This is a genomic window from Neolewinella lacunae (genome assembly GCF_014349155.1).
Classification (GTDB): Bacteria; Bacteroidota; Bacteroidia; order Chitinophagales; family Saprospiraceae; genus Neolewinella; species Neolewinella lacunae.
Genome location: NZ_JACSIT010000100.1, coordinates 115,343 through 173,013, shown reverse-complemented (window position 1 = coordinate 173,013; position 57,671 = coordinate 115,343). Strand labels below are relative to the sequence as shown.

Sequence of the window (57,671 nt, the reverse complement as noted above, 5' to 3'; positions counted from 1 at the left end):
ACGGGCAGGAGCAGGCGGAGGCCCAGGACGTCGTTTTCGCTTACCGCTCCGTCGGGATAGTAGCCACCTTCCACGTAGCCGCCATCCACGTAGCCACGGGAGGATTTGCCGATGTAGGCGCCGGTACCTTGCTGGGGGTAATTCCGGTTCAGCTGCAGAACTTCCCACGTGGCGGTAAAACCAGCGGGACTCACCTCCCGCTCCTGTGGCAAAAAGCTGCCGTCGAAACTGGGGTTGCCCCAGCCGCCGCTGAGTTGCACCGTGGTGCGCTTACCGAAGGGCCGGAAATACAGGGCTGAGCTGCCGTTGAGATCGAGCGAAAAGCTGAAGTCGGTTCGCTGCTCCGCCCCCGTTACGGTCACGGCCGTACTGGCGCCGCTGTCGAAGAGATCGTTGGTAATGGTGCCCGGCCCCAGGCTGCGGGTGGTGTCTCCGAAGCGCAGGTCGATGGCGGCCTGCACGCCGGTCATGTCGCTGAGGCCAATGGAGAAAATGGCGTCTTCCCACTGGAGGGCCGTCTCGGGGATGTTGAGCGCAGCAGCGTCGTAAGCCCCAAAGTGGCCCGTAACCTGCAGGCGGGTGTTGTACAGCACCACCACAAAAATGCCCCGGTAGCGCTCTTCGGGGTTGAGGGTGCCTTCAATGTTGATTTCATCGGGCAGGAAGTGGGCGTAACCGGAAGTGGTCAGCGTTTTTCCTTCCGCGTCGAGTACCTGGTAGCGGTAAGGAACGGAAATTACCGGTCCGCCCACCGTTTGTTGGAGGCCCCATTTGGATGCCACCTCCGTTTGCGCACTGTCGCGCAGGCTCTGCCGGTCGCGGATGAGCCCGTCGAGCATACTCGTAGGAATTAGCAGGAAGAGAATCATCACCCCGATCACCAATAGTTTCAGGGTGACGGAGCGGCGGGCCCATTCATTGAGTCGTTCTAAGGTTGACATGCGGATACGAGGTGGTATGAGGCGAAAGATCGGGCTTTTTCGGTTGATCTGGACCGGTGGTCCGGGTTATTTTCTTGGCCCATGGAGTTGCATGGAGTTGGGCATGGAGTTGCTTGGAGTTGGGATCAATCCAAACCGCTGGTCCGAGTTATTTTCTTGGCCCATGGAGTTGCATGGAGTTAGGCATGGAGTTGCTTGGAGTTGGGACGAATCCGAACCGCTGGTTCGGTTATTTTCTTACCCCATGGAGTTGCTTGGAGTTGGGTGAGGTGGAGGGGTTTCACGGCGACTGCTTATTCTTAGTCCCTCTTCGTGATCTTAGTGGTTCAAAAATGGTGGAGCCGTTGTACGCCGACGTGAAAAATCTTCACCTCATCCCCCAAAATCAATCTCGGCGTTGTCGCCAATGTTAAGCGACTGCCGCAATCCACCGATACTGGCGTCGTTGCCCACCACCGACTGCCGCAACACGATGTCGTGAATCGTAGCGTAATCGCCAATGATGGAGTCGGAAACAATGGCGTGCTCCAGCTTGGTGTTGGCTCCCAGGGTGACGTAAGGGCCGACGATTGAGTTGGAAATCACGCAGTCGGGGCCGATGTGGACCGGATGGATGATGATGCTGTTGTCAAAAGGCGGCGGATCGTCGGTAGCGAAGCCTTCGCGGTCCAGGAAAATGGCGTTGGTTTCCAGCAGCACGTCGTAGCGGCCACAGTCGAACCAATTGTCTACGGCGATCGTGCGCAGCTCCGTTCCCCACTCGTGCATGCGGCTCAGGGCGTCGGTCAGGGTGTATTCGCCGATGCTGCGGATGTTGTTTTTGAGGTTGTAGGAACAGGCTTCGATGAATTGTTCTACCTCGCGAATCTTGTAGCAGCCTACCATGGCTAGGTTGGACTTGGGAATGGTCGGTTTTTCTACCAGCGCCCGGATGTTACCCTCTACGTCTTTTTCCACTACCCCGAATTTGCGGGGGTCATCGACGTTTTTCACCCCGATGCAACTCACCTCGCTATCGCGAAAGGCGTGCAAATCGGCGTCCAGGATGGCGTCGCCAAAGAAAATCATGACCTCATCGGCGTCGGCGTAGTGGTCGCGGGCCAGCCAGATGGCGTGCGCAGAGCCCATCCGCTCCTCCTGCTGTACGAAAACGGTGTTGAGGTAGGGGTAGGTGCGCTCAACGTATTCCCGGATTTTTTCGCCCAGGTACCCGATGATGAAGATAAACTCTTCCACGCCCAGGTCGATGAGCTGCTCCACCATAAAACTGATGATGGGCTTACCGGCAACGGGAATCAGGGGTTTGGGTTGGGTATACGTGAGGGGGCGCAGGCGAAGGCCTTTACCGGCCACGGGAATGATGGCTTTCATGGCCACAAGATAAGCTGACCACGCGTAGCTACCGCAGCAAAGATGGAAAGCTTTGCCCCGCCAGCGGACAAAACAGATGGGGCGGACAAAAAAATCCCCGGGCCAGCGCGGTAGCGCAGAAGACCCGGGGATCAGCTGTTTTCTGGAATGGACCGTCGCCCGCCCGCGCTTAACGCAGGTTGCGCGCGCCCTGTACGAGGAGGTTCACTTCGTTGTTGAGGACTTCCACGAAGCCACGATCAATGGTGAAGGTCATTTTGCGATTGGCGTCGCTGCTTTCGGCCATGGCTTCCTGCTCTTCGTCGTAAAAGCGGAAAGTTCCCGTAGCGGCGGTTTGCAGGGTCACCTTCCCGGCGGAAAGTGCGGACACCAGGGGAGCGTGGTTATCGAGCAGCTGGAAAGACCCTTCCACGCCGGGCAGGCTCACCTTGGTGATGGTGCCCGTAAAAATGGTACGGTCTGGGGTAAGAACGGAAATCTGCATGGGGGGGAGTTTCACTTGCTACGCCGCAGGGCAGTGGCTACTACGTTAGGCGTAGCAGTCTGCCCGGCGGCGCGGCTCATTTATGCTTTGGCCAGTTCGGCTTCGCCCTTGGCGATGGCATCTTCGATGGTGCCCACCAGGTTGAACGCGTTTTCGGAATATTTATCGACCTCGCCGTCGATGATCATATTGAAACCCTTGATCGTGTCCTTGATGTCTACGAACACGCCTTTGAGGCCCGTAAACTGCTCGGCAACGTGGAAAGGCTGGCTCAGGAAGCGCTCCACGCGGCGGGCGCGGGATACGACGAGTTTGTCTTCTTCGCTGAGTTCGTCAAGGCCGAGGATGGCGATGATGTCCTGCAATTCGTTGTAACGGGCCAGGATGTTGATTACGCGCTGGGCCGTTTGGTAGTGCTCTTCACCGATGATGGCGGGGTCGAGGATGCGGCTGGTGGAATCCAGGGGGTCTACCGCAGGGTAGATGCCTTTGGAGGCAATCTTCCGGTTGAGTACCGTGGTGGCGTCCAGGTGGGCAAAGGTGGTGGCCGGAGCGGGGTCCGTCAAGTCATCCGCAGGTACGTAAACGGCCTGTACGGAGGTAATCGAACCACGCTTGGTAGAGGTGATGCGTTCCTGCATCAGACCCATCTCGGTGGCCAGCGTTGGCTGGTAACCTACCGCCGAAGGCATCCGCCCGAGGAGCGCCGATACCTCAGAGCCCGCCTGGGTGAAGCGGAAGATGTTGTCAACGAAGAAGAGGATGTCGCGACCGCCGGTAGGGTCACTCAGGTCTCCGTCGCGGTAGTATTCCGCGATGGTCAGACCGGAAAGGGCCACGCGGGCGCGGGCTCCGGGAGGCTCGTTCATCTGGCCGAATACGAAGGTGGCCTTAGAGTCTTCGAGTTCCTTCATGTCGACCTTGCTCAGGTCCCAGCCGCCATTTTCCATGTCGTGCTTGAAGGCATCACCGTACTTGATGATGTTGGATTCGATCATCTCGCGCAGCAAGTCGTTGCCTTCGCGGGTACGCTCCCCTACGCCGGCGAATACGGAGATACCTTCGTAGCCTACGGCGATGTTGTTGATGAGTTCCTGGATGAGTACCGTCTTGCCTACGCCGGCACCGCCGAACAGACCAATCTTACCTCCCTTGGTGTAGGGCTCGATGAGGTCAATTACTTTGATGCCGGTGAAGAGTGGCTCGCGGTCGGTGGCCAGGTCTTCGAAGCGGGGGGGATCGTTGTGGATCGGGCGGGCGTTGGCACCCTTGGGCACGGAAGGCATACCGTCGATGGGCTCGCCAACGACGTTGAAGAGGCGGCCTTTGATGGCGTCACCAACGGGCATGGCGATGGCGCGGCCGGTGTCGGTGACGAGCGTACCGCGGGTCAGGCCGTCGGTGGCCTCCATGGCAATGGTGCGCACAGAGTCTTCGCCGAGGTGTTGCTGTACTTCGAGCACGAGGATCTCGCCATTGGGGCGGGTGATCTCAAGGGCGTTGAGGATGGCCGGGAGACTGGCGTTTTCGCCGGAGAAACTTACGTCAACGACGGGGCCGATGACCTGCTTTACTTTACCGATATTTGCCATGAAGCGATGCTTGGTAGTGCGGGGGGAATTCAATTGAGCCGCAAAAGTACATCGTTTAAAGGAAGTGACAAAGCATTTCCGCGCGGGATTCTTCCGTTTTTGCAGGGAGCGCAGTGCAGGATAGGCGGGTACCAGGACCAGCTGCACCCTTTCGCACCGTTCAAGGCCAAAAGGGCGCGGCCGCAGGTCCAAGGAAAAGACCACATAATAAGGACGTCCGATGCTTCTGATTGCTCACCCGAACTTCCACGGTGGAAGTTGGGGTAGGGACACCCTCAACCGGCCTTTCAGAAGGAGGGAGGTATTTCCCAAATCAGGCCTGCACCTTACCCGTACCTTACCCTTCCTGCTCCGCACACGCAACCCTTTTTCCATTTTGCGCAAAAAGTTTTGCGGAGTCAAAAAAAGGCCCTATCTATGCAATCGATTGTTAGAATAATATGGCAAAGCGATCAAGCAGAACAACGATTCACGACATTGCAGGTGCGTTGGGGCTGAACGCCTCGACGGTCAGCCGGGCGCTCAATGACCACCCGGCCGTGAGCCGGCAGACCAGGGAGCTCATCCAGGGCAAAGCCCGGGAGATGGACTACCAGGCCAACCACATTGCGGCCGCCCTGCGCAAGGGGCGGAGCGACATTCTGGGGGTAATTGTTCCGGCGGTGGACCGGGCCTTCTTTGCCAGCGTCATCCGCGGCATTGAGGAAGAGGCGGACCGGGAGGGATTCCGGGTTATCGTCTGCCAGAGCTACGACTCTTCGGAGCGGGAGCGGACCATGGTCGAAACCCTCCAGCGCCTGCAGGTGGATGGCATCCTGATCAGCTCGGCCAAGGATGGCAAGAACGACCTGGAGTTTTACCGCCGCATCATCGCCTCGGGCCAGCCCATCCAGTTTTTCGACAACGTACCGCAGGAACTGGACGTCCCCAGCGTCGTCATCAACGACCAGCAGGGAGCCTACGCGGCAACGGCCCACCTGATCGAGCAGGGCTACCAGCGGATTGCCCACCTCCGGGGCCCGCAGCACCAGCACATTTACCGCGACCGCTTCCGGGGCTACCTCGATGCGCTGCGGGATGCGGGCCGGCCAACGCCCCCGGAATACATCGTCGACATCGTATCGCACTTCGACAGTGGCAAGGAGTCTTTTGCCCGCCTCTGGAGCCTGCATCCCCGGCCCGACGCCATCTTCAGCGCCAGCGATTTCAGCGCGGCAGGTGGCATCAAGGCCGCACAATCACTCGGCGTGAGGGTGCCGGAAGACCTGGCCTTCATCGGGTTTTCCAACGAGCCCTTTACGGAATTGATCACGCCTTCGCTCTCCAGTGTCGACCAGCAGACCCTCACTATGGGGCAACGCGCCGCACGACGGGCGATCGATACCATCAAACAGCGCAATGCCCTGGACGTCTCCCACGAGCGCCTGGTGCTCTCCCCCAAAATCATTCTCCGCGCTTCGTCTTTGCGGAACGCCAAATAAGTTTTTGCCATGAGTTTCCTGCCCGATCATCCGCTGCTTGCGGCCCTGCCGGATGCGTCTGAAGAACAGCGCTTCCGGACCCTTTTTGATCGTTACTTCGCCGGCCTGCTGCACCTCGCCGAAAGGATCGTCCACTGCCCCCACGAGGCCGAAGAAGTGGTCTTAGACGTTTTCACCAAGGTGTGGCACCAGCGGGAGGAACTCGTCGTCCACGGCAACGTACCGGGCTACCTGGCCTCTGCCGTCCGCAACCGCTCGATCGACTACCTGCGCCGGCGCAACCGCCACCGCAACATCACGGCCGACCTGCCCATTCACCGCCCCTGCTCCGCGCCCTCCCCCGAAGAACAGGCGGCTACCAAACAGCTCCAACACCTCATCGAGGCGGCCATCCAGGAACTGCCCACCCGCGGACAACAGATCTTTCGCCTCAATCGCTTCAGCGGACTTACCTACCAGCAAATTGCCGATACGCACGGCCTGAGCCCGAAAACCGTGGAGACCCATATGCGCAGAAATTTGATCTTTTTGCGCAATCGATTGCAGCGGTATTGCGATCTGCCGTTGTAGGGGGAGCAAGGTATTTTCGCGGCTTCAGCCTGACTGTTTGGGTTGGGCTGAAGCCCGAAGTGCCTGGGTCAGGCTAAAGCCGCGACAATACCTGGGGCTGAAGCCCGAAGTGCCTGGGTCGGGCTAAAGCCGCGACAATACCTGGGGCTAAAGCCGCGACAGTACCTTTTGCAACTTATCGCCTCCTTTGGCGTTAGCATCCCCTGTACATAATAAGGTCACCCATCAGCCGCCAGCGTCCCCCGATCCATCAAGTTACCATTCCTGCTCTCTTGCCCGCACGGCGTTGGCAGCTCAGCAACGGCTTGCCGGTAGTGGCCGTTACGGGCGTGGAACAGCCCGTGCTGAAGGTAGAACTGATAGTGGATGCAGGCCGTCCCTTTGAGCCGCGCAAGCTCATTTCGGCCCTGACCGACGATCTGCTTACGGAGGGCACCAGGCACCGTTCGGCCGCCGAGGTAGAGGCTTTTTTCGAGCATTTCGGTACTTCGCTGCGGCAGCCTGACCTGATGGACACCAACAACCTCTCCCTTTCCACCATTCACCGGCGGGCGGCGGAGGTCTTGCCGGTGATGGCTGAAGTGGCCATTTCGCCCAGCTTCAGCGTGGAAGGATTTGAGCGGATGCTGCGGCGGCGCAAACAAAACCTGCGGGAAAACCTGGCGGATAACGACACGCTGGCTTACCGCCTCATTACGGAGGCTATTTTTGGTTCTCACCACCCTTACGGTTACAATTCTTACCTCGATAGTTTCGAGGGCATCGGACCGGAAGACCTGGTGGCATTTCACCGCCAAACCTACCACGCCGGCAATGCTACGCTGTTCGTGGCGGGCAACGTCACGCCAGCCATTGAAAAGTTGCTCGACGAGACCTTCGGCCAAATGCCTTCCGGCGGGAGCGTCCCGGCCCCTACCCTGCTGGCCAAACCCACCCAGCCGCGGCTTTTGCAACTGAGCCGGCCGCGCGCGCAGCAGTCGATGATCCGCCGGGGCCGGAGTGGCATCCAGATCACTAATCCCGATTATCCCGGACTAGTGGTGCTCGACACCGTATTCGGGGGCTACTTCGGCAGCCGCCTGATGCGCAACATCCGCGAAGAAAAAGGCTTCACCTACGGTATCGAAAGCGACCTGGAAGTGTACCGCTTTGATGGCACCTTTGGCGTATCGGCCGACGTCGCGAATGAGAGCCTGGTGGAAGTCCGGCGGGAAATCGATCTGGAAGTGGAGAAATTACTACAGGACCCCGTTCCCGCTCCCGAGCTCGATATGGTCCGGGCCTACCTGAGCGGCAACATTGCGATGGGCCTGGACGGCGTCTTGGGCCACGCCTACCGCTACCGCGCCGCCCTGATCAAGGACTACGATGCCAACGATTACCTCCAGCGGCTGGAAGATACGGTCCTGCACATCACCCCCGCCGAGCTTCAGGACCTCGCGCAACGCTACCTCTGCCCCGGGCAGGACAGCGAAGTCATTGTGGGCGGTGCTCCACCGGTAGACGGAGTGGAGATGGTGCTGGATGTGGAACGGCCTTTGGATGTTTGATGTCAGATGTGTGATGTCAGATGTGTGATGTAAGAGGTCGGATGTACGATGTCGGATGCCGGGTTTGTGATGTTTGAGACTGTTCAGCTTGTGTCTAGTGAACTATGAACTAGTGAACTACTGAACTCTCCCTAGCTTTTGGATAAAGCACGGGCTTTTGACCTTCCTTGCTGTTCGGAGGGACGGACCGGGCACCTGCGGCCGCGCCCAACATCCAATAAGATGGAGCGAGAAACGGTGGCAAATGGCCTGGGGCGGCCGGAAAAGGAGGGAGAAGAGCGGGAGGAAAGACAAAATTTTCTTGTCAAAAACAATAAGTGGCTACAATGGCGGGTTTACCGTGCTTTTTTACGACTTTTGCGGAAAGAACAGCGGGAGTCGCTTTAGAACATAATAGATGAGGTTTTTCAACCTGTTTCAGCAAAATTTAGCCATTGACCTGGGTACGGCCAACACCCTGATCATCCAGAACGGCAAAGTAGTCGTCGACGAGCCTTCGATTGTGGCCATCAACCGCAAGACGGAGGAGACCATTGCCGTGGGATACCGGGCGATGCAGATGCACGAGAAGACGCACGACAACATCCACACGGTGCGGCCGCTGCGGGACGGCGTGATTGCCGACTTCCGGGCCGCCGAGCAGATGATCAAAGGAATGATTGAGATGATTGGCAACCGCCGGTCGTTCTTCACTCACCTGAAGATGGTCATTTGTATCCCTTCGGGCATCACCGAGGTCGAAAAGCGGGCCGTATTTGAGAGTGCGGCGCGGGTGGACTCCAAGGAGACCTACCTGATTTACGAGCCGATGGCTGCGGCCCTGGGCATCGGCCTCGACGTGGAGGAACCGATTGGCAACATGATTGTCGACATCGGGGGCGGGACCACCGAGATTGCCGTCATTGCCCTTTCGGGAATCGTGTGTGACCAGAGCATCCGTACGGCGGGCGACGAGTTCACGGAGAACATCGTCAACTACATGAAGCGGACGCACAACATCCTCATTGGGGAGCGCACTGCCGAGCAAATCAAAATCAACGTGGGTTCTGCCCTGGGGCAGTTGGACGACCCACCGGCCGATTATGCGGTCAACGGCCGCGACTTGCTCAACGGCATTCCCCGGCAGATCACGGTCACCTACCAGGAAATTGCTACGGCCCTCGACGAGAGCATCGTGGCCATTGAAGAGGCCATCATCCGTGCCCTCGAAACCACGCCACCGGAATTGGCCAGTGACATTTACAGTACGGGCCTCTACCTGACGGGCGGAGGAGCGATGCTGCGGGGCCTGGATAAGCGCCTGAGCATGAAGACCCAGCTGCCCGTGCACGTTGCCGAAGACCCCCTGACGGCCGTAGTGCGGGGCACGAGCAAAGCCCTTTCCGATACCTACCGGTACCGGGCCATTCTGGTTCCCAGCAGCAGCGTCAGCTAAACCAGGCGGGCAGCTGAGCAGAACTACGGCACGACAATGACACCAACCACCAGGCTAAGCAGTAATGGAGCGTATTCTCCGGATATTTTTCAATAACGGGAGCTTTTTCACCTTCGTTGGCCTGCAACTCTTGTGTCTCTACCTGATCATAAATTACAACAGCAACCAGGCGGCCATTGCGGCCGAGACCTGGTCTATCCGCTCCGGCAAATTCAAGAGTGCCCTCACCACCGTCAATGGCTACCTGGATCTGCGGGAGCAAAATGAGATCCACCGCCGGGAGATTGCCCGGCTAAGGAGCCTGTTGCCCGAATCGGGTTACAACATCACTACGGAAATTGACAGTATCCAGGATGACTCCTTGCTGCAGCGCTTCAACTTCCTGACTACGCGCATCGTCAACCGCTCGCCTTACAACCCCAACAATACGCTGGTGATTGACCGGGGCGCGCGCTTTAGCGTCCAGCCCGGCCAGGGAGTGATGAACGAAAGTGGCTTGATTGGCATCGTGGACCGAACGACTGACCGCCACGCACGCGTACTTTCCATCCTCCACCAGAGTACCAGGATCAGCGCCGGGCTGGCCAACCGGGGCTACGGCACCCTGCGCTGGAATGGCCTCGACCCGCGGCGGATGACGCTCATCGATTTGCCGGACTACGTTCCGGTAGCGGAGGGAGACACGGTGTACACCACGGGCTTTTCCAACATCTTCCCGACCGGGCAAGTCATTGGTACGGTAGAAAAAACCGAGCGGCAACCCGGTGCGGGCAGCCTCAACCTGACGGTGCTGCTGAGCAACGACCCGCTGCGGGCCACCCACGGCTACGTGGTGCAAGACCTTTTCAAGGAGGAACTCGGCAGCTTAAACGAGAACTAGCATGAGGGGAAACGACGCCATCAGCAATGCCCTGCGCTTCTTGCTCATTCTTTTCCTGCAGGTGTTCCTGTTCCGGCAGGTCAGCCTCGGCCTGGGGGGCAAAGAGTACCTGTTCATCTACCTCGTCCCCGTCTTCACGGCCTTGTTACCGCTGCGGACGCCGCGGCCCCTGGTGGTGCTTTTTTCCTTCCTGCTGGGTATTTCGGTGGACTTGTTTTATGAGACGCTGGGTGTCCACGCGGCGGCAGCTACCTTTGTAGGCTACGCCCGGCAGTTTGCCCTGGGACTGCTGGAGCCCCGCGACGGTTACAAGGCCAAATCCAGTCCGGAGGGCAAAGACCTCGGCAACCGCTGGTGGATGCAGTACTTACTGCTGATGGTAGGGGGCTACTGTGTATTCTTTTTCAGTATGGAAGCGTTTTCTCCGGTATACTGGCGTGACATTGTGGTCAAATCTTTGTTTACCATTCCCGTTTCCTGGTTGTTCTGCATTATCTTGGTCACTTTCTTAAGGCCACGCATTTAGGCATGAGTACGCTTACCAATAAAAGGATAGACACTCGGGCAACGATCATTCGCATCATGTTCGTCGTCGTTGCCGTTGCCCTGGTGGCCAAGGCCTTCAACCTGCAAATCCTCAATAAAGAGTGGATCGAGCGGGCCAGCCGCGTGGGCTACGACAAAGAAAAGCTCTACCCCGCCCGGGGGCTGATGATGGACCGCCACGGCAATCGCCTGACCATCAACGAGCCCATCTACCAGATCGAACTTACCTACAAAGAGTTCGAGAAAAACAACGCCCAGTTCGATACCCTCGAATTTTGCCGCCTGCTGAACATCACGCCGGAGTACTTCGTCAACGCCATCCCCACGCAGTGGGCCCCCAAGTTCAGTAAGAGCAAACCCTTCATTTTCCTGCCCAACGTCTCGCCCATCCAGTACGCCACTTTTCAGGAAAACATGTTCCGCTTTCCCGGCTTCTCGGCCAGCCTGCGCAGTTCCCGCTACTACCCCTACCCCGTCGCGGCCCACGTACTGGGGTACATGGGGGAAGTCAACCAAGCCGCTATTGACGCCGGCCAGGGGCAGTACGACCGGGGAGACTACCACGGTATTTCCGGCCTGGAATACGCCTACGAAGACATGCTGCGGGGCAAAAAAGGAGAACGCTGGCGCTACATCGACCGCCTGGGCCGCGACGTCGGCAACGCCCGTCCGGAAGTAGAAGCGGAAGTGGGCACCAACCTGATCACCACCCTCGATCTAGACTTACAACGCTACGGCGAAAGCCTGATGGTCAATAAAATCGGGGCCATCATTGCCATTGAACCCGCTACTGGGGAAATCCTGACGATGATCTCCGCCCCCACCTACGACCCGCGTACGCTGCGCATCGGGCGGGAGCGCGGGGCCTTCTACACGGCCATGCAGCGCGACACCCTGCAACCCCTCCTCAACCGCGCCATCAACGGCAAATACGCGCCGGGCTCTCCGTTCAAGACGCTGGTGGCCCTGATTGCCATGGAAATGGGGACACTCGACCCCGACCGGGGCATGGGCTGCCCCGGTGGATTTACCAGTGGAGGCAGGGTTTTACTCCGCTGCCACAACCATGGCTACATCAACAACGTCCAGGAAGCCATTGCCCAGAGTTGCAACAATTACTTCGTAACGACCTGGCTGGAAAACGTCAACCGCCACGGCGTGCTTTCCCCTAAAGAGGGGGTCGATGAGTTCAACCACTACCTCAAGCAATTCGGGCTGGGGCAAAAACTGGGCATCGACTTCCCGGGAGAAATTGCGGGCTTCGTACCGAGTGGCGATTACTTTGAAAAGAAATTTGCCGATGAGCAGTACTGGCGGGCCATTTGGTTGATCAGCCTCGCCATCGGACAAGGGGAATTTGAACTGACGAGCCTCCAAATCGCCAACTTCGTTGCGTCCATCGCCAACCGGGGCCACTGGTACACGCCCCACCTGATCAAGCAGGTGCAGGAAGGCAACCAGGTCGTCCAGCGCGACCTCAAAATTGAGCGCCACGACATCGACATCAAGCGCGAGCACTTCGAAACCGTAGTTGCCGGCATGCGCCGCACCGTTACCGAAGGCACCGCCCGCGTGGCGAACGTGCCCGATATCGAGATCTGCGGCAAAACCGGTACCATCCAGAACAGTTTTGGGGACCACTCCGCCTTCACCGCTTTTGCCCCCCGGGATAATCCCCAGATCGCCATTCTGGTCTACATCGAAAACGGCGGTTTCGGCGGTACCATTGCAGCGCCCATCGCCAGCCTGATGATTGAGCGTTACATCAACAAACAGATCGCCCCCAACCGCAAGTGGCTGGAGCAAAAGATGCTGGATACCGACATGACGCAGCGCGGGAAATCGACGATTCGGACGGTGCGGTAGGGCGTACCAACCTTCCCGAACGAAAACGTCGGGTTCTACCCGACGCTACACAAGCGGCCCCTCCAGGGCCGGTAGGGAGCTTCCTTCTGGCGACACACTTAGATGAGAAGTCTCTCCCCCTCACACCAAACTCCGCCGCTTCCCACTGGCCAAATCCACCAGGCGGCCCCCTTTTTCCGAGACGTAGCGCTGGATGATCTGTGCCGTATCGGGATGCCCCTCGATGCACTTTACGCTGTCTACGATCGACTCCAGGTCGTGGGCATCTTCCTTACTGATGAAGGCGAAGCCGCGGTATTTGCCGTCGCGGACCAGTATAGCCGCCTCCTCATCGTGGGTGCGGCCGCGGTCGAAGAGCAAAAAATCGTAGTCAAACACATTGCGCAGGCGCAGGCGGGCCTCTTCGGCGCGGAGGTTATAGTCTTCGGGCGCTTCGTGGCCGATGCAGGCCCCGTGGCACTGCTTGAGGTGAAAGTAAAAGCAGGCGGAAGTGCCGGTGGATAGTTTGGTGTGGATGCCGCAGAGTTCGAGGTGGTTGCGGACGAAATTCAGGCGGCCCTTGGCGCGGCTGAGCGTGGGGTATTCACTGATCACGTCTTCTTCCTTGCGGACCTGCGCGGTGTTGGCCACAATATCGAAACAGCGGTAGCCCTGGGCGTTGAGCCGGGTGATGATGGCGTAAGAAAAGTGGGTGTGGCGTTGGGCGCGGTTGATGGCAGGTTGCAGGCGCTTGATCTCCTCGCTTTCGTGGAGGAGGGCAACGAGTTCCGAGCCCGTCAGTTCGTATGAAATACCGGCCACCTGTTGAGCGATCCGTTTGCCCTTGCTCGTCCGGTCATTAAAATGCTGGGCCACCCGGGAACGGATGTTCTTGCTCTTGCCCACGTAAATGACCCCGCCCAGGGTATCGTAAAAATAGTAGACGCCACAGGCTTCGGGCAGGTCTTCAATCTGGCTCAAGTGCAGGTTTTCGGGCAATTTTGTGGCGATGATGCCCTGGTTGACCAGCGCCTGCACTTCGCCTTCCGCACTGGGGCCGAGCAGACAAAGTTTGAGGAGTTCGGTGGTGGCCGTAGCGTCGGCCAGGGCTCGGTGGGCATTGGTCAGTTCGATGCCAAAATGCCGGGTGAGGTTGCCCAGACTGTAGGAGCGCAGGCCGGGGTAAATGCGCCGGGTCAGGCGTACGGTACAGAGTTGCTTGCGCTGGTAGGTATAGCCCAGGCGGCGAAATTCTTCCCGGATAAAATCGTAGTCGAAGCGGCTGTTGTGGGCCACAAAAATGCGATCCTGGGTCAGTTCCACCACCCGGCGGGCGATCTCGTGAAACTTTGGTGCCTCGGCCACCATTTCCATCGTGATGCCGGTCAGCTCGGTAATCCCGGCGGGAATGCGGCACTCGGGGTTGATGAGCGTTTGGTAAGTTTCCACTACCTTTTCGCCGTCAAAAATCACGATCCCGATTTCCGTCAGGCGGTCGCGGTCGGCCCGGCCGCCGGTCGTTTCCACGTCAATGATCGCGTACATTTTTTCCTTCATCTGATCCTGCTGCGCGTGAGGCGGGCGTCATTTATGCTCCCGAAATGGCCAAGGTAGTCCTTTTTTTTAGTTTTTTGGTGGCAATTGCCGCAAATTGTGGTAATTCCGACAATTCTGCGGGTGCTGGGGCGCGGCCGCAGGTGCTCCCCCCCGACCCCCCAAAGGGGGGAGTATGGACAGAGGAGCAGGGGATGTCGGACACCGTCGCTCCGCTGCCCGCCGCTTATTTCCCCGAAAGCTACCTTCCCCTCCTGACTGGCCAACGCCTCGCCTTGGTCGTAAACCAAACCTCCACCGTCGCAAATAGCCACCTGGTGGATACCTTGCTGGCGATGGACCAGGACGTTCGCCGCATCTTCGCCCCCGAGCACGGCTTCCGGGGCAGTGCCGACGCCGGGGCCCAGATCAGCGATGGCCGCGACAGCCGCTCCGGCCTGCCCATCAAATCCCTCTACGGCAAAACGAAAAAACCTTCCGCTGCCGACCTGGCCGACATCGACGTGATCGTATTTGACATCCAGGACGTCGGGGCCCGCTTTTACACCTACATCTCGACCCTTTATTACGTCATGGAGGCGGCCGCCCGCTACGGCAAAACGGTCGTGGTCTTAGACCGCCCCAATCCCAATGGCCACCTGATCGACGGTCCCGTGCTGGATACCGCCTTTCAGAGTTTCGTGGGGATCGTCCCTATTCCCGTCGCCCACGGCCTGACGGTGGGTGAATTCGCGCAACTGGTCAACGGAGAAGGCTGGTTGCCCGAAGGCTTGCGGGTGAAGCTTTCCGTGGTGAAGATGCCCGATTACGCCCACGACCGCATCTACGAACTGCCCATTCCACCCTCTCCCAACCTGCCCAACCAGCGCAGCATTTACCTTTACCCCAGCCTCTGCTTTTTTGAGGGGACGCCAGTATCCGTCGGCCGGGGCACCAGCAAACAGTTCCAGGTCTACGGCCACCCCGCCCTACCCTTTGGCGACTACTATTTCACCCCCACCCCGGGTCCGGGCAGCCAGGATCCTCCCCTCAATGGCGAACGCTGCCGCGGCGAAGACCTCACCCATCTCTCCCTAGCCCAGGCCCGCGGCACCGGCCAGCTCGACCTGGATCGCCTCATCAACACCTACCGGGCTTTGGAGAGTGCCGGGGTAACCTTCTTCTCCCGTCCCGATTTCTTCGATCTTCTGGCGGGTACCGATCAGCTGCGCCTCCAGATCCTGGCGGGCCAGAGCGCCGCTGAAATCCGCGCCAGCTGGCAGCCGGGCCTGGCGGAGTACCGGGTGTTGCGGGAGCGGTATTTGCTTTATTAGTGAATGAGCGAATGCGTGAATGCGTGAATGAGCGAATCAGTGACCGCCGATAGGCAGCAGCGTAGCTAATGAGTGAGTCAGTGACCTCCGATCGTCTGCAGTGTCGCTAATTCACTGCCTATGGGGATGGGCTGCCGAAGGGGATAGGGATGGGGGCTGGAGTTGCTGCTGGTTACGAACTCCATGGATAAGCTGTGCAAGAGCCAGGCCTGCGTTTCCTAGCAACACCGTAAAATTGTAGAGACTTGAGGTTGATTTGAAGCCCCCCACTTGCCGCTGCCCGAAAATACTACTGCGAAGGCGGACACTACGGATAGCTACTCATTGGGGAGAGGACATGAACTTTAAGCAAGCTAATTCTCATCCCCTTTAACAAGGTCAAACAACTCTAATTAGTTTCGTGCAGACATTTGAATCCTCCTTAGAGATCTCTGAAAATCTTCTATATCCATACCAATGTTCTTTTTCGTAATAACGGTTGATTTAGTTATGGGGCCTTGCAAAATATTTTCAGAACGAAAATATTGCTCAACACTAGTGATAGTAAACTTACTTAAACTCGCCCTATTTAGCAAGTCAAGAGGATTGATACCAGGACAGTACTTATCAATAAATTTAACCAGAGACTTAATCGTTTCCGGATCCCGAGATTTAGAAAACACCTCTACTATATCCTCATACTTGAGTTTCGAAAATAATTCAGGCAGGCAAACCATTAATCGATGAACGTAGCTTTCAGCAAACCATTTGAAGTTAAACACGATGAAATCAACAGGATTCAGCCTCCCTATTTCGTCGATATATGCCTCTAAGTAAAACCTATCAATTGGGAGAGACTTAACCTCAGAAATGTTTCTATCTATCAACAAAAACGACACTTTTTCTTCATCTGTCAGATAAAAATGTAGCTTATTAAGCCGAAACGCTGTTACATTTTTAGAAAAAAATTCTCTAATCCAAAAAAATATTTCTGTTGTTTCCATTATTTATGGCATTTATATTGTTTACGGCAAAGCTAGGGCAGGATAGGTGAGCGGGCAAGATGGGGTTGGACGGACAAGCACTTCGGTTTGGCCGAAATTCAATCATGCAAAATAGTAAAATCCGATCAATAAAATTTCATTGCGTTTCCATTTAACCCAGCCAGACTTAATATTTCCTTTGTCATCTTCCCAGACTGCCAGGTAGCTCATCGCCTGGGATGTGGTGTCATTGGCGATGCGGCCCGGGAGGTTAAACGCGTTGTAGGTCATGATGCGTTGAAGTTCTTCCGATGCGCTTTATACTCAGCACTTCTCCCACAGCGACTTGCCGCAGAAACGGATTTGCTGGATGATGTGCAGCAATAATACGGAGATTTATGGAGCAAACCACACGGTTTAGTGTATTTGAACACTTACCAGATGTTCTGGGAGAGTAGCTTTTCCCCTCCGCACCAAGGATAGCGGGAGACTTGGGCACAAGTAAAAGTGTAAATATGAACCACAGGCTCATCCTCCCAATCCTAAAATCTTTAAGATCCTAATTCAGACAAAATGGTGGCGCTGCGGTAATTCACTCATGAGCTACGCTGCTGCCTATCGGCGGTCACGCATTCACCCACTCACTCACCCCCCTCCCCCAATCAACCACCCCCCAGTCCAGGCCGCCTGAAAATTAAAACCGCCCGTAATCGCGTCAATATCCAGCACCTCCCCGGCCAGAAAGAGCGTAGGATGGATTTTGGAGCGGAAGCTTTTGAAGTCTATTTCGCGCAGGTCTACGCCGCCGGCGGTGGTAAATTCGTCTTTATTCATGGATTTTCCGGTAATCCGAAACTGCGCGGCGGTAAGTTGCTCGGTCAATGCCGTGCGTTGTCCTTTATTCAGTTGTGCCCACTGCTGTTCTTCGGGAATTCCGGCGGCGGCCACGAGGGATTTCCACAGGCGCAGCGGCAGCTCAAAATAGGCGCGGGCGTTGATCTGCCGCTTGGCTTCCTCCAGCCGCCAGGCGTCGAGCTGGGTTTCCACGTCCGAAGGCCGGCGGGCCAGCCAGTTGACGTCGAGCGCAAACTGGTGGTTCAGCGGCGCCAGCTCCCGCGCACCCCAGGCGGAAAGGCGCAAAATGGCCGGACCACTCAAGCCCCGGTGCGTGATCAACAGCGGCCCCTCGGCGCGCAGGGCCTGCCCGGCAATGCCCACCTGGGCCCACGGCAGCGATACCCCGGAAAGATCGCGCAGCCGCGTATCCTTCGTATCAAAAGCAAACAGCGAGGGCACCGGCGGCACCACCCGGTGGCCCAAATCTTCCAGCATTTGCCACACGGCCGGGTTGCTGCCCGTCGTCACCACCAGGCGGTCGGCGTAAAATACCTCGGCGTCGGTCCGGATCGTCCAGCGGCCCGAAGGCTTATTTTCGGGCGCGGTCGCGGGCGATAGTCCCGGAGGATTTCGGGATGCAAGGTCCGGTGAAGGAGCAAGGATCTGCGTAACCCTGGCCTTAGTCATCACCCGCACGCCCCGTCGCTTCGCCGTCTCCCAAAGGACGTCGATGATAGACTGAGAGGAGTCGCTGACCGGAAAAACCCGTCCGTCTTCTTCAATTTTTAATTCCACCCCCCGATCGCTAAACCAGCCCATCGTATCCCCGCAGGCAAACTGGTGGAAGGGCCCCAGCAACTCCCGTCCCCCCCGCGGATAGTATTTTACCAATTCCTTGGGCTCCCAGCAGCCGTGGGTGACGTTGCAACGGCCGCCCCCCGAGATGCGGACTTTCTCCAACACACTCTTGCCCCGCTCCAGGATCGTAATCTGCTCCGTCGGGAAACACTCCGCCCGGCGAATGGCGGCAAAAAAACCGGCGGCACCACCACCAATGATGAGGGTCTGGGAAGTCATGCGGCGAAGGTACGCCAGCAAGATCAGCTTCCTCCCCACGCCCCGCCACGAAAGTGCAGATCGCACCGCCCGGGCCCGCCCATTTCCCGGCAAACCCTTACCTTGGCAGCGCCCACAACCAAAGCCACCATGCACACCCCCCGCTACCAGGTCTCCGTAAACGACCGCGACTTCGCCATTACCGACGCCGACCTGGCCGGCCTGGACCTCGTGCCGGCCGCCGACGGCACCTACCACCTCCTCCGCGCCGGCAAGTCTTTCCGCATCGAAGTGGTCCGCTCCGACCTCAGCCGCAAAACCATCACCCTGCGCGTCAACGGCCGCGAGCAAAACCACCACCTGGCCGATGCCACCGATCAGTTGGTGCGCCAACTGGGCTTCTCCGCCGTAGAAAGCCAGAAGGGCAGCGACGTCTTCGCCCCCATGCCCGGACTCGTCCTCGACGTCCTGGTGGCCCCGGGCGACACCGTCTCCCCCGGCACCACCCTCGTCATCCTCGAAGCCATGAAGATGGAAAACGTCCTCAAAGCCGAAGGCGAAGGGACGGTCACGGCCGTAAAAATTGCCAAAGGCGAAGCCGTCGAAAAGCGGCAACTGCTCATCGAAATCACCCCCGCCTAACCCCCGCCGCCCTAACCCACCAAACCGAGCAATGCCCATGGAATTTCCCAGTGTAACGAAGGCAGCGTGGTTGGCCCAGGTCCGCAAAGACCTGAAAGGACAGCCGCTGGAAGACCTCAACTTCAGCGTTGCGGGCACCGTCCAGTCGCCCTTCTGGCATCCCGAAGACCTGCCTAATCCCCCCGCTCCCGTCTACCCCGGCCGGGGGTGGAAAGTAGGCGAAAAGATCACCATCACCGATCCGGCCACCGCCAATGCCCAGGCCCTCGCCGCCCTCCGCGGAGGAGCCAACTACCTCTACTTCTGCCACGCCGGACCGCTGGCACCGGCCGACCGCACCCGCGTACTGGAGGAAGTCTTGACGGACATCATCGACCTCCGCTTTCACGATACCACTCAGCAAGCCTTCCGCGTCTACACCCGCGCTGACGTAGCCGAAGCCCTCCTGGCCCTGGCCGAACAGCCCCAGGACGCCGCCTTCTGGCTCCGCCCCAGCGAAGACTTTCTGGAAACCATCGCCACCCTGCGGGCCGTCCGCCTCTGCGCCAACCTCATCTACGCCAGCCTGGAACTGGACCCGAGCCTGGAACTGGGCGTGGTCATCAGCCCCGCCGAACTGGACGTCCACACCGCCAAAATCCGCAACCCCGTCCTGGCCCTCGCGGCCGTCTGCGGCGGGGCCGACGTCCTCTTAATTGAACCCGCCGATGGCCCCGAGGGCAGCCCCTTCGAGCGGCGCATCGCCCGCAACATCCACCACCTGCTGAGCGAAGAGGCCCGCCTGGCTGCCGTAGCCGACCCCGCCGCGGGCAGCTACTACCTGGAGGCCCTCACCGACGCCATCGCCACCGCCATCTGGGCGGATTTTCAAGCCACCCTAGCCCGCTAAAAGCCGCCCAACCAAAGCAAAAAACCATGCAAAAAATCTTAGTTGCCAACCGCGGGGAAATCGCCCTGCGGATCATGCGAACCGCCCGCCGCATGGGCATCAAAACCGTTGCCGTGTATTCAGAGGTCGATCGCAACGCGCCCCACGTGCGTTTTGCCGACGAGGCCATTCTGCTCGGTCCGGCCCCTTCCAACCAGTCTTACCTGGTTATGGACAAAGTCATCCAGGCCGCCCTGGATACGGGGGCGGAGGGCATCCACCCTGGCTACGGCTTCCTCAGTGAAAACGCGGAGTTCGCCCGGCGGGTCGAGGCGGCCGGCATCGTCTTCATCGGCCCACGTCCCCACGCCATCGAGGTGATGGGCAATAAGCTCTCCGCCAAAGAAGCCGTTGCGGCCTACGACATCCCCATGGTCCCCGGCATCGAGGAGGCGATTACCGACCTCGACCTGGCCGCCCGCATCGGCGATCAGGTGGGTTACCCCATCCTCATTAAGGCAGCGGCCGGCGGTGGCGGCAAAGGCATGCGCATCGTCGAAAACCGCGAAGGACTGCGCGAAGGCATGGAACGGGCCATCAGCGAAGCCACCTCCGCTTTTGGCGACGGCGCGGTGTTCATCGAAAAGTACGTCACCAACCCCCGCCACATCGAAATCCAGGTTCTGGCCGATGCCCACGGCAACATCGTCTACCTCTTTGAACGGGAGTGCTCCATTCAGCGGAGACACCAAAAGGTGGTAGAGGAAGCCCCTGCCGTCCCACTGAACCTTGCACCTGCGCTCCGCGCCCAAATGGGAGAAGCGGCCGTAAAATGCGCCCGGGCCTGCGATTACCTCGGGGCCGGGACCGTCGAATTCCTGATCGATGGGCAGAACAATTTTTACTTCCTGGAGATGAATACCCGCCTGCAAGTCGAACACCCGGTGAGCGAAATCATTGCGGGCGTCGACCTGGTCGAACAGCAAATCCGGGTGGCGCGGGGCGAGGCGCTGGCCTTCACCCAAGCCGACCTCAAGATCCAGGGCCACGCCATTGAGCTGCGCGTCTACGCCGAAGACCCGCTCAACAATTTTCTGCCCAGCATTGGGACGCTGACGACCTACGAGAAGCCCTCTGGCCCGGGCATCCGCGTCGACGACGGCTTCGAGGAAGGCATGGACGTGCCGATTTACTACGACCCGATGATCGCCAAGCTGATCACCTTCGGCGCCACGCGCGAGGAGGCCATCCAGCGCATGCGCGATGCCATCGACGCCTACCGCATTAATGGCATCGAGACGACGCTGCCTTTCGGGCGCTACGTGATGGACCACCCGGCCTTCATCAGTGGACATTTCGACACCAATTTCGTCAAAGAGCACTACTCCCCGGCGGCCATTTTGGCGGAGCGGGAGGAGGTCGACCACGTCGGTGCCCTGGCCGCCGCCGCCCTGTTTGAACAAGAGCTGCGGCAACTGCGCATCCCCGCCACCGCGAGCGCCGCCTGGCAAAACAAACGCTGCTGATGAGCCTGGAAAAACTACGCAACATCCCCTTCCGCCGCGTGCCCAGCCCCGCCCCGGCCGAAGACGCCGCCGGGCTGCCGACGCCGGAAGGCATCGTGCTTAAACCCGTCTACGGCCCCGCAGATTTGCAGGGAGTGGCGCACCTCGGGTCCGTCGCTGGCCTGCCGCCCTACGTCCGGGGCCCCTACTCTTCGATGTACGCCGTGCGGCCCTGGACCATCCGGCAGTACGCCGGATTTTCCACCGCCGAGGCGTCCAATGCCTTCTACCGCCGCAACCTGGCGCAGGGCCAAAAAGGACTTTCGGTGGCCTTCGACCTGGCCACCCACCGGGGCTACGACTCCGACCATCCCCGCGTGCCGGGAGACGTCGGGATGGCCGGCGTGGCCATCGATACGGTGGAAGACATGAAGATTTTGTTCGACCAGATTCCGCTGGGCGAAATGTCGGTATCCATGACGATGAACGGCGCGGTGCTGCCCATCATGGCCTTCTACATCGTGGCCGCCGAGGAGCAGGGCGTGTTGCCCGAGGCCCTGGCCGGAACCATCCAGAACGACATCCTCAAGGAGTTCATGGTGCGCAATACCTACATCTATCCGCCCGCCGCTTCGATGCGCATCGTGGGGGATATTTTTGGTTTCACGGCCGCGCACATGCCCAAGTTCAACAGCATCAGCATCAGTGGCTACCACATGCACGAAGCGGGAGCTTCGGCGGATATCGAGTTAGCCTACACCCTGGCCGATGGCCTGGAATACCTGCGCACGGGCATTGCAGCGGGCTTGGACGTCGACGATTTTGCGCCCCGACTTTCCTTTTTCTGGGGCATCGGCATGAACCAGTTTATGGAGATTGCCAAGCTGCGCGCCGCCCGCCTGTTGTGGTCGCGCATCGTCCAAAGTTTTGGACCCAGGAACCCTAAATCTCTGGCTCTGCGGACCCACTGCCAGACTTCAGGGTGGAGCCTGACGGCCCAGGATCCCTTCAACAACGTGGCCCGCACCGCCCTGGAGGCGCTGTCGGCCGTCTTCGGAGGCACGCAGAGTCTGCACACCAACTCCCTGGACGAAGCCATTGCCTTGCCGACGGATTTCTCGGCCAAAATTGCCCGCGATACCCAGAAGTATTTGCAGCGGGAAACGGGCATTCCCCGCGTCGTTGACCCCTGGGGCGGCTCCTACTACGTCGAAAAACTGACGGCCGAGCTGGCCGAGCGCGCCTGGTCTTTGCTGGAGGAAGTGGAGGCGCTGGGTGGCATGGCCAAGGCCATCGAGCAGGGCCTGCCCAAGCTCCGCATCGAAGAAGCCGCCGCCCGCAAGCAGGCCCGCATCGACGGCGGCCAGGAAAAAATCATCGGCGTCAACCTCTTCCCCAACCCCGACGGCGAAGAAAAAATTGAGGTGCTCGAGGTCGATAACCAGGCCGTGCGCGAAGCCCAGATTGCCCGCATCCAACGCGTAAAAGCGGAGCGGGACGCGGGCGCGGTCGCAGGTGCCCTGGAAGCCTTGAGGCAATGCGCGGCTACCGGCGAAGGCAATCTCCTCGAAAAATCCGTCGCCGCCGCCCGGGTCCGGGCCACGCTGGGGGAAATCTCCTCCGCCCTCGAAGACGTCTTTGGCCGTTACCGCGCCACCAACCGCCTGCTCTCCGGAACCTACCGCAACGAAATGCAACAGAACACCGATTTTCACCGGGCGCGGGAAATGTCTGATCGCTTCGCCACCGTCTACGGACGCCGGCCCCGGATTTTGGTCGCCAAACTCGGCCAGGATGGCCACGACCGCGGCGCCAAGGTGATTGCCTCCAGCTTTGCCGACATCGGCTTTGACGTCGACGTAGGCCCGCTCTTCCAAACCCCGGAGGAAGCGGCGCGGCACGCGGTGGAAAACGACGTCCACATCCTCGGCATCTCCTCGCTGGCGGCCGGCCACAAGACGCTCGTCCCCCAGGCCATCGCCGCCTTGCGCGAATACGGTGCCGAAGACATTCTGGTGGTGGCCGGCGGCGTCATCCCAGAACAAGATTACCAGTTCCTCTACGATCACGGCGTGGCGGCGATCTTTGGTCCGGGGACGGTCATCGCCCGGGCGGCCATCGCCATCCTGTCCCTGTTTTTACCCGGGGAAACCCAGTAACCCATACCCATTCACTTACCTTTTTCTTAGCTTTTACCCCTACCCCAGCCATGCAGAACCACAGCGCCCTTCAGGAAAAATTAGCCCTCGCCTACCTCGGTGGCGGCGAAGCCCGCATCGCCAGCCAGCACGGCAAGGGTAAACTCACCGCCCGCGAACGCATCCACCTCCTGCTCGACCCCGGCAGCTTCGAAGAAGTGGGCACGCTGGTCACCCACCGCACTACCGACTTCGGGATGGGCGACCAACTTTTCTACGGCGATGGCGTGGTGACGGGCTACGGCACCATCGATGGCCGCCTGGTCTACCTCTTCGCCCAGGATTTCACCGTCTTCGGCGGCTCCCTCTCCGAAACCCACGCCGAGAAAATTTGCAAGGTGATGGATATGGCCCTCAAAACGGGCGCGCCCTTCATTGGCCTCAACGACAGTGGCGGCGCGCGCATCCAGGAAGGCGTCCGGTCTTTGGGCGGCTACGCGGATATTTTTTACCGCAACGTCCAGGCCAGCGGCGTCATTCCCCAGCTCTCCGCCATCATGGGCCCCTGCGCGGGTGGCGCGGTCTACAGCCCGGCCATGACCGACTTCACCATCATGGTGGAAAACACCAGCTACATGTTCGTTACGGGCCCCAACGTGGTTAAAACCGTCACCAACGAGGAAGTCACCAGCGAACAACTCGGCGGCGCCAGCACCCACTCTACCAAGTCAGGGGTCACCCACCTGACGGCCGCCAATGACCTCGTCTGCCTGGCCAAGGTAAAAACCCTCCTGAGCTACCTGCCCCAGAACTGCGAGGAAAAGCCCGCCGCCCTGCCCTACACCCTCGGCGAGGAAAGCCGCGAAGCCCTCGAAGGCATCGTCCCGGCCAGCGCCAACCAGCCCTACGATATGCGCGCCGTTATCGAGGGCATCATTGACCCCGGAACCTTCTTCGAGATCCACGAAAACTACGCCGAGAACATCGTCGTTGGCTTCGCGCGCCTGGCTGGCCGCAGCATTGGCATCGTTGCCAACCAACCCATGAGCCTGGCGGGCGTGCTCGACGTCGAGTCCAGCAAAAAAGCCGCCCGCTTTACCCGGACCTGCGACTGCTTCAACGTGCCCCTGCTGGTATTGGTGGACGTCCCCGGCTTTCTGCCCGGCACCGATCAGGAATGGAGCGGCATCATCACCAACGGAGCCAAACTGCTCTACGCCCTCAGCGAAGCCACCGTGCCGCGCATCACCGTCATCACCCGCAAGGCCTACGGCGGGGCCTACGACGTGATGAACTCCAAACACATCGGTGCCGACCTGAACTACGCCTGGCCCACCGCCGAAATCGCGGTAATGGGCGCCAAAGGAGCCAGCGAAATCATCTTCAAACGGGAGATTGAGGCCGCAACCGACTCCGCCGCCAAACTGGCCGAAAAGGAAGCCGAATACGCCGCCGAATTTGCCAACCCCTACCGCGCCGCCCAACGGGGCTTCATCGATGAGGTAATCGCCCCCCGCGACACCCGCCGCAAGCTCATCCGGGGCTTTGCCGCCCTGGAAAATAAGGCTGTAGCCACGCCAAAGCGCAAGCACGGCAATATCCCATTGTAGTATAACGGGAGGTTGAGCCCTGGCAATAATCACTAATAACTGGTCTTCCAACGGCCTTTAGTAGGCAGTACTGTAGTTCTGTAGTTCTGTAGTTTGGTAGTGGACAATACCCCACTACCGAACTACAAAACTACCGAACTAAGAAATCATTGCGGTCTAACCATTTGAAAGACAGCGAATATCTACGTTGCATATCCCCAACCTGACGTTAGTATGGGCTAGCCCAACTTCCTCAGCCGCATGCGCAGGATGAGGGTGTAGCCCGCCCGCTCGTCAATGGTCAGCGTTGCCCCCAGGCGCTTGGCCCGCATCCGCATATTGTCCTGGCCCTGACCGGTCTTCGGGGCCCGTGCGGGGGTCGTCTCCGGCCCGGATGCTCCGCCGTCGGGCTTCGCGCTGCCCTGGCCATTGTCGCGGATGAAGAGCTCAAAGTTCTGGGCAAACTGCTCCAGTTCAATGTCCACGCGCGTGGCATTACTGTGGCGGGCAATGTTGTTGATGGCCTCTTTGTAGATGAAGTAAATGTCCTGGCGAAGGTTCCCCGGCAATTCCCGTTTTTCGTCAAAGCCGCTGGCCCGGAAATCGTAGCGGATGTCTAAGGGCAGCAGCACCTCATCGGCGTGTTCCTGCATTCGTTGCAGCAGGTTACCGATGGTGTCCCGCCGCGAGTCGATGCTCCAGATGACGTCGCTCATTTTCGACATGGCGCTGCGGCCGGCCTCGCCTACACTGTGGAGGCGGGACTGGAGTTTTTCGTCGGTGGTCCGGTTTTTCAGCAATTCCGCTTGCAAGGTAATCCCCGCCAGAAGGCCGGAAACTTCGTCGTGAATATCGCTGCTCAGCTGGGTGCGCAGCTGTTCGTTGCGGAGGCGCTCGCGGAGTTTGGACTGCAGGATCCAGTAGATGAGCCCCACGAAAGCGAGTACCAGGACGATCTGAAACCACAATTTTTCCAGGACGTACTGCCGGACGTTGATGACCAACTGGCGCTCCCGCTCCCCGAAATTGCCGTTGGCCCCGGCTCCCTGTACGCGGAGGATGTACTTGCCCGAGGGCAGGTTATTGAAGCGGACGGTGCGTTCGTTGGTCAGGTTTACCCACCCTTCGTTGAAGCCCTCCAGGCGGTAGCGGAACTGGCTGCTGCTGGGGCGCTGGCCCACGGGAAGGGTAAAGGAAATGGCCACACTCTTTTCGTGGGCGAAGACGGTGACTTGTTTGAGGGCCTCCAGGTCGTTGGCAATGGTCCGCTCCTGGTCACGGCTGAAGATGGTCACTTCGGTCAACATTACGTCGGCCCCAGCAGCATTGCTGGAGAGGTCTTCTTCCCGGAATACCGTCAGGCCATTGACGCCGCCGAAGTAATAGTAGCCCCGCCGGTCCCGGTGCGCGGAATAGGGGTTAAATTCGTCGTTGCTTAACCCATCCTCCCGGTAGTAGCGCCGGAAGGAGCCGGTTTCGCGGTCGGGGGGCACCTTCACCAAACCGTTGCCGGTGGAGAGCCACAGGCCGCCCCTGCCATCGGGGAGGATGCCATAGACGAAATTGCTGCTCAGGCCATCCTGGCGGCCGTAGCGGTGCACCTGGCGTTCTTCTACCCGGTAGTGGAATAAACCCGCGTCGGTGCCCAGCCACCAGTCGCCCTGCTCGTCTTCGTGGATAACGAATACGGAGCGGATTTCGCCAGTGCCCTCCTCCCCCGCTAACTGCCCCAGGAGGCTGGATTGTAAAGTTTTAGTAGCGGGGTCGTACACCAGTAATCCTTTGGCGTTGGTGCCAAGCAAAAGTTTCCCCGCCCGGGTGGTCAGCAGGCAATTGATCCTTTGTCCGGTGATGGGTTCGCCATTGGTCTCTCCGCCCAGGGCCGGGGAAAATTCCTTAGTCTGTGGATCGAAGCGCAGGAGGATGCCTACTTCCCGGGGGTCAGAGCCCGCCAGGTAAAGCGTGCCGTCGTGGCCAAAACTTATGGCCGTCAGCGGATAGGGCGAGCGAAAGGCCTCAGTGGTCTGCTGACGAAGGTCGTAGCGAAAAAGCAGACCCCCTTTTTCCAGATCGGTGGGCTGGGCAGCCCCCCACAGGGCCACGCCGCTGGGATCCAGCTGAAGGCCCATCCCCGCCCGGAAGGCAATGACCTTGGTGGAATCCCGCGCATCCGTCAGGCGCAGCGTATCGGGCCGGGCCATGTTGGGATCGAGAAAGTACACCACCCCTTCTTCTTCCAGAAAGTACACCCGGCCGCTGGGGTCTTCGCAAATGCCCCGGATGCTGTTTTTGAAAAGGGTATTGCCATCCTCTACCGTCAGGTAAGTTTGCACGGCATTGTTGTAGCGCTCCACTACGCCCAGTCCTTCCCGCAGACCGAGGTACACCGTTTCCCGCCAGTCCAGGGCCGCCATCGCGGAGACGGGCCGCTCCGTGGGCAGCGAAGGCTCGAAGTAGGCCACCTGGCCCGCCGTGTCGATCAGATAATACTCCTGTGGAAGTTGCTTGCCCAGGATGTCTTCCGTAGCCAGCAACAGCAATTGCCCCTTTTCATCGCGGCACATGCGGGGGTACACCATCCCGTAGTCCAGGTTTTCTACCGCACTGGGTGGCATCAGGTCATCGGGATTCCAACGGTAAAGCGGGGAACCCGCCCGAAAGCTGAAGTAGACATTACCATCCGCCCCCTCGGCAAAAGTGTAAAAGCGCCGCAGCCGGGCATCGGCCGCAAAGGGTTCTGCCAGGAGCTCCCCCGTTGCGCTGATGAGCCGAAAGGCGTGCTCTTCGTCGTAGAGCAAAAATTGCCCGTTACTCAACACCAACAACTCAATGCGGGGCGCAAAGGTCGTCCAGGCATCCGTCGGTTGGTGGTAAATGGGGGTAAAGAGCTTTCCCTTTTCCTGCCCGAGGGGCGTATACTCGTACAAAAAGGTGCCCTCCGAGCCAATCGTGACGACGAAAGTTCGCCCCAAAGCATCGGTCTTGATCGCCCGCGGATACCCCAGTACTCCCGTACTCGGCACCAGCCGGACCTGCTCCACCTGGTAACTGCGGGGGTTGAAGCGGTCAAAATAGCCGTAGAAGTCTTGAAAGGTCACCACGAAGTTGCCCTCATTATCGTCCGCAACACCCGCAATGGGTCCCCGGCTCAGGCCTCCCTCCGCCGGACCGCCCTGCCCGAAACGCCGGAAGGCCTGGCCGTCAAAGCGGTTAAGCCCGTCCATAGTGGATACCCATAGGAAGCCGTCCTTACCAACGTGCAAGTGGTTGATGTCGCGGGCGCTCAAGCCATCATTGACCGTAAAGTACTCCATCCGCAGTGGCTGCGACCGGAGTACGGGCAGCCCCAGCAACACCAGCAAAAGGCATAAATGGGTAGGACGCAAGGACAAGGGAAAAAGAACTGGCGAAAGATACAGTGGCCAGCCTAATAACGCCGTTCCCGTCCGGGTGTTGCAAGGACTCACCGAGTACTACCTACCCAAAATAAAAGTCCAGGCCCACTAAAAAGGCAGCATTACTATCAAGTTGTAAATCAGTGCTATCTTTGCCGTTATGGCCATTCAAGTCCGCATCATTCCCGCCCCCCAGTTGTCCCTGCGTGATCCTCAGGATACCGAACTGGGTCGACGTATCCTCACCCATTCCATTATCTTGCTCGATGAACTGGGGCTGGAGGCTTTCACCTTTAAAAAGCTGGCGGTGGAGTTGGGCTCGGCCGAGGCCAGCATCTATCGTTACTTCAACAGCAAGCACCAGTTGTTGCTCTACCTGGTAAGTTGGTACTGGGATTGGGTGCACTACCTCGTCAAACAATCGGCCGTAGGCAAATCCTCTCCCGAAGACCGGCTCCAGGCGGCCATTACTTCCCTTACCCAACCCTTCGTGGCCAACCCCGCAGTTCCCTACATTGACGAGCGGCTGCTCCACCGCATCGTCATCAACGAAGGCTCTAAGGCATACCATACCAAGGACGTTGACCAGGAGAACCGCAAAGGCCTCTTTCTGGGCTACAAAAGCCTCTGTGAGGAAATTTGTGCAATTATTTTGGAAATTGCCCCCACCTTCCCCTACCCCCGCGCCCTGGCTACTTCCCTTTTTGAGATGGCCCACAACCATCCCTACTTCGCCGAGCACTTGCCGCGTCTGACCGATATCGGCCGCACCTCCGAGCTGAGTGAAGAGCTCCGCACGATGCTCTGGTTTTGGGTCACCAACCTTTTAAATACCCATTCACAGCCCGCTCCGCAAATAGATTAGCATCTACGCAACTAAGCCAGCCCTCAAGTTGTCTGAACATTTGCGCTAGCATTACTGGCAGTAGCATATAGTATCCCCATCATACACTGGGGGAAAATTTTCTTTTTAATTTCCGACGAATGACCACCAATTCTAATCCTTCCATGCTCGGCAGCTGGAAAAACGACCTCCCCGCCAGCATCGTAGTTTTTTTCGTTGCGCTACCGCTCTGCCTGGGCATTGCGTTGGCCAGTGGCGCGCCCCTGTTCTCAGGGCTCATTGCTGGCATTATCGGTGGCGTGGTGGTGGGAGCCATCAGTGGATCGCAACTGGGCGTGAGTGGTCCGGCGGCGGGCCTTGCAGCCATCGTTCTGGTGGCCATCACCAACCTCGGAAGCTACGAAAACTTCCTGCTGGCCGTAGTGATTGGCGGTGCCCTTCAAATCGTTTTCGGAGCCCTCAAAGCAGGGGTCATTGGCTACTATTTCCCTTCCTCGGTCATCAAAGGAATGCTGACGGGCATCGGTATCATCATCATCCTCAAGCAAATTCCCCACTTTTTTGGCTGGGATAAAGACCCCGAGGGCGACTTCTCCTTCGTACAACCCGATGGGCAAACCACCTTCTCGGAAATCCAGTTGATGCTCGATAACATCAGCCCAGGCGCCACCCTAATCGCCTTCATCAGCCTGGCCATTTTGATTTTGTGGGACCAGGTGCTCAGCAAAAAAGGCAAAATCTTTACCCTCATCCAGGGGCCACTCGTCGCCGTCGTTTTAGGCATCATCTATTTCGTGGTCCTGCGCGAAAATGAGGCTTGGGGCATTTCAGCGGAGCACCTCGTAACCGTACCCATCCCAACGGATTTAGCTTCCTTCCTCGGTCAGTTCAGTTTCCCCAATTTCGGTGCCGTAACGGACGTCAACGTCTGGGTGACCGGTTTCACCATCGCCCTGGTGGCCAGCCTCGAAACCCTGCTTTGCGTGGAGGCTACGGACAAGCTGGACCCCGAACAAAGGGTCACGCCAACGAACCGGGAACTCTTCGCCCAGGGCACAGGGAATATATTCTCCGGCCTGATCGGCGGTTTGCCCATCACGCAGGTTATCGTTCGCAGTTCGGCCAATATCCAATCTGGTGGTAAAACCAAGGTTTCTGCCATCGTCCACGGTTTCCTTCTGCTGATTTCCGTAGTCACTATTCCGGGACTGCTCAATAAAATTCCCCTTTCCGTCCTCGCCGCCATCCTGATTGTGGTGGGCTACAAGCTGGCCAAACCTTCCACGTTCATTTCGATTTACCGCACGGGCTGGAAGCAGTTTGTGCCCTTCATCGTCACGGTCGTTGGACTGATTTTTACTGACCTGCTTATCGGCATCTGCCTGGGATTGTTGGTTGGCATCTTCGTCATCCTCTACAAAAGCTACCAAAACTCGCACTTCCTCCACATCAAGGAGGTCGGTAGCGACCAGGTAAAAACCCAGATGGCCCTGGCCGAAGAAGTAACCTTCCTCAATAAAGGGGCTATCTTGCGGGAACTTGATCGCCTTCCCCGCGGGTCCTTACTGGAACTAGATATTACCAAGACGAAGTTTGTCGACTATGACGTGATCGAAATCCTCGAAAATTTCATCACCCAGGCCAAGGAACGAAAAATCGAGACCCATCTCGTCATGGCAGACAAAACCATTGAAAATCCGGAGAGTTACATGGAAATTTTCGACTACCCGCGCGCCGTTCCGCTACACTAAAACGGCCTTGAAAATACGCCTACGGAGCGTTTCCGGGCCCTGGAACATCAGCAGCCATTGGGCGCGGCCGCAGGTGCCAGCCTCGTCGGAAAGGAGCAAGGGAGGACCCCGCCCGGCCCCTCCCCTTACCCGTCATCTTTTTGTCCAACGCCCCCGCAAAACCTTCCCCGGAGGCGTAAAGCGCTTATCTTTGCGCGCCCTTCAAAAGAGATTGCATGTCTACTACGCCCCTTGATCAGCTTTTCCGTGAACGCATCCTGGTCCTCGACGGCGCAATGGGTAGCCTCATCCAGGGGTACGGCTTAACCGAGGCCGACTACCGCCACGGCTACTTCGAAGACCATCCCAAGGACCTGAAAGGCAACCACGACTTGCTCGTGCTCACCCGCCCCGACGTCATCCGCGAAATTCACGAGGCTTACCTGGAAGCCGGGGCCGACGTCATCGAAACCAACACCTTCAGCGGCACCAGCATCGCCCAGGAAGATTACGGCACCGAGCACATCGTCTACGAGCTCAACGTTGCCGCCGCCCGCGTCGCCCGGGAGGCCGCTGATAAATTCACCGCCCGCAACCCCACCAAGCCCCGCTTCGTGGCCGGTGCCGTGGGGCCCACCAACCGGACGCTGAGCATCAGCCCCGACGTCAACGACCCGGGCTACCGCGCCATCACCTTCCCCCAGCTGGCCGATGCCTATGCGACGCAGATCCGCGGCCTGGCCGACGGCGGTGCGGACCTCATTCTCATCGAAACCATCTTCGATACCCTCAACGCCAAGGCGGCCCTCTTCGCCCTCGAGCGGGTGCGGCAGGCTTTGGGCCGTGCCTTGCCCGTGATGATTTCCGGCACCATCACCGACGCCAGCGGGCGGACGCTTTCCGGCCAGACCGTCGAAGCCTTCTACATCTCCGTGGCCCACGCCAAGCCCCTCTGCGTCGGGCTCAACTGCGCCCTCGGAGCCCAGGAGATGCGCACCCACCTGGCCGCCCTCAGCAAAATCGCCGAGTGCAACGTCCACGCCTACCCCAACGCCGGCCTCCCCAATGAACTGGGAGCTTACGACCAAGGCGCAGAGGAAATGCAGGGCTACATCCGCGACTTCGCCGCCAGCGGATTCGTCAACCTCATCGGCGGTTGCTGCGGGACAACGCCCGAGCACATCCGGCAAATGGCGCTGGCCGTAGCGGGCCTCCCCCCCCGGCAAATCCCTACCCTGCCCCCCTACGCCCAGTACAGCGGCCTCGAACCCCTGATCGTCCGGCCGGAAACCAACTTCATCAACGTCGGCGAACGCACCAACGTCACGGGCTCCCGGAAATTCAGCCGCCTGATCATGGACGGCAAATACAGCGAAGCCCTCGACGTGGCCCGTGACCAGGTGGAAGGCGGAGCTCAGGTCATTGATGTCAATATGGACGAAGGCCTCCTCAACTCCAAAGAGGCCATGGTCACCTTCCTCAACCTGATGATGGCCGAGCCCGACATTGCCAGGCTGCCCGTCATGATCGACTCCTCGAAGTGGGACGTGATTGAGGCCGGCCTGCAGTGCGTCCAGGGCAAGTGCATCGTCAATTCCATCTCCATGAAGGAGGGCGAAGCAGAATTTCTCCGCCAGGCCCGCCTGGTTAAAGCCTACGGCGCAGCAGCCGTCGTGATGGCCTTCGACGAAGAAGGACAGGCCGATACTGCCGACCGGAAAGTCGAAATCTGCCACCGGGCTTACCGCCTGCTGACGGAGGAAATTGGCTTCCCGCCCCAAGACATCATCTTCGACCCCAACATCTTTGCCGTCGCCACCGGCATCGAGGAGCACAACAACTACGGAGTAGACTTCATCGAAGCGACCCAACGCATCAAGACCCTCTGCCCGGGCGTAAAAATCAGTGGCGGGGTCTCCAACGTGAGCTTCAGCTTCCGGGGGAATGACGTGGTACGCGAAGCAATGCACTCTGCTTTCCTCTACCACGCCATCCGGGCGGGGATGGACATGGGCATCGTCAACGCTGGCATGATCGAGGTCTATCAAGACATCCCCTCTCAACTCCTCACCCACGTAGAAGACGTCATCCTCAACCGTCGTCCTGACGCCACCGAGCGCCTCACGGAACTGGCCGAAAGCCTCAAAAACGTCGGCGGGCGCTCGGTCGTCAAAGACCTGGCCTGGCGGGAATCCACCGTAGAAGAAAGGCTGCGCCACAGCCTGGTGCGGGGGATTACCGAGTTCATCGTTGAAGACACTGAAGAAGCCCGCCTGAAGTACCCCCGCCCCCTGCACGTCATTGAAGGCCCGCTGATGGACGGCATGAACGTAGTGGGCGATCTCTTCGGATCCGGCAAAATGTTTTTGCCCCAGGTGGTGAAGTCGGCCCGGGTAATGAAGCAGGCCGTGGCTTACCTGCAGCCGTTTATTGAGCAGGAGAAGGCGGATGTTTTGGCGGCCATTTCCCAACGCAGTTCTCCAGAAAAAGGAGATCAACCGAGACTACTTTCGAATAATCAGGAAAGCGTTCCAGCGACGGATGAATCCCTCTCCCCCGGCCCCTCTCCAAAGGAGAGGGGTGACCTGACTTCAGTGCATTCTAGCGACGAGGAGAGCATTCCTGTCGTCAGTGAAAACTATTGGGACATTCCTGATAAACATTTCCAAGCCATATTAGGGTACGCGAAAAAACTGCGGCGTAACCAGACCACTGCGGAGAAGATGCTTTGGCAACATCTTCAGTCTCAAAAGACCGGGCATAAAATTGTCCGACAAAAACCAATGGGCTATAGTGTCCCAGACTTCGTATGTATCCAAAAGAAAGTGATCATTGAAGTGGATGGTGGATATCACAACACTCCCGAAATGATTTGGAGTGATGAAGTACGAAGCGCTAAATTCCGGTCAGTTGGTTATGAAGTTTTGCGATTTACCAATGAAGCGATTCTGAACGACCCTTTTACAGTATCGGCAAAAATCAAATCTACTCTTGATGCCCGCAAAGACCGGGAGTATCCTTACCCTACGGAGGTGTATTATCCTTCAAATCAAGATAGAAGTTTACTCGATGGGTCACCCCTCTCCTTTGGAGAGGGGCCGGGGGAGAGGGAAATGGCTCTAGCGGATCGTCCTTCTAATCAAGGTATAAAATTACCTGATACAACACTCTTAACACCCGTTGCTGAGGTGGCCGAGAAGGACATTCTCGCCCGCCAGTACAAAGGCACCATCCTCCTGGCCACCGTCAAAGGCGACGTCCACGACATCGGCAAAAACATCGTAGGGGTGGTCCTGGCCTGCAACAATTACCGCATCATTGACCTGGGCGTAATGGTACCGGCCAACAAGATTCTGGATGAAGCGCAAAAGCACAAGGTCGACATCATTGGCCTGAGTGGGCTCATTACGCCTTCGCTGGACGAGATGGTCAACGTCGCCGCCGAGATGGAGCGCCGGGGCATGACTACTCCCCTGCTCATTGGCGGGGCCACCACCAGCAAAACCCATACGGCTTTGAAAGTGGAGCCTGCCTACCGGGGTGGCCCCACCGTCCACGTCCTCGACGCCAGCCGTGCGGTGACCGTAGCCGGAAAACTGCTGGATGGCGAGGCCGCAGACCGGGAGGCCTACCGCCAAAGCATCACCGCCGAATACGACCGCGTACGCGTTCACCGCGCCCGGCAACAATCCGGAAAACAAAACCTCAGCATCAGCCAGGCGCGGGAAAATCACCTGGTGCTCGACTGGGACAATTACACGCCGCCGGTGCCCACCTTCACGGGTACGCGCGTGTTTGCCAACTACGACCTGGGAGAACTGGTGGACTACATCGACTGGACGCCCTTCTTCAGCAGCTGGGGACTGGCGGGGAAATTCCCGGACATCCTGACGGACGAAGTGGTCGGCGTCGAAGCCAGCAACCTCTACGCCGAGGCAAGGGAAATGCTGGAGAAGGTTGTCGCCGAAAAATGGCTGGGTGCCAAGGCCGTCATCGGCTTTTTCCCGGCGGAGAGCGACGTCCACACCGATACCATCCACGTACAGACGCCGGAAGGGAAGACTTACCCCTTGCTGCAACTTCGGCAGCAGAGCAAGAAAGCCGCTGGCCAGCCGAACCTTGCTTTAACCGACTTCATTGCACCTGCGGCCGCGCCCAACGGTACCGCCCGCCAGGACTACCTCGGGGCTTTTGCCGTCTCCACCGGCTTCGGGATCGAGGCCCACGTGGCGCGCTTTGAAGCGGACGGCGACGACTACAGCGCCATCATGCTCAAGGCCCTGGCCGACCGACTGGCCGAAGCCTTTGCCGAACGGATGCACCAGCGGGTGCGCCGCGAATTCTGGGGCTACGCGCCCGACGAGGCCATCTCTAACGAGCAACTCATCGCCGAAGAATACCAGGGCATCCGCCCCGCACCGGGCTACCCCGCCTGCCCCGAGCACACCGAAAAAAGCAAGCTTTGGGAACTCCTGGACGTGGAAAGAAACACCGGCATGGAACTGACGGAAAGCATGGCCATGCACCCCGCGTCGAGCGTGAGCGGCTGGTACTACAGCCATCCTGCGGCCAAGTACTTTACCGTGCGCGGCATCCAGGACGACCAGGCCGCCGAATACGCCGCCCGCAAGGGTTGGGACGAAGCAACCGCCGAACAGTGGCTGGGGCCCATCCGCTAAAAGCCGCCCGTTCCGCCGCCGCCGCCCACCGAGCCGCCGCCGCCGGAGTAGCCGCCACCGCCCGAGGAAGCCTGGTAGGCCGTTGACTGGTAGGAATTGCCCAGCCGCTGCGAGAAATTGGGGAGGTAATATGGGTAATGGTGCTGGGAGCGGGTGCTGGAGTTGGCCCAGTCGGTCGCCAAATCCGCCGCCCAATTGTTGTTTTCGCCCAGGGCGATGGCGTAGGGCAGCAGCTCCTGGAAATGGGCCTCTGTCATGGGCGGCGCACCGGGCAAACTGCGGCGTTCCTTTTCCTTCAGTTTGAAATACTGGCGCATTCCCTTGATCTCGCCCAGGGTAATGACTTTGGCCAGGCTGGGCTTGCGGATGAGCCAGAGGTGAAAGATCATGCCGGCGATGAACAGCACTACCGTGGTTACGAAAACTGCAATGCCCGCTCCGCTGGCTTTGCTGAGGAAAGGAATGGCCCCGAGGAGGGTGAGGGCAAAGATGCCCAGCAGCGGGAGCGTGTACTTGCCATTGGCACCGTCCTTGACGAAATCTCCGTGGCGGTTTTTCAGGGTTTTACCGTGGGCTTCGGTAGCGGCGTTGAGTTCCTTGTTGTAGGTGCCGTCCAGTTCAACGGTGTCGCCTTGGGAGAAGAGTTTCCCGTAGAGGACAAATTGCTCGGGGTGCATTTCCGCCTGCCGGGCGGGACGGTCGCCGCGGTGAATGACGAACATTTCCTTGGTGCCAATGCCGAGAAAGCCAGGCTTTTCGACCTCTTTAATGACGATGTAGCCCTTGATCGCCAGGTCCGTTAGCGAAGCCGTCACCTGCGGCTGGTGGGGGATGCCGAGGCTGACGAAACTGACGGCGGCGGGAGACAAGTCGGCGGGCGGCGTAAAGCGGGGTGCGACCGGCGGACCAATGGGGTCAACGCCATGCTTTTTCCAGCTGTCGTAACCGTAGTACAAGCCCGCCAACAGGCCGAAGATACAGGCCCAAAGCGTGCCATTGCGTTGTAGGGGCGTGGGCGGCGGCGGTGGCGTGGGGCGCACAAAAGTGCCGCGGGGCACCCCCACGGAAACGGTCATACCTTCCTTCGGTGTCAGGGGGCGGCCGAGGGTGAAGGTAGTGGCGTTGCCGCCCTGCTCCACCCGGCAGTCGGACGCCCGCGAGCCTTCGGGGCCGGTGTAACAGGCGCTGTTCAGCAGTTGGGTACCGCCGGGGAACTGTACGGTGATGGAAGCCTGGGCCACGGGCAACTGGTTATCGATGCCAATCAACGGCCAGCGAATTTCATCGACCATATCCGTAAAATAGATCTGGTGGGGACTGCGGTAGCGGAAGCGAAAAGTGTAGGTTCCCGGCGGGATTTTGGTGTCTTTGTCGCCGAGGTAATGGACGCGGTTGCCGCCCTCGTTTTTGGCGGTGTGGTCGATCGATTGTCCGTTGCGGCTCACGGAAAGCACCTCGTAAGTGAAGCGGTCCATATCCCGAACATCGTCGCCAATCGGTTTACGGTGCAGCGCGCGGGTGATGCCGCGTTTGATCTGGTCTCCTGTAGCCACCACGGTGATCTCTTCGGTCACTTCCACCGATCCATCGGGGGAGACGACCAGGTTGGCCACAAAATTTTGGATAGACTCTTGCTGGGCCTTCAGCGGTACCAGGGTGCTGAGCAGGAAGGAAAGCAGGAACAGGAATAGTATGGGTTGTTTCATAGCTGGAAATTTCGGACAAAAGACGGAGAGGCTAAAGTGGAATCGACGGGGTGCCGCTATCTGCCGACGGGCGAAGGCTGCCAGCTTCCGAAGTGACCCTTTGGCGGGACTTACGTCCGAACAACAGATTCAACCTACTTTTCACTGACCCGGGGCAAGCTGCAAGCTCGTTCCGGGTTCGTTTTTTTTTAGCGGGCAACCTTAGGACGTTCCGCCAAGGAACTTTCCACAATTGGTGGCGTTGTGCGGCTTTTCAATACCTTTGGAGCAGCGGCGGGCCTGCCCCCTCTCCCAAAACCATGTTGAAAACCACGTTGATGGTTCTGCTGATTCTGTTTCTTCTCGGCCTGGCCGCAGGTTTTTACCTGGCGACTTACGTTGCGCCCTACGCCATCATCCAGCCCCCAAGAAAAGTGCGTCAGGAGACGCCCGCGACGTATGGACTGGCCTACGAGCCTACCCGCCTCACTACTGCCGATGGTACGGCCCTGGATGCATTTTACATTCCGGCCACCGTTCCGGCGCGCAGCAACCTCATCATGTTGCACGGGGTGGGCAGTTGCAAGGAAGTTTACCTGGGTACGGTGGCGGAGCTGACGGCACTGGGCTACAATGTCTTGCTCTGGGACCAACGCGCCCACGGCAAGAGCGGGGGGCAATACCTGAGTTACGGCTACCGGGAGAAAGAGGACGTGAGCCTGGCCATCGATTGGCTGGAAGCGAAAAGCCCGGGTTTGCCGACGGGCATCTACGGCAACTCCATGGGTGGGGCGGTGGCTTTGCAAAGCCTGGCCCACGACGGGCGGCTCCGCTTTGGCCTCATCGAGAGTACTTTTCAGGACCTCCAGACGGTCACCCACGCCTACGGGCGGCGCATGAGCGGCCTGCCCCTCCCCCGCTGGCTGACCAATTACGTGCTCGACCAAGCGGGAAAAATCGCCGATTTTCCGCCCCGCAGCATCCAGCCCCTGCTGAGCGCCCGTGCCATCACCCAGCCCGTTTTGCTCATTCACGGCGATACCGATCGCAATATTGGCATTGAAAACGCCCACGCCCTTTTCGCGGCTTTGGCTTCCGCCGATAAAGAACTCTATACCGTCCAAAATGGGGACCACGCCGACCTCTGGGACAAAGGCGGCGAACCTTACCGCGACGCCTGGTTCGGCTTTTTAAAGCGGATGGTGGCGACGAATGGAATAGCGGAGTAGGCGGATTTTTAATTTGGGCGCGGCCGCAGGTGCAATGCAGGGACGCCCCCCAACCCCCAAAGGGGGAGGAGCTGGGGAGGCGTGGTCGTGTTGGGGATACGCGGGGAAAGGTGATTTTTACCTGTACCAACTTCCCTCCCGCTGCATTTGCACAATTGCCAAAGCAAACTATCTTTACCGCGAAGAATGGCTTACTTCAGCCTTTCATCTTGCACCAACCTTATCCAGCTCTCAAGGAATAAACATGAGAAAATTTTACTTTGCGCTCCTTTTAGCAACCCTGGTTAGCCACCTGCCCGCCCAAGACTTTACCCTAATCGCCGACATTAACCAAGGGACCGGAAATTCGGCCACCTTCAAGGACAATGTCTCTATTTATTTTCAGGACAAGTTGTTCTTCTCCGCCAACGACGGCATCAATGGGGACGAGCTTTGGGTCTATGAAAACTCCGAATTACGGCTGGTCAGGGACATCAACGCAGGTTCTGGAGGCTCAGAGATTCAACATATGCATATCGTCAATGGCAGGCTCGTTTTCGTGGCCCGGACCGCCAGTCACGGACGGGAGTGGTGGACGACCGATGGAACGAGTGAGGGAACCACCCTATTGAAGGATATTAATCCCGGCAGTTCGCACGGTGTTTGGGTTGACCATGGCTACACTGCGGAGGGCTTCATTGTATTTAATAATACCCTCTATTTCACAGGGATCAGCGGCGACGACTACGAACTGTGGAAGACCGACGGCACACCGAACGGAACGGTTTTGGTGAGAAACATCTCCCTGAATGGTTCGAGTTTGCCTAATTCTTACACAGTTTTTAATAATCAAGTTTACTTTTCGTGCCGGGAAGGCCTTTGGAGAACGAACGGAACAACTGCCGGCACTGTATTGGTGAGGAACGATGACCCCGAAGATTTCTTTGGCTTTGAGCCCAGTCAACTGTTTTCTACGGAAAACTTTATGTTGATGATTCAAAATCAGGATCTCTGGGTCAGCAATGGAACGAGAGCGGGCACCTTCAAGATACGTGATTTTCAGTCAATATCCTTCAATTGGATAGGGCCCCGCTTTGAACGCGTCAACGGAACCATCCTATTTGCCGCCAACGACGGAGTAAGTGGAGATGAACTCTGGCGGACCGATGGCACCGCCCAGGGCACCACCCTGGTAAAGGATGTTTGGCCGGGCGCAAATGGTTACGCTCCCCAAAATGCGGTGGTGTTTAAAGATAAACTGTACTACAAAGGCAATAATGGCAGTTCAGATATTGAATTGTTCGTTTCGGACGGGACCGAAGCTGGCACCCTTCTTTTTCGGGATTTCAACAGCAATGGCTCGGGCTTTGCCTTGCCCAGCGAAATTGTGGCGGACACCAATTTCATTTACCTGAATGCGGGCAGATCCTTCGCTCAGGAGATCTGGGTTTCCGATGGAACTGCCGCCAATACTTTTGAAATTAACATTAACCCAGAAGGCCAATCAAGACCTACCTCTCTTTACCTCTTCGACGGCAAATTATTTTGCTTTGCCCAGACCGATGCAACTGGATATGAACCCTACATCATAGATTTGATCAGCCAACCCATCGATGAGGACAATGATGGGTTTACCGCCGATGTGGACTGCGACGACCTCAACCCCGCTATCAATCCCGGTCAAATGGAGATCCCCTACAATGGACTGGATGACGACTGCGATCCGATGACGCTCGATGACGACCTGGACCAGGATGGCTTCGTCTTGGCCGAAGACTGCGACGACATCAACCCCGCCGTAAATCCCGGCCAAATGGAGATCCCATACAATGGCTTGGATGACGACTGTGACGCGATGACCTTTGATGACGACCTGGACCAGGACGGCTTCGTCTTGGCCGAAGACTGCGACGACATCAACCCCGCCGTAAATCCCGGCCAAATGGAGATCCCATACAATGGCTTGGATGACGACTGTGACGCGATGACCTTTGATGACGACCTGGACCAGGACGGCTTCGTCTTGGCCGAAGACTGCGACGACATCAACCCCGCCGTAAATCCCGGCCAAACGGAGACGGCCTACAACGGATTGGATGACGACTGTGACGCGACGACTTTTGACGACGACCTGGATCAAGATGGCTTCGTCCTGGTAGAAGACTGCGATGAGATCAACCCAAACATTAATCCAGCGGCCGTAGACATACCGGACAATGGGATTGACGAAGATTGTAATGGATTAGACAGTCTCAGTACCTCTACTTATGAGGTCGAGAATGCTGTTATCAGCATTTTCCCCAACCCTGTGGCAGCGGAGCTACACATTGTGGTGGAAGGGAACCTGGATTTCGAGGCAAGGCTGTATAGTTTGCAAGGACAACTTCTTTTCAGTGGAAAAAACAGTTCCTTAATTGAAGTGAATCACCTGGCCAGCGGGACCTATCTCCTCGAACTTCGTGGAGCCGATTTATCCACCCGGATTGTTGAACGAATCGTGGTGCGAAGGTAATTCCTCTTACCAGGACAGCACCCCACGAAAAAGGTCAGAATCCCCCCGGTCGTTGTCGGTAATCAGCACCACGGCGGCGGAGGATGGGCTCGTTTCTGCGGTCACGGTGATGGATTCCACCTTCACTACGCCCGCAGAACCGGGTAATTGGATGTAGTGGAGCTCGCCCCCCAATGCATCGTCAAACAGATCGATCGTGCCCAGGAAACTCCCCAGAATTTCGCCGTCGTCGTAGGCATTGTCCGTGTCTTCCACGGAAGCGGTGAAGATGATTTTTGCTTGTCCTTCCAGTGCTGTAGCACCCGAAAAGCCAGCTTCCACTCCGTTGATGGCGGGCAGGGTAAACTCGGTCGCCATAGGGATAGGAAAATCCCCCACTCCCTGCAAATACGCTAGCACCTCAACGTAAGGAAATTGCAAAACCAGGTTCTTTTTTCGGTTGAAAAGGAAGATTTGGCCATTACGGTAGGCGACGGCTTCCAGATTAAGCTCGGAGCCTGCAAATATGGGCAAAGATTTCAAGGCCGTGTAAAATGCCGTAGTGACGTACTTTTCAACGGTGATAGAATCTTCTAGCAGTATTCGCACAAATACATCCCGCTGCGGAGATTTTGAGCCGGAGCCGAAAACAACCAGCTCCGTATCACCTATTTTTTCCAGCGTCTCAAAATCTGGCTTATCGGGTTTGCTGATTCTCGTTCCGGAGAAAGTATCCACCTCCAGCAAAGGTATTTTCTCGACCACCGCAAAGGCAGCGTCCAGCTTAAACAGGTAAGGTGCATCGTCGCCAATAGCGTAATAATGGTCGCCCACGTGAACAATGCCAGAACCACTGGGAAACCCGGGAAGCGTAATTTTATCCGTCAAGTTGATGTTCATCCGCAAAGGTGTGCAGGCGGCCAGACCAGTGATTAATATTACCAAAAGCATGTTAAAAAACCTCCATTCTTTCTTCATCCTCGATGAACATTTGCATATAAGGAGGTCGGTTCATTACCACTGCCCGCTTCTGGCGCGCAGGCAAAAATCGGCCAACACCAAAGCCGCCATATTGTCCACAATAGGCACGGCGCGGGGCAAGACGCAGGGGTCGTGGCGGCCTTTGCCACTCACGATGACGGTCTCACCATCCTCGTTGATGCTCGTTTGGTCTTGGATGATGGTGGCTACGGGCTTGAAAGCCACCCGAAAGTAGATGTCTTCGCCGTTGGAGATGCCGCCCTGGATGCCGCCGCTGCGGTTGGTGTGGGTACGGACGCGGCCTTCTTCATCCTGGTAAAAGCCATCGTTGTGCTGGCTGCCGCGCAGGGTTACGCCAGCAAAACCACTGCCGTATTCGAATCCCTTGCAGGCGTTGATGCTCAGCATGGCTTTGCCTAATTCAGCGTGGAGTTTGTCGAAGACGGGTTCACCCCAGCCGGGGGGCACGCCGCGGATGAGGCCGGTGACCACCCCGCCGATGGTATCGCCGTCTTTGCGCACGGCGAGGATTTCTTCTTCCATCAGCGCGGCGGTGGCGGGATCGGGGCAGCGGACGTCGTTGCTTTCGATCAGGTCCAGGTCAAGGTCGGCGTAGTCCTGGGGCAGGGTAATGTTCCCTACCTGGCTGACGTAGCTTTTGATTTCCACCCCCACCTTCCGCAGCAGGAGTTGGGCAACGGCCCCGGCGGCAACACGGGCGGCGGTTTCGCGGGCGCTGGAGCGTCCTCCGCCCCGGTAATCGCGGATGCCGTACTTCGCCTGAAAAGTATAATCGGCGTGGCTGGGCCGGAACTTATCGAAGATGTGTCCGTAGTCCTTACTGCGTTGGTCTTCGTTGTAGATGACCATACCGATGGGCGTACCAGTAGTTTTGCCTTCAAAGACGCCGGAGAGAATCTGCACGCCGTCGTTCTCTTTGCGCTGGGTGACCAGGCGGCTCTGGCCAGGCTTGCGGCGGGCCAGCTCCGCCTGAATGAAGTCTTCGTCAAAATCAATCCCGGCCGGGCACCCGTCGATGACTACGCCGAGGCCAGGTCCGTGGCTTTCTCCGAAAGTGCTGATGCGAAAAGCGGTGCCGTAGTTGCTGCCAGCCATGGGCAAGGGGTGGTTTGTTGGGAGGGGCTAAGGTAGTTCATAGTTCATAGTTCATAGTTCATAGTTCATAGTTCATAGTTCATAGTTAGCAGGGTCTGCTAAACTACAGAGCTACTGAACTACTGAACTACACCAAATCCTCTTCCCGGTACAGGCGTTCGGGCTCAGTTACGCGGGTGGGTCTGGGTTGGGGCACTGCGCGGTGGAGGCCCCTTTTCTGGCGCTTGGTGTGGCGTTTGCCTTCGCAGCTTTGGGCCAGGAGACATTCTTCGTTGCGGTACACGTCTACGGTGATTCCGGACATACCGAACTGGATGACTACCCGGTAATGGTCGGTGCCATTTCCATCGTCGGAAGCAACGGCGAAGCTGTGATCGCCCCGGAACCAATTGAACTGCTCACTGACCGTGTGTCCGTTGAAGCGGATGGTTTCCACGCCCGTCCACATATTATTGTATACCTCAATCAGGTCTTGGCCAACGTTTAATGCGATGAGTTTCATAGTCCGATGTTTTTACGGCGACGAAGCTAAACGGGGAGGGCAATCCGGCCAAATCCGCTGGACGAACCCCAGGAAAAATCCGATTAATGGGAAGAGTCGCTAAAGGATTTGGGAGGGAAAAGGACTTGCGGCAGGAGTGGGTCGGGCTAAAGCCGCGACAATACCGTGGGCGGGCTGAAGCCCTGAAGGAAGGGGGTGGGCTGAAGCTGCGACAATACCTGGGGTCGGGCTGAAGCCGCGACAATACCGGGGGCGGGCTGAAGCCCTGAAGGAAGGGGTCGGGCTGAAGCTGCGACAATACCGGGGGTGGGCTGAAGCCCGGAAGGAAGGGGTCGGGCTGAAGCTGCGACAATACCGGGGGTGGGCTGAAGCCGCGACAACACCGGGGAGGAACTGCTTGAGAGACGGCCTTCTGAGGCGGTAAATCTTTTGCGGTCATCGGGTAGAGCGGGATCGGCAGCCAGGGGCTACCTTTGCGGCCAATGAAAAGAATCATGATCTGCGGTGCTGGTGGGCAGCTGGGCCAGAAGCTGATTGGAGCGGCCAGGGCATTGCCCGTACCGCCGCGCATTTTTGCGTACAACCGATCGGATTTCGACATCACCAACCCCAAGGAGTTACAGCTCACCTTTGCCGAAGCACAGCCCGATGTAGTCTTCAACGCTGCAGCCTATACGGCCGTCGACCGCGCAGAATCGGAGCCCGCCAAAGCCCGCCAGGTCAACGTGGAAGCGGCCGGCAGTCTGGCCAGTGCCTGCGCTGCGGCGGGCATTAAGTTTGTCCACTTCTCCACCGACTACGTCTACGCGGGCGATTACAACCGGCCCTTGCTGGAAACTGACCGCACACTCGGTACCAGCGTTTACGCCAAGACGAAACTCGAGGGGGAGGCCATCGTGCAGCAAAACCACCCGGCGGCCTACATCCTGCGCACCAGCTGGGTCTACGCCGAGTACGGTGAAAACTTTCTGCGCACCATGCTCCGTCTGGGTCGTGAGCGGGAGAGCCTCGGCATTGTGGCCGATCAGGTGGGCTCGCCCACTTACGCTGCCGACCTGGCCGCAGCGGCCATGCAGCTCGTACTGAACGAAGCCCCCAGCGGCATCTACAACTTTTCCAACAGCGGCGCGGCCTCGTGGTACGACTTCGCCCACGCCATCTTTGAACTCTCGGGCCTGGGTTGTCAGCTGCACCCCATCCGGACCGAGCAGTACCCCACCCCCGCCAAAAGACCGGCCTACAGCGTGCTCGACACCCGCAAGATTGCCGAATGGACCGGGCAGCCCCGCCACTGGCGTGAGGCACTCAAAGACTGTTTGGGTAAATTGCAGCGTACAGGCAAGGATTAAAGGGGGAAAGGATTAAAGGGGGAAAGGGGGAAAGGGTTAAAGGGGGGACACCCTTCCTCCTTTCCCCCTTTGCTCCTTTATCCTTTCCAAAGCACCTGCGGCCGCGCCAAACTACTTACCTTCGCGCCATGACCGACAACGGAACCTTCATCGTAGAAGGAGGGCACAAGCTCTCCGGCAACATCACCCCCCAGGGGGCCAAAAACGAGGCACTGCAGATCATCAGCGCCACCCTGCTCACGGCCGAGCCGGTGCTGGTGGAGAACTTGCCCGACATTCTTGACGTCAACAAGCTCATCGACCTCGTGGCGGGCCTCGGCGCGAAAGTTGAGCGCATTGACCGCCACACCGTGCGGATTACGGCCCGGGATATTGATGTGGACTACATCCTCAGCGAGGCCTACGTGCGCGACGCGCAGCGCATCCGGGGCTCGGTGATGGTCATTGCGCCTTTGCTGGGCCGCTTTGGCAAGGCCAGTTTGCCCAAGCCAGGCGGGGATAAGATTGGTCGCCGCCGCCTCGATACCCACTTGCTGGGGCTACAAGCCCTGGGAGCCGATTTCCACTACGATGCCGACCGCCACATCTACGCCTTCCGTACGGAGGGATTGCAGGGCACCTTCCTGCACATGGACGAGATCAGCGTGACGGGCACCGCCAACGTGGTGATGGCCGCCGTGTTGGCCAAGGGGGAAACGACGATCTACAACGCCGCCTGCGAGCCCTACCTGCAGCAACTTTGCAAGATGTTGGTCCGCATGGGTGCCAAAATCGAAGGTATTGGCTCCAACCTCCTCAAAATCCAGGGCGTGGAACGCCTTAGCGGTACCGAGCACCGGATGTTGCCCGACATGATCGAGATCGGCAGTTTCATTGGCCTGGCCGCGATGACGGGCAGCGACATCACCATCAAAGACGTGTGCCTGGACCAGCTCGGCCTCATCCCGCGCACCTTCGAGCGCCTGGGGGTGAAGATGAACTACGTGGGCGACGACATCCACATTCCGGCCCAGGACCACTACGAGATCCAGACCTTCATCGACGGCGGCATCCTGACGATTTACGATGCACCCTGGCCCGGCTTCACGCCCGATTTGATGAGCATTGCCCTGGTGGTGGCCATCCAGGCCCGGGGCAGTGTGCTGATCCACCAGAAGATGTTCGAAAGCCGCCTTTTCTTCGTCGATAAGCTCATCGATATGGGTGCGCAGATCATCCTTTGTGACCCCCACCGCGCTACGGTCATTGGCCTGGACAAACGGACGCCACTGCGGGGCATTGCGATGACTTCGCCCGACATCCGCGCCGGCGTCTCGCTGCTCATTGCGGCGCTTTCGGCCGAGGGCACCAGCCGGATCGACAACATTCAACAGATTGACCGTGGCTACCAGGACATCGATGGACGCCTGCGGGCCCTGGGCGCGCGGATTACCAGGGAGTAGGCGCAACCCTGCCCTCCCTTGAAGCATTCTCTTGCCAATGATGATTTACAACGTTACCTCTAAAGTCGAACACCACTCCCACGATCAATGGCTGCAGTGGATGGAACAGGCCTACCTGCCGCACGTCATGGACTCGGGTACGGTAGAAGACTTTCGCCTGGCCCGCCTGCTGGGGGTGGATGAATCCGACGGGGTGACCTACGCCCTGCTGCTCACCTTCGCCTCCCGCCCGGCCTTCGACATTTACCAGGAAAAATTTGCCCTCGATCACCAGCGGATGATCGACCGGGAATGGAAAGGCAAACTGTACAGCTTTCCTTCGCTGCTGGAAGTGGTAGCGGAAGGGCAGTGAGGGAAGATGCTTTTCTGACGGTGAACTGGTTGTGGTTTTTGAAGGAAGTTCTGTAGTTCGGTAGTTCGGTAGTTCGGTAGTTTGGTAGTGGATGGACTAGCCCTGCTACCGACCGAAAAGCCCATTGCGATCCAGGGACCTGAACAGCAGCGAATAGACCGGTTGCCTGCTTCCAACCTGCCGTGAACAAGATTTGGGTTGTACTTTGGCGCACTGTCTAAACACTGCTACGCTCCGAGATCATGCCTATTGTTATTACGCTTCTGGCGGTTGCCGCCCTTTTGCTGCTCATTGTCATCCTGAAGTGGCACCCCTTTATTGCGCTGGTGTTGGTGGCGATCGGGGCTGGTTTGGGCCTGGGAATGGGCCCGAAGGGAACGATGGACGCCATTACGAACGGCGTGGGGGGTACGCTGAGCGACCTGGCCATCATCCTCGGCTTAGGCGCTATTTTAGGCGGTGTGGTGGCCGAAACGGGAGCGGCAAAAGTGATTACCGACCGCCTGGTGGGGCAACGGACCGGAACTTCGGTGCTCTGGGGGCTGTGTTTGGTCGGTTTTTTGATTGGCATCCCCTTGTTTTACACGGTAGCCTTTGTGATGATGGCGCCGATCATCATCAGTGCGGCGGAAAAGACAGGGCTTCCGCTGGCCATGGTGGCGGTGGCTACGGTGGTCTCCCTCTCGGTCACGCACGGTTTTTTGCCGCCGCACCCGGCGCCGGTGCTTATTTCCAACACCTTCGGTGCGGACATGGGCAAGGTCTTGCTCTACGGCATTTTGCTGGGCATTCCCTCGGTCATTTTGGCGGGTCCGGTGCTGGCGCGTACGCTGCGCAATATGCCCCAGACCAAAGGTGCGCTGACCTTTGAGGCCATTGAATTGCCCGTGCGGTTGCCCTCCTTCGGGGCGAGTATGTTGTGTGCGTTGCTGCCCGTTTTACTTTTGGCGGCGGGGACGCTGGTGCAGGGAACGGTGGACGAGCAAAGCTGGGTCGTAAGTTCCGGCCTGCTCGGACTCTTTACCAACGCTACGGTGGCGCTTTTACTGGGAGTGGTGATTGCCATGCTGGTTTTGGGCGGGCAAACGGGGATGTCCATCCAGCAACTCATGGGCCGGGTGGGCAAACAACTGGCTCCCATGGCTGCCGTATTGCTCATCATTGCGGCGGGCGGAGCCTTCAAGCAGGTGTTGGTCGATAGCGGCACGAGCAGGTACATCGTCGATACCCTGCAAGGCTTCAATACCCACCCCATCCTCATTGCCTGGCTCATTGCCGCAGCCCTGCGGGTAACCCTGGGTTCGGCGACGGTGGCGGCGATCACTGCGGCCGGCATTGCGCTGCCCCTGGCCCAGGGCGGCAACGCCAGCCCGGAGCTGCTCGTCTTGGCCACCGGCGCGGGCAGCCTCACCCTGAGCCACGTCAACGACACCGGCTTCTGGCTTTTCAAGGAATACTTCGGCCTGACCGTGCCCCAGACCCTCCGCAGCTGGACGGTGATGGAAACGGTGGTGAGCCTCATTGGCCTGGTGGGTTGCCTGGGGCTCTCCCTGGTGGTTTGAGGCGAGTGTTGACTACGTAGCAGAGGCCTGGATCCGGTTCCGAACAACTCCAGGTAACTCCATGGGCTAAAATGAAACCCAGCCGGACCGGATCGGGAGGGGGACTTAAAATAATACCATCCAGGTCAGCAAAGTCACGAAGGCCACCAGCTGCAAAAGGAAGAGGTAGGCCCACATCAGGAGGAATGCTTTGATCAGCGTTCGCCACCAACCCTGCTGGTATACCTTTTTCAGGGACAGGACGAAATAGACGATGCTGGCCAGGGTGCCGAAGATGATGAGGTAGGGCGTACCGAAGATGGCCAGTTCACAAGCTCCCAGAAAATGGGTGAGGAATAAAAACGAGTGCGTGTGCAGTGAAAATACGAAGTGGGCAACGTACTTCTTTTTCCGGCGGATGTACACCACTTTGAGGAGCAAGGCTGAAATGGGAACCATCACCAGCAGGCCCCAGATCAACTGGCCGATCAATTTGTTGACATCACTCAGGTTCATACGGTTCAGGCGTACGAGCTGTTTGACCTGGTAGCGGTTCAGGCGGCCGGTGATTCCGTATTTCGTGACGATTTCCTCCGGCGTCAGCAGGATGTAATCCTGGTCAGAAATGATGAAGGGCGTCGTTGTACCGCCCAGTCCCTGGCTAAAATCGAGGTACCCGAGCTCGGTCGAATCATTTTCGATGCGTCCCATGCTAACGATCAGGCTATCGGTGGCCTGCCGGACGATAGCCTGCGGGAAGGCAAGGCGGACGCTATCAACCTGGCCTATCAGCTTTTCACTGTAGACTTTTTGGTAGGCCTCGGAGCGTTTGTTCTCGGTGGAGCGCTCCAGGCTGTCGCCGATCGCGGTGCTTGCCACTGCGCCGTATACGCCAATCATCAGCAGGCCGCTGACAAAAAACAGCCGCAGGGGTTGGAAATAGGGCTGTTGCCGGCCCGTAAGGTACAGGGTGGTGAGCCGGCCCGGGACGAGCAGCTGCCGCATCGTCCGGAAAAAGCGGTTGTCCAGGCTGAAGGTATCCGCATAAAAGGTGCTGAGCATTCCCCAGAAGCTGGGCGGGCCATGGTAGACCTTTTGCCCGCAGTCGCTGCAAAACCGTTCGCCTGGCCACATCGGGCTCCCGCAGCAGTTGCAGCGGGGATATTCTTGCAAGGGATCGTTCTCCGGTATCGGCACCATGGCGTAGCGGCGTTGGGGTGGAAGGAAAAGGGGGAAAGATCAGAACGAAGCAGTGCGGCAAACTGCCCGGCAGGTGAAAGTCCCTTCCTCAGGCTGCCAAGATACGCTTCGCCCCCCGGCCAGCGATGCTTTTTGGGAAGAATACCGGCGGGCGGGCCACCTTGATCGGGCGTAACCTATCTTCGCCCCCATGAAGCGTCCTTTTCTCATTGGCATCACCGGCGGCTCCGGATCCGGTAAAACAACGTTCATCCGCGGTCTCCGCGAAGGCTTGCAGGAAGACCAGGTTTGTTACTTGAGCATGGACGACTACTACGTCCCCCGCGAAAAGCAGAAAAAGGACGCCCAGGGCATCCACAACTTTGATCGGCCCAGCTCGATTTACCGCCGGGAGTTTGTCCGCGATCTTGAGTTACTCTGCCAGGGCAAGACCGTCCATCGCAAGGAATACGTCTTCAACAACGAACTGGCGGACCCACAGACGCTCACCTTCAAGCCTGCCCCGGTCATCATCGTCGAAGGCCTCTTCGTCTTCCACTACAAGGAACTCCGCAAGATGCTCGACCTACGCATCTTCCTGCACGCCAAGGACAACCTCAAGGTCGTCCGCCGCATTAAGCGCGACCAACTGGAGCGCAACTACCCCCTCGAAGACGTACTCTACCGCTACGAACACCACGTCTTACCCTCCTACGAAAAATACGTAGAGCCCTACCGGGAAAAGGCCGACATCATCGTGAATAATAATACGGACTTTAATATGGGCCTGAAGGTGGTGCGGGCTTTTGTGGAGACGATGGTCTGAGGGGTGAATGCGTGAATGAGTGAATGAATGAGTGAATGAATGAGTGAATAATCGAATAATCGATTAAATAAATAATCAACCGCCGTGAAAACAGCGCTGGCCATAAATGAAAAGCGTATACTGTGCGGAAGCTTATTGAATAATTGAATTTCAGAGGTAGTAGAGCTGACAATAACTGCCATGCATATCCCGTGCGGTAGCATATCCCGTGCGGTAGCGTGTCGCTCGCGGCAGCCCATTCACGCATTCACTCATTAGCTACGCTGCTGCCTCCGGCGGTCACTCATTCACTCATTGTTTGAGCCGCTCCATCATCTCCTCAAACCCGTACATTTCCGCGTAATCGTAGGCGGAATAGCCGTCGTTGTCCAGGGCAGCGGGGTTGACCAGGTTGTATTCCAGCAGGTACTCGGCGAGGGGGAGGAGGTCTTCCATGGCGGCGCGGTGGAGCAGGGTCTGCCCGTTGCTGCAGACTGGCTGGAGGGAGATTCCCTGGTCGAGAAACAGGAAAAGCATCTCGGGCGATTTAGCGCAGTGGATGGGCCGGCAGCCCGAGTATTCCTCTAAATCCCGGCGTTCGGGGTCGGCGCCCACTGCGAGGAGGAGGCGGACGGCGGGCAGGTTATCGCTGGCCACGACGCTGCTGAAAACGGGGAAGCCCTGCGGGCGAACGGTATCCACCACGGCACCCGCCGCCACCAGCATTTCGATGGTGGGCAGGGCCAGGCTATCGCAGTAGGCGGAGAGCGAGAGCGGGAAGCTTTCCTGAAAATGGATGTTGGGATTGCCGCCGCCCAGGATTGTTTGCCGCAGCAGCGCCGTATCGCAGTAGGCGGCGGCGTACCAGAGGACGTGGCTGCTGCTCATTTTTTGGCGGGCCAGGGGAAGATCGGCGTCCCGGAGTTCCAGTGCGGCAACGTCGTACCCCGCGATTTTTTCGATGATGGGCAGGCTGAAGTATTCTTCTTCATTGAAGCCGATCTCGTCCACTCCGGCGGGAGCATCGCAGGCTGCGAGGACGAACACAAACAGGGTGAGGGCAATTCCTTGGCGCATGGTAAAGCAAAGATACGGGAAGCGGGCGCGGGAGGGAGGAAGGGCCCGTTTATTTTAGGCCATCGCCCCCCCGGCCATGGGCGTTGGTCTAAAAAGCCTGCTCTTTTGTCGGTTCCCTTGCACCTGCGGCCGCGCCCCGCAGATAAACAGGCTCCGCATGTGCCCGGCTGGCCCTAAATTCGCCTGGATCAAAACCTGCACTCCCCGCATGAAAAACTTTTTCCCCCTGGCCCTACTTTTGCTGCTCGCTGCTTGCGCCGACACACCAAAAGAAGAAATGACCAAAGCTACTGCCTACCCCCCGATTCCCGTTACCTACCCCAGCACTGAAAAGGTAGACCACGTAGACACCTACCACGGCACGGAAGTACCCGATGCCTTCCGCTGGCTGGAAGACGACAACGCCGAGGCCACCAAAGCCTGGGTGACGGAGCAAAACAAAACTACTTTCGGCTACCTGGACCAGATCCCTTTCCGCAAAGCCATCGCCGACCGCCTCACCGAACTGGTCAACTACCCCCGCGTGGGCGCGCCCAGCAAAGTTGGCAACTACTACATCTGGAGCAAAAACGATGGCCTCCAGAACCAGTCCGTCTACTACTACAAAGAAGGCGAAAACGGCGAAGAGAAAGTCTTGATTGACCCCAACACCCTCAACGCTGAAGGCACTACCAGCATCGGCCTGCTGGGCGCGGATAAGAGCAAGCGCTACATGGCCTACAGCCGCAGCGAAGCGGGCTCTGACTGGAACAAGATCTACGTGCGCGACCTGCAGACCAATACCGACCTGCCCGACGAACTGGAGTGGATCAAATTTGGCGGTGCCGGCTGGTACAAAGACGGCTTTTTCTACAGCCGCTACCCCGCCCCGGCTCCCGGCGAAGCCCTGAAGGGCAATAACACCATGCACAGCGTCTACTACCATAAACTCGGCGACCCGCAGAGCAAGGACGTACTGATCTACGAAGACAAAGGCAACCCCAGCTACTACCACTACGGAGGCACCACGGAGGAGGAAGACTACTTCGTGCTCTACGCCGCCCCCGGCACCGATGGCTTTGCCATGTACTACCTGCCCCTCGATGGCAAGACCATTCCGGTCGGGAAAAAGCCCATCGCCCTCTTCCCCGAAACGACCCAGAAGAGCAGCCTCGTCCACACCATCGGCAAAGACTTCTACGTCCACACCGACGTAGGCGCGCCCAGGTACCGCCTGGTGAAGATCAACATTGACCAGCCGGCGGAAGAAAACTGGACGGAAATTTTGCCCGAGGGGGACAACCTCCTGCAGGGTGTCAATACCGGCGGCGGCTATTTCTTCGCCAATTACCTGGAAAAAGCCACCGACCGCTACTACCAGATGAACTACGACGGCAGCAACCGCAAAGCCATCGAACTGCCGGGATTGGGCAGCGCCGGGGGCTTCAGCGGCCGGGAGGAAGAGAAAAAACTCTACTACACCTTCACCAGCTTCACTTACCCGGCCACCATCTTTGAATACGACGTGGAAACGGGCGAAAGCCGCCCCTTCTTTGCCCCCGACCTGAAATTTACGCCCGCCGACTTCGAAGAAAGCCAGATCACCTACACCAGCAAAGACGGGACGCCGGTGACGATGTTTTTGGTCCACAAAAAAGGCCTCAAGCTGGACGGCACCAACCCGACTTACCTCTACGGGTACGGCGGATTCAACATCAATATGAGCCCGGGCTTTTCGGCTTTCCGCATCCCCATGCTGGAAAATGGTGCGGTGTTTGCCATGGCCAACCTCCGGGGTGGCGGCGAATACGGCGAGGAATGGCACCAGGCGGGCATGCTGAAAAACAAGCAAAACGTGTTCGACGACTTCATTGCGGCTGGCGAGTGGCTCATTGAAAAAGGCTACACGAGCAAGGAAAAACTGGCCATTGCCGGGGGCTCCAACGGGGGCTTGCTGGTGGGTGCGGCCATGACGCAGCGCCCGGACTTGTTCGCCGTCGCCTTTCCCGCCGTGGGCGTAATGGATATGCTGCGCTACCACGAATTTACCGTTGGCAAGGGCTGGATCCCCGAGTATGGCAGCAGTGCTGACCCCGAGATGTTCCCCATCCTGCGGGCCTATTCGCCGCTGCACAACCTCAAAGACGGCACCGCCTACCCCGCCACGATGGTGACTACGGCCGACCACGACGACCGGGTGGTGCCGGCCCACTCCTTCAAGTTTGCGGCGCGGCTGCAGGAGGCGCACGCGGGCGAAAAGCCCGTCTTGATCCGCGTCGCCGTTGACGCGGGCCACGGCGCGGGCAAGCCCATCTCGAAGACCATCGAGGAGCAGGCCGACATCTGGAGTTTCTTCTTTTACAACACCAATTCGCCGGTGAAATATGGCGTGGAGGGCTAGGGCGTAGGCGTCCTTTGCGCTTTGCCTACTCGCCCGTGCACCTGCGGCCGCGCCAGAATTATGGGATTTTGGGCGCGGCCGCAGGTGCGGGGTTGAGGATTAAAATGCGATGTTGGGGCGGTGGGAATACCCCGGATTCCGGATGCGCTGGACTAGGCTGCGGGAATACCCCGGATTCCTGATGCGTTGGACTAGGCTGCGGGAGTACCCCGGATTCCGGATGCGCTGCATCCTCCATCCGTGGTTATTAAGGTTGGACCTCTACCGGGGTCAGGCGGGGGGCGGCCCAAGAGATAGGATGGATGGTGACCTAAAGCGCCTGGTTTGCCTTACTGAACTATGAACTATGAACTACTTAACTACACCCCGGCAGTAGCCGCGTAGCGCGCAATGGTATTGCGGCCGAGTTGGTACATGTGGACTTCATCGGGCCCATCGGCCAGGCGGATGGAGCGCGCGTATGCCCAAAAGGCGTAGAGCGGCAAATCGGAGGATGCGCCCAGCCCCCCGTGCGCCTGGATGGCGCGGTCGATGACGGCCGTGGCCATGCTGGGGGCGACGATCTTGATCATGCCCACCAGGTCTTGGGCCGCCTTGATGCCGTGGCGGTCGATGCAGTCGGCCGCGGAAAGGGTAAGCAGCCGCGCCTGTTCGATGTCGCAGCGCGAGCGGGCCACGTCCTGGCGGATGCTGGAAAATTTCCCTAGGCTTTGCCCGAAGGCTACGCGGGCATCGACCCGTTGGCACATCAGCTCCAGGCTCCGCTGGGCGGCCCCGATGAGGCGCATGCAGTGGTGGATGCGGCCCGGTCCTAAGCGCCCCTGGGCAATTTCGAAGCCCCTACCCTCCCCCAGCAGGAGGTGATCGGCCGGCACCCGCACGTTGGTCAGTTGGATCTCCGCGTGGCCCGCCGGACTATCGTAAGAGCCAAAAGCTTCGAGCGGCCGGACGATCTCCACCCCCGGCGTATCGCGCGGCACCAGAATCATGCTTTGCTGCTGGTGGCGGGGGGCGGCGGGATCGGTTTTGCCCATCACGACGAAGATCCGGCAGTCGGGGTGCATCGCGCCGGTGCTCCACCACTTCCGGCCGTTGATCAGGTAGTCGTCGCCGTCCCGGACGATGCTCGTTTCGATGTTCGTGGCATCCGAACTGGCTACGCCGGGCTCGGTCATCAAAAAGGCGCTGCGGATTTCTCCGGCCAGCAGGGGCATCAGCCATTCGCTCTGCTGCCGGGCGGTGCCGTAGCGGGCCAACACCTCCATATTGCCGGTATCCGGCGCACTGCAGTTGAAGATTTCTGACGCCCAGAGCACCCGCCCCATGCGCTCGGCCAGCGGGGCGTACTCCAGGTTGGTGAGGCCGGGACTGAAGTGGCCGTAATCCTCGGGTAAAAAGAGGTTCCAGAGACCGGCGGCGCGGGCTTTGGCTTTGAGGCCTTCGATGGCGGGGTGGACTTGCCAGGGGTGCGCCGCCGTCCAGGTCAGCATCTCCTGCTCCAGGGGGTAAATGTGGGTTTCCAGGAAAGCGTCGAGGCGGGCGAGTAAGTCCTTGGTTTTGTCGTTGTAATCCGTAAACATGATCGAAATTTTGCGTCGGGAGGGATGGAGGTTTTAGGCGGAGAGGCGCATGCGGCCCAGTTTGGCGAAGGTGCGGGCGGCGGGGCCGAATTTTTCCATCCGTTCGTCTTTGGTAGCTCCGGCGACGTAGCGGGCGTAGAGTTGTTGGGCGATGACGGCCGTTTTCAGGAAGGCGAAGGCTTCGTACCAGGGCATGCGGCGCAGGTCGAGGCCGGAGTAGGCGGCGTAGCGGCTGCGCAGGTATTCTTTGTTGGGCCAGTCGCCCTGCTGGTGGGCGACGGGCAGGTCGGCACCGTCGAGGGCGGGATCGGGCCAGAAGCTGAGTAGGCCCGCCAGGTCTACAAGTGGGTCGCCGAGCGTGGCCATGTCCCAGTCGAAAACCGCAGTGACGCGGTCCGGGTCATTGGGTTGAAACTGGCAGTTGTCGAATTTTAGGTCGCCGTGGACCACACTGACCCGCTGCGGATCGGGAATGTCTTTGGGTAGTTCGGCGCGGAGCCATTCGATGTCGTCGTTTTCTTCCAGCTTGGCGAGGTCCCAGCGTTTCAGCCAGCCACTGAGTTGGCGGGCGACGAAGCCTTCGGGTTTGCCCAGCGTTTCCAGTCCGGCGGCGTAGGGATCTACCGCGTGCAGGTCGGCACAGACGCGCATGAGGGCATCGGTGAGTCGCTCGGGTGCCCGGTCTACGCCCACGAAGCACTCCGGCAGTCCTTGCCGAATGACGACCCCGCTGCGGCGTTCAACGACGACGAAGTCGGCGCCGATCACCGCATGGTCCGTGCCCAGCAGGTACGCCTGGGGCGCGGGCGGGAAAAAAGGGTGCAACCCCCGCAAGACGCGGTATTCCCGCTGCATATCGTGGGCTCCCGGGGGGATGGTCCCGAACGGCGGGCGGCGCAGGACAAACTCCCGCTCCCCGAAGCGCAGCAGATAGGTGAGGTTGGCGTGCCCACCCCGGAACTGGCCGACGGAAAAGGGCCCTTCGGCGCCGGGGAGGTGCTGGCGCAGGTAGTTTTCCAGCTTACCCCAGTCGAGGTTTTCACCGGGGCGGATGCTGTCGTAGTCGGTTTGCATGGTGGCAAGATAGGGCGTAGGGATTCAGGAAAAAACTCCAAGCAACTCCATGCTACACTCCAGGCAACTCCATGGGCTAAAACTTCATTTATCGAAAACGTCGGGTTGTACCAGACGCTACGCTTGACCCCTCCAGGGTCGGGCTGCCGGAGGGGAAAAATTGAAAGCGGAGGCACGGCCTACCCATAATCACAAGTTATTGACAGTCAATTACTTATAACCATTTCCGATCTGTTTATGTTTTGATTTCATTCAAAAGTAAAATCCTTATCATTTTTTACGTTGCTCCGCTTGAGGAATTAAAAACAGGGCGTATATTTGTTAAGCCAGCTATCCTGCTTTCTCAGCACGACGGCTCTTCGAAGTACTTTCAGCACCAATACCAACCTATCCTTCGCCTGTGGTCCTGCTCAATACCTAAAGAGCATTTGTTGTCATTCAAAGAAGTAAAACATGCTACCTAAACTCCATTCTATTACAGCGGTATTATTAGCTTGCATGTTTACTTCAGGATGTTCAAATGAAAACCTGAAGGAAGCGGGCAGTAAACAGAGCGATATTTTGGCCATATCCGGTCCGCTAGAAAGTAGGAAAGATTTTGAAGAGGTATTTCTCAACACCTACGCGCAACCTTTCCTGGGCGGACCGTACTATGACCTTGGCAGGGCCGTTGACGTAGTTATTACAGAGGGAAAAACCTACGTGGCAGTAAATTCACCGCAGCCCTCCGTTCACATCTATGAAAATGGTCGCTATGTGAAGTCCTACGTGAGTGATTCCCAAGGGCCGGAAGGCGTAATCCAAAAGATTCGGGCCCTCAGCGTCAACCAGGACGGGAGCCTTGATGTCTTGGACCGGGACGGCTTGAGCATCGTACAGATCGGGGCTGATTTCAAAGTAAAAAGAAAAATCAATACCGGACTATTTGGCATTGATTTCATTAAGGATGGAGACCATTTTTTGGTTTACACCGGCACACAAAAAAACCCCAACATTGGGAGACTATGCCGTGTCAATATAGATGGTGAATTGATTAGTGAATATTTGCCTATTGAGGACAACCGTCTATATTTGAATTTCCTCACTAAAAATCACCTCTACC

42 protein-coding genes (2 of these 42 running past the window's edge) are annotated in these 57,671 nt (G+C 58.4%); 25 read left to right on the top strand and 17 right to left on the bottom strand.

Annotated features, from left to right (window positions below):
• The 4 genes from creD to atpD all read right to left on the bottom strand — a co-directional run.
• Window positions 1-941, bottom strand: partial view of a cell envelope integrity protein CreD gene (gene creD, locus H9S92_RS10415; RefSeq protein ID WP_187466651.1) — the 5' portion only. It extends 445 nt beyond the left edge of the window; 941 of the gene's 1,386 nt are visible here — the first part of the coding sequence; its start codon is at window positions 939-941; the stop codon falls past the left edge of the window.
• A 372-nt stretch (window positions 942-1,313) separates the two neighbouring features.
• The gene (locus H9S92_RS10410; RefSeq protein ID WP_187466650.1) at window positions 1,314-2,312 is read right to left on the bottom strand and encodes a sugar phosphate nucleotidyltransferase; all 999 of its coding nucleotides are present in this window, start codon (window positions 2,310-2,312) and stop codon (window positions 1,314-1,316) included.
• Between the two features lie 169 nt (window positions 2,313-2,481).
• Window positions 2,482-2,796, bottom strand: coding sequence for a F0F1 ATP synthase subunit epsilon (locus H9S92_RS10405; RefSeq protein WP_187466649.1), 315 nt, complete (start codon window positions 2,794-2,796; stop codon window positions 2,482-2,484).
• An 80-nt stretch (window positions 2,797-2,876) separates the two neighbouring features.
• Window positions 2,877-4,388 carry a F0F1 ATP synthase subunit beta gene (atpD, locus tag H9S92_RS10400; RefSeq protein WP_187466648.1) on the bottom strand — a complete coding sequence of 504 codons (1,512 nt, stop codon included), beginning with the start codon at window positions 4,386-4,388 and terminating at the stop codon, window positions 2,877-2,879.
• Between the two features lie 440 nt (window positions 4,389-4,828).
• Here atpD and H9S92_RS10395 point away from each other — a divergent pair, with 440 nt between their 5' ends.
• From H9S92_RS10395 to mrdA, 7 genes are all read left to right on the top strand, one after another.
• The gene (locus H9S92_RS10395) at window positions 4,829-5,869 is read left to right on the top strand and encodes a LacI family DNA-binding transcriptional regulator (protein WP_187466647.1); all 1,041 of its coding nucleotides are present in this window, start codon (window positions 4,829-4,831) and stop codon (window positions 5,867-5,869) included.
• Window positions 5,870-5,878: 9 nt separating this feature from the next.
• The gene (locus H9S92_RS10390; protein ID WP_187466646.1) at window positions 5,879-6,439 is read left to right on the top strand and encodes an RNA polymerase sigma-70 factor; all 561 of its coding nucleotides are present in this window, start codon (window positions 5,879-5,881) and stop codon (window positions 6,437-6,439) included.
• A gap of 272 nt (window positions 6,440-6,711) precedes the next feature.
• Window positions 6,712-7,989 (top strand): M16 family metallopeptidase, encoded by a 1,278-nt coding sequence (locus H9S92_RS10385; RefSeq protein ID WP_187466645.1) that lies wholly within the window; start codon window positions 6,712-6,714, stop codon window positions 7,987-7,989.
• Between the two features lie 397 nt (window positions 7,990-8,386).
• The gene (locus tag H9S92_RS10380; RefSeq protein WP_187466644.1) at window positions 8,387-9,424 is read left to right on the top strand and encodes a rod shape-determining protein; all 1,038 of its coding nucleotides are present in this window, start codon (window positions 8,387-8,389) and stop codon (window positions 9,422-9,424) included.
• A gap of 64 nt (window positions 9,425-9,488) precedes the next feature.
• Window positions 9,489-10,304: a rod shape-determining protein MreC gene (gene mreC, locus H9S92_RS10375; protein ID WP_187466643.1), complete on the top strand. Its 816-nt coding sequence runs from the start codon at window positions 9,489-9,491 to the stop codon at window positions 10,302-10,304.
• Window position 10,305: 1 nt separating this feature from the next.
• Window positions 10,306-10,830 (top strand): hypothetical protein, encoded by a 525-nt coding sequence (locus H9S92_RS10370; protein ID WP_187466642.1) that lies wholly within the window; start codon window positions 10,306-10,308, stop codon window positions 10,828-10,830.
• Between the two features lie 2 nt (window positions 10,831-10,832).
• Window positions 10,833-12,716 (top strand): penicillin-binding protein 2, encoded by a 1,884-nt coding sequence (gene mrdA / locus H9S92_RS10365; RefSeq protein ID WP_187466641.1) that lies wholly within the window; start codon window positions 10,833-10,835, stop codon window positions 12,714-12,716.
• Window positions 12,717-12,836: 120 nt separating this feature from the next.
• Here the strand turns inward: mrdA and H9S92_RS10360 are convergent, their stop codons facing one another.
• A complete protein-coding gene (locus H9S92_RS10360) occupies window positions 12,837-14,252 on the bottom strand; it encodes an exonuclease domain-containing protein (RefSeq protein ID WP_187466640.1) in 1,416 nt (471 codons plus the stop codon).
• 191 nt (window positions 14,253-14,443) lie between these two features.
• Here H9S92_RS10360 and H9S92_RS10355 point away from each other — a divergent pair, with 191 nt between their 5' ends.
• A complete protein-coding gene (locus H9S92_RS10355) occupies window positions 14,444-15,562 on the top strand; it encodes an exo-beta-N-acetylmuramidase NamZ family protein (RefSeq protein ID WP_246463789.1) in 1,119 nt (372 codons plus the stop codon).
• Between the two features lie 392 nt (window positions 15,563-15,954).
• Here the strand turns inward: H9S92_RS10355 and H9S92_RS10350 are convergent, their stop codons facing one another.
• From H9S92_RS10350 to H9S92_RS10340, 3 genes are all read right to left on the bottom strand, one after another.
• The gene (locus H9S92_RS10350) at window positions 15,955-16,545 is read right to left on the bottom strand and encodes a hypothetical protein (protein WP_187466638.1); all 591 of its coding nucleotides are present in this window, start codon (window positions 16,543-16,545) and stop codon (window positions 15,955-15,957) included.
• A 102-nt stretch (window positions 16,546-16,647) separates the two neighbouring features.
• Complete coding sequence (locus H9S92_RS10345; protein WP_187466637.1) at window positions 16,648-16,815, bottom strand: hypothetical protein; 168 nt, start codon at window positions 16,813-16,815, stop codon at window positions 16,648-16,650.
• Between the two features lie 354 nt (window positions 16,816-17,169).
• The gene (locus H9S92_RS10340) at window positions 17,170-18,438 is read right to left on the bottom strand and encodes a BaiN/RdsA family NAD(P)/FAD-dependent oxidoreductase (RefSeq protein WP_187466636.1); all 1,269 of its coding nucleotides are present in this window, start codon (window positions 18,436-18,438) and stop codon (window positions 17,170-17,172) included.
• 129 nt (window positions 18,439-18,567) lie between these two features.
• Here H9S92_RS10340 and H9S92_RS22650 point away from each other — a divergent pair, with 129 nt between their 5' ends.
• Genes H9S92_RS22650 through H9S92_RS10315 form a run of 5 tightly spaced genes read left to right on the top strand, consistent with a single transcriptional unit; the run spans window position 18,568 to window position 25,180 of the window.
• On the top strand, window positions 18,568-19,059 hold the full coding sequence (locus H9S92_RS22650) for an acetyl-CoA carboxylase biotin carboxyl carrier protein subunit (RefSeq protein WP_187466635.1): 492 nt from the start codon (window positions 18,568-18,570) through the stop codon (window positions 19,057-19,059).
• Window positions 19,060-19,096: 37 nt separating this feature from the next.
• Window positions 19,097-19,948 carry a methylmalonyl-CoA mutase family protein gene (locus H9S92_RS10330; RefSeq protein ID WP_187466634.1) on the top strand — a complete coding sequence of 284 codons (852 nt, stop codon included), beginning with the start codon at window positions 19,097-19,099 and terminating at the stop codon, window positions 19,946-19,948.
• A gap of 26 nt (window positions 19,949-19,974) precedes the next feature.
• Complete coding sequence (locus H9S92_RS10325; RefSeq protein WP_187466633.1) at window positions 19,975-21,453, top strand: acetyl-CoA carboxylase biotin carboxylase subunit; 1,479 nt, start codon at window positions 19,975-19,977, stop codon at window positions 21,451-21,453.
• Window positions 21,453-23,591: a methylmalonyl-CoA mutase gene (gene scpA / locus H9S92_RS10320; RefSeq protein ID WP_187466632.1), complete on the top strand. Its 2,139-nt coding sequence runs from the start codon at window positions 21,453-21,455 to the stop codon at window positions 23,589-23,591. The genes H9S92_RS10325 and scpA overlap by 1 nt, the downstream gene beginning before the upstream one ends.
• 50 nt (window positions 23,592-23,641) lie before the next feature.
• Window positions 23,642-25,180, top strand: a complete 1,539-nt coding sequence (locus H9S92_RS10315; RefSeq protein WP_187466631.1) for an acyl-CoA carboxylase subunit beta — start codon at window positions 23,642-23,644, stop codon at window positions 25,178-25,180.
• Between the two features lie 218 nt (window positions 25,181-25,398).
• On the opposite strand, the gene H9S92_RS10310 is transcribed toward H9S92_RS10315, so the two are convergent.
• Window positions 25,399-28,545: a sensor histidine kinase gene (locus tag H9S92_RS10310; protein ID WP_187466630.1), complete on the bottom strand. Its 3,147-nt coding sequence runs from the start codon at window positions 28,543-28,545 to the stop codon at window positions 25,399-25,401.
• A 169-nt stretch (window positions 28,546-28,714) separates the two neighbouring features.
• On the opposite strand from H9S92_RS10310, the gene H9S92_RS10305 reads away from it, so the two are divergent.
• From H9S92_RS10305 to metH, 3 genes are all read left to right on the top strand, one after another.
• Window positions 28,715-29,419 carry a TetR/AcrR family transcriptional regulator gene (locus H9S92_RS10305; protein WP_187466629.1) on the top strand — a complete coding sequence of 235 codons (705 nt, stop codon included), beginning with the start codon at window positions 28,715-28,717 and terminating at the stop codon, window positions 29,417-29,419.
• Between the two features lie 143 nt (window positions 29,420-29,562).
• Window positions 29,563-31,149, top strand: coding sequence for a SulP family inorganic anion transporter (locus tag H9S92_RS10300; RefSeq protein ID WP_187466803.1), 1,587 nt, complete (start codon window positions 29,563-29,565; stop codon window positions 31,147-31,149).
• A gap of 215 nt (window positions 31,150-31,364) precedes the next feature.
• Complete coding sequence (gene metH / locus H9S92_RS10295; protein ID WP_187466628.1) at window positions 31,365-35,807, top strand: methionine synthase; 4,443 nt, start codon at window positions 31,365-31,367, stop codon at window positions 35,805-35,807.
• Here the strand turns inward: metH and H9S92_RS10290 are convergent.
• Window positions 35,804-37,513, bottom strand: coding sequence for a DUF2207 domain-containing protein (locus H9S92_RS10290; RefSeq protein WP_187466627.1), 1,710 nt, complete (start codon window positions 37,511-37,513; stop codon window positions 35,804-35,806). The genes metH and H9S92_RS10290 overlap by 4 nt on opposite strands.
• A 299-nt stretch (window positions 37,514-37,812) precedes the next feature.
• Between H9S92_RS10290 and H9S92_RS10285 the strand changes: the two genes are divergently transcribed.
• Window positions 37,813-38,721, top strand: coding sequence for an alpha/beta hydrolase (locus tag H9S92_RS10285; protein ID WP_222936051.1), 909 nt, complete (start codon window positions 37,813-37,815; stop codon window positions 38,719-38,721).
• 244 nt (window positions 38,722-38,965) lie between these two features.
• A complete protein-coding gene (locus H9S92_RS10280) occupies window positions 38,966-41,212 on the top strand; it encodes an ELWxxDGT repeat protein (RefSeq protein WP_187466625.1) in 2,247 nt (748 codons plus the stop codon).
• A gap of 6 nt (window positions 41,213-41,218) precedes the next feature.
• Here H9S92_RS10280 and H9S92_RS10275 read toward each other — a convergent pair whose 3' ends face one another.
• From H9S92_RS10275 to H9S92_RS10265, 3 genes are all read right to left on the bottom strand, one after another.
• Window positions 41,219-42,091, bottom strand: coding sequence for a DUF6929 family protein (locus H9S92_RS10275; protein WP_187466624.1), 873 nt, complete (start codon window positions 42,089-42,091; stop codon window positions 41,219-41,221).
• Window positions 42,092-42,205: 114 nt separating this feature from the next.
• Window positions 42,206-43,288 (bottom strand): chorismate synthase, encoded by a 1,083-nt coding sequence (gene aroC / locus H9S92_RS10270; RefSeq protein WP_187466623.1) that lies wholly within the window; start codon window positions 43,286-43,288, stop codon window positions 42,206-42,208.
• Window positions 43,289-43,415: 127 nt separating this feature from the next.
• Complete coding sequence (locus H9S92_RS10265; protein WP_187466622.1) at window positions 43,416-43,790, bottom strand: hypothetical protein; 375 nt, start codon at window positions 43,788-43,790, stop codon at window positions 43,416-43,418.
• Between the two features lie 482 nt (window positions 43,791-44,272).
• Here H9S92_RS10265 and rfbD point away from each other — a divergent pair, with 482 nt between their 5' ends.
• From rfbD to H9S92_RS10245, 4 genes are all read left to right on the top strand, one after another.
• A complete protein-coding gene (rfbD, locus tag H9S92_RS10260; RefSeq protein ID WP_187466621.1) occupies window positions 44,273-45,139 on the top strand; it encodes a dTDP-4-dehydrorhamnose reductase in 867 nt (288 codons plus the stop codon).
• 128 nt (window positions 45,140-45,267) lie between these two features.
• The gene (gene murA / locus H9S92_RS10255; RefSeq protein WP_187466620.1) at window positions 45,268-46,581 is read left to right on the top strand and encodes a UDP-N-acetylglucosamine 1-carboxyvinyltransferase; all 1,314 of its coding nucleotides are present in this window, start codon (window positions 45,268-45,270) and stop codon (window positions 46,579-46,581) included.
• 37 nt (window positions 46,582-46,618) lie between these two features.
• A complete protein-coding gene (locus tag H9S92_RS10250) occupies window positions 46,619-46,933 on the top strand; it encodes a DUF4286 family protein (RefSeq protein WP_187466619.1) in 315 nt (104 codons plus the stop codon).
• Between the two features lie 242 nt (window positions 46,934-47,175).
• On the top strand, window positions 47,176-48,495 hold the full coding sequence (locus tag H9S92_RS10245; RefSeq protein ID WP_187466618.1) for a gluconate:H+ symporter: 1,320 nt from the start codon (window positions 47,176-47,178) through the stop codon (window positions 48,493-48,495).
• Between the two features lie 105 nt (window positions 48,496-48,600).
• Here H9S92_RS10245 and H9S92_RS10240 read toward each other — a convergent pair whose 3' ends face one another.
• Window positions 48,601-49,536 carry a DUF3667 domain-containing protein gene (locus H9S92_RS10240; RefSeq protein ID WP_187466617.1) on the bottom strand — a complete coding sequence of 312 codons (936 nt, stop codon included), beginning with the start codon at window positions 49,534-49,536 and terminating at the stop codon, window positions 48,601-48,603.
• A gap of 328 nt (window positions 49,537-49,864) precedes the next feature.
• On the opposite strand from H9S92_RS10240, the gene H9S92_RS10235 reads away from it, so the two are divergent.
• Window positions 49,865-50,479 carry a uridine kinase family protein gene (locus H9S92_RS10235; protein ID WP_187466616.1) on the top strand — a complete coding sequence of 205 codons (615 nt, stop codon included), beginning with the start codon at window positions 49,865-49,867 and terminating at the stop codon, window positions 50,477-50,479.
• Window positions 50,480-50,770: 291 nt separating this feature from the next.
• On the opposite strand, the gene H9S92_RS10230 is transcribed toward H9S92_RS10235, so the two are convergent.
• On the bottom strand, window positions 50,771-51,535 hold the full coding sequence (locus tag H9S92_RS10230) for an ankyrin repeat domain-containing protein (RefSeq protein WP_187466615.1): 765 nt from the start codon (window positions 51,533-51,535) through the stop codon (window positions 50,771-50,773).
• A 208-nt stretch (window positions 51,536-51,743) separates the two neighbouring features.
• Between H9S92_RS10230 and H9S92_RS10225 the strand changes: the two genes are divergently transcribed.
• Entirely contained in the window at window positions 51,744-53,915 is a 2,172-nt protein-coding gene (locus tag H9S92_RS10225; protein ID WP_187466614.1) for a prolyl oligopeptidase family serine peptidase, read from the top strand.
• Between the two features lie 359 nt (window positions 53,916-54,274).
• Here the strand turns inward: H9S92_RS10225 and H9S92_RS10220 are convergent, their stop codons facing one another.
• Window positions 54,275-55,495: an acyl-CoA dehydrogenase family protein gene (locus H9S92_RS10220; protein WP_187466613.1), complete on the bottom strand. Its 1,221-nt coding sequence runs from the start codon at window positions 55,493-55,495 to the stop codon at window positions 54,275-54,277.
• Between the two features lie 33 nt (window positions 55,496-55,528).
• Complete coding sequence (locus tag H9S92_RS10215; RefSeq protein ID WP_187466612.1) at window positions 55,529-56,569, bottom strand: phosphotransferase family protein; 1,041 nt, start codon at window positions 56,567-56,569, stop codon at window positions 55,529-55,531.
• Between the two features lie 453 nt (window positions 56,570-57,022).
• Here H9S92_RS10215 and H9S92_RS10210 point away from each other — a divergent pair, with 453 nt between their 5' ends.
• A protein-coding gene (locus H9S92_RS10210) for a 6-bladed beta-propeller (RefSeq protein WP_187466611.1) crosses the window boundary here: on the top strand, window positions 57,023-57,671 show its 5' portion. It continues 551 nt past the right edge of the window; the window shows 649 of its 1,200 coding nt (coding positions 1-649); its start codon is at window positions 57,023-57,025; its stop codon lies beyond the right edge, outside the window.

Coding starts and splice junctions, on each gene's coding strand:
- H9S92_RS10410 (WP_187466650.1), bottom strand. CDS start 2,312: ATGAAAGCCATCATTCCCGTGGCCGGTAAAGGCCTTCGCCTGCGCCCC.
- H9S92_RS10405 (WP_187466649.1), bottom strand. CDS start 2,796: ATGCAGATTTCCGTTCTTACCCCAGACCGTACCATTTTTACGGGCACC.
- atpD (WP_187466648.1), bottom strand. CDS start 4,388: ATGGCAAATATCGGTAAAGTAAAGCAGGTCATCGGCCCCGTCGTTGAC.
- H9S92_RS10395 (WP_187466647.1), top strand. CDS start 4,829: ATGGCAAAGCGATCAAGCAGAACAACGATTCACGACATTGCAGGTGCG.
- H9S92_RS10390 (WP_187466646.1), top strand. CDS start 5,879: ATGAGTTTCCTGCCCGATCATCCGCTGCTTGCGGCCCTGCCGGATGCG.
- H9S92_RS10380 (WP_187466644.1), top strand. CDS start 8,387: ATGAGGTTTTTCAACCTGTTTCAGCAAAATTTAGCCATTGACCTGGGT.
- mreC (WP_187466643.1), top strand. CDS start 9,489: ATGGAGCGTATTCTCCGGATATTTTTCAATAACGGGAGCTTTTTCACC.
- H9S92_RS10370 (WP_187466642.1), top strand. CDS start 10,306: ATGAGGGGAAACGACGCCATCAGCAATGCCCTGCGCTTCTTGCTCATT.
- mrdA (WP_187466641.1), top strand. CDS start 10,833: ATGAGTACGCTTACCAATAAAAGGATAGACACTCGGGCAACGATCATT.
- H9S92_RS10360 (WP_187466640.1), bottom strand. CDS start 14,252: ATGAAGGAAAAAATGTACGCGATCATTGACGTGGAAACGACCGGCGGC.
- H9S92_RS10355 (WP_246463789.1), top strand. CDS start 14,444: ATGTCGGACACCGTCGCTCCGCTGCCCGCCGCTTATTTCCCCGAAAGC.
- H9S92_RS10350 (WP_187466638.1), bottom strand. CDS start 16,545: ATGGAAACAACAGAAATATTTTTTTGGATTAGAGAATTTTTTTCTAAA.
- H9S92_RS10345 (WP_187466637.1), bottom strand. CDS start 16,815: ATGACCTACAACGCGTTTAACCTCCCGGGCCGCATCGCCAATGACACC.
- H9S92_RS10340 (WP_187466636.1), bottom strand. CDS start 18,438: ATGACTTCCCAGACCCTCATCATTGGTGGTGGTGCCGCCGGTTTTTTT.
- H9S92_RS22650 (WP_187466635.1), top strand. CDS start 18,568: ATGCACACCCCCCGCTACCAGGTCTCCGTAAACGACCGCGACTTCGCC.
- H9S92_RS10330 (WP_187466634.1), top strand. CDS start 19,097: ATGGAATTTCCCAGTGTAACGAAGGCAGCGTGGTTGGCCCAGGTCCGC.
- H9S92_RS10325 (WP_187466633.1), top strand. CDS start 19,975: ATGCAAAAAATCTTAGTTGCCAACCGCGGGGAAATCGCCCTGCGGATC.
- scpA (WP_187466632.1), top strand. CDS start 21,453: ATGAGCCTGGAAAAACTACGCAACATCCCCTTCCGCCGCGTGCCCAGC.
- H9S92_RS10315 (WP_187466631.1), top strand. CDS start 23,642: ATGCAGAACCACAGCGCCCTTCAGGAAAAATTAGCCCTCGCCTACCTC.
- H9S92_RS10305 (WP_187466629.1), top strand. CDS start 28,715: ATGGCCATTCAAGTCCGCATCATTCCCGCCCCCCAGTTGTCCCTGCGT.
- H9S92_RS10300 (WP_187466803.1), top strand. CDS start 29,563: ATGCTCGGCAGCTGGAAAAACGACCTCCCCGCCAGCATCGTAGTTTTT.
- metH (WP_187466628.1), top strand. CDS start 31,365: ATGTCTACTACGCCCCTTGATCAGCTTTTCCGTGAACGCATCCTGGTC.
- H9S92_RS10290 (WP_187466627.1), bottom strand. CDS start 37,513: ATGAAACAACCCATACTATTCCTGTTCCTGCTTTCCTTCCTGCTCAGC.
- H9S92_RS10285 (WP_222936051.1), top strand. CDS start 37,813: ATGTTGAAAACCACGTTGATGGTTCTGCTGATTCTGTTTCTTCTCGGC.
- H9S92_RS10280 (WP_187466625.1), top strand. CDS start 38,966: ATGAGAAAATTTTACTTTGCGCTCCTTTTAGCAACCCTGGTTAGCCAC.
- H9S92_RS10275 (WP_187466624.1), bottom strand. CDS start 42,091: ATGAACATCAACTTGACGGATAAAATTACGCTTCCCGGGTTTCCCAGT.
- aroC (WP_187466623.1), bottom strand. CDS start 43,288: ATGGCTGGCAGCAACTACGGCACCGCTTTTCGCATCAGCACTTTCGGA.
- H9S92_RS10265 (WP_187466622.1), bottom strand. CDS start 43,790: ATGAAACTCATCGCATTAAACGTTGGCCAAGACCTGATTGAGGTATAC.
- rfbD (WP_187466621.1), top strand. CDS start 44,273: ATGAAAAGAATCATGATCTGCGGTGCTGGTGGGCAGCTGGGCCAGAAG.
- murA (WP_187466620.1), top strand. CDS start 45,268: ATGACCGACAACGGAACCTTCATCGTAGAAGGAGGGCACAAGCTCTCC.
- H9S92_RS10250 (WP_187466619.1), top strand. CDS start 46,619: ATGATGATTTACAACGTTACCTCTAAAGTCGAACACCACTCCCACGAT.
- H9S92_RS10245 (WP_187466618.1), top strand. CDS start 47,176: ATGCCTATTGTTATTACGCTTCTGGCGGTTGCCGCCCTTTTGCTGCTC.
- H9S92_RS10240 (WP_187466617.1), bottom strand. CDS start 49,536: ATGCTCAGCACCTTTTATGCGGATACCTTCAGCCTGGACAACCGCTTT.
- H9S92_RS10235 (WP_187466616.1), top strand. CDS start 49,865: ATGAAGCGTCCTTTTCTCATTGGCATCACCGGCGGCTCCGGATCCGGT.
- H9S92_RS10230 (WP_187466615.1), bottom strand. CDS start 51,535: ATGCGCCAAGGAATTGCCCTCACCCTGTTTGTGTTCGTCCTCGCAGCC.
- H9S92_RS10225 (WP_187466614.1), top strand. CDS start 51,744: ATGAAAAACTTTTTCCCCCTGGCCCTACTTTTGCTGCTCGCTGCTTGC.
- H9S92_RS10220 (WP_187466613.1), bottom strand. CDS start 55,495: ATGTTTACGGATTACAACGACAAAACCAAGGACTTACTCGCCCGCCTC.
- H9S92_RS10215 (WP_187466612.1), bottom strand. CDS start 56,569: ATGCAAACCGACTACGACAGCATCCGCCCCGGTGAAAACCTCGACTGG.